The organism is Leptolyngbya sp. GGD, assembly GCF_026735145.1.
Classification (GTDB): domain Bacteria; phylum Cyanobacteriota; class Cyanobacteriia; order Leptolyngbyales; family Leptolyngbyaceae; genus Leptolyngbya; species Leptolyngbya boryana.
Genome location: NZ_JAPQKE010000002.1, coordinates 1,092,588 through 1,150,258, shown reverse-complemented (window position 1 = coordinate 1,150,258; position 57,671 = coordinate 1,092,588). Strand labels below are relative to the sequence as shown.

Below are 57,671 nucleotides of genomic sequence, written 5' to 3'. Positions count from 1 at the left end.
TTGAAAATGATCGGTCAGCGCAAGCGTCTGCTCGCCTACATCCAAAAAGGTGACGCTGCACACTACCGCGAACTCATTGCGCGCCTCGGCATCCGGGGTTAATCATCAATGGCTTCCGAATCCAATACCCCTGATCCCCAACCAGAGCGCCTACCTTTCGAGCCAGGACGCAAGAAAGCAGCGAAGCCTGCCAAACCTGCGCCCGAACCCGAAAAGAAAGCCAGCACGAAGTCGTCGGGCAAATCTGGCTTAATCGAGAAACGACCAACCTCGGTGAAGAAGCCAGCCGCTCGACCTGCTGCCCCAGCCCCAGCCCCCATCCCGGAAGTTGTGACTCAACGAATGGCGCGACGGATGGCGTTTTTTTGCGGCATTCCAACCACGCTGGGTATCGCTACATTTGTGGTCAGCTACTTCATCGTCACGCAAGGCATTTACAAACTGCCGAATGTTGCCGTGGTACTGGTGAGTATGCTCTTTTTTGGGTTAGGGGTGATTGGATTGTCCTACGGTGTGCTATCCGCCTCTTGGGATGAAGATCGAGTCGGCGGACTCGTTGGAGCGAGCGAATTTACAACGAATGTAGGTCGCTTAGCAGGAGCCTGGAAAGAAGCACGGGCGCGACAAAAGCAACCGCGCAGCGAGAATTAGGCAATCGATCAGGCTACGATGAAAAATGCACTGCTGATCAGGGCGGATTCTAGCTCAATCAGCACGCTACAGAATCAATACACTCAGCAGGATTTTTTAACATGATTGTGGTTATGAAGGTTGGCTCCCCAGAAGCCGAAATTGCTCGCCTCACTGAGGAATTCGTCAGTTGGGGACTCAGCCCGGAAAAGATCGTCGGTAAGCACAAAGTTGTGATCGGGCTAGTTGGCGAAACTGTCGCAATGGATCCGCTGCAAATTCAAGAAGCTAGCGCTTGGATTGAACAAGTTTTAAGAGTTGAGCAACCTTTCAAACGCGCAAGCCGCGAGTACCGCAATGGTGAAGCGAGTGAAGTTGCCATCCCGACTCCCAATGGTGTGGTTTATATCGGAGAGCATAACCCGATCGTCACAGTTGCAGGGCCTTGCTCGGTTGAGAATGAGGAAATGATCATCGAAACGGCACGGCGCGTCAAAGCGGCTGGTGCTCAATTCCTCCGAGGCGGTGCATTTAAGCCGAGAACGTCTCCTTATGCATTTCAAGGTCATGGCGAAAGCGCATTAGGATTATTAGCCGCTGCTCGTGAAGCAACCGGATTGGGGATCATCACCGAATTGATGGATGCTTCTGATCTCGAACCGTTGGCAGAAATTGCAGACGTGATTCAAATCGGCGCGCGCAACATGCAGAACTTCTCGCTGTTGAAGAAAGTCGGCGCACAAGATAAGCCGATTCTGCTTAAGCGGGGTATGGCCGCAACGATCGAAGATTGGCTGATGGCGGCAGAATATATTCTTGCTGCAGGAAATCCGAACGTAATCTTGTGTGAGCGTGGAATTCGTACCTTCGATCGCCAATACGCTCGTAACACGCTCGATCTCTCTGCGATTCCAGTGCTGAGAACATTGACTCACCTGCCGATCATGATTGATCCGAGTCATGGAACTGGACGTGCTGAATACGTTCCTTCAATGGCAATGGCATCGATCGCGGCTGGAACCGATTCGCTGATGATCGAAGTCCACCCGAATCCGAAGAAAGCGCTCTCTGATGGGCCGCAATCTCTGACTCCCGATGCGTTTGATCAGCTGATGCGCGATTTAGCGATCGTCGGTAAACCCCTCGGACGCTGGACAGAACAACGTCAACCTGTCGGTGTCTAATTTTAAAATTTGAAAGCAGTCCTCAGGTGTCAAAGACACCTGAGGATTTTTTATGCAAAGTTCAGTCTTGCTGAGAGAACCAAGTCTTTAAATCTTGAACTGTTGCGAAATCTAATAACGCTTCACCCAACTGCTCAAGCTGTTCAGAGGATAGAGTCGCAACCTGGCTCCGCATTGCTTCGTCAAGCTGTCCCACTTTCTTGGTCAGTTGTCGGAAAATCAGCGATCGTTCTCCTTCTTCCTTTGCTTCCCGAATCGCTCTTGGTTCCTCAGTCAAATCTAGTCCCAACATTGCTCTAATCTCCGTTTGGCTTAAACTGGAAAATTTGTACAGCATAATCGAGGTCACAACATCTATTATGTTCTGGCGCTCTTGATCAGGGAAGTCCGCTTGCTGTGTACGAGTCAGCAAATATCGCGCTTCATCTGCGGCTTGCTCTTCTTTGACGATCGTTAAGACTACAACAGCGATTGGAACCGGCAATGAACGAATCTCACCTAATTCATTTAAGTAAACTCGATGCACCTGTTCGCCATTGAGCAAAGACCGATGCGGATGAATATCATCTTGCTCGGCTGAGCGTGAAGGATAAATAATCACAGCCTGCCAGTCAGAAAAACGCGATCGATTGCGATAAAAATACAGCGAGGATTCGCTAAACAATCGCTCATAAAGCGTTTGATCTTTTTGGAACTGCACTTCAGAAAAGAAAACGATCCCAGGCTCAGATTCAGGTGGGAGGAAGACCCCATCAATTTCAAACTTTGGCTCTTTGACGGCAACAGAATCGAATTGATAGCTTGCTGCATTATGAGGACGATCGCCAATCAAATCAAACAGCAGTTGAGGAGAACGCTGGAACAGTTGATAAAAGATTGGATCGCGCCGCATACAGCAATCTGTAAATTTACTCGATCAACTGTACTGGTTTATTTAGCTTCCTGCAAGATTAACTCAAGACGAAAACCGCTCTAACCAGCGCCGGATTCTCACCTTTCCTGCGACATAAAACGGCAATTGATAATGCTCCGCCATCAGCCAAGCCACAAACGTAAAATGCAGCCCAAACGTCAACGCGATCCAGAACGTCGGAAACCAAGCTCCTGAATCCCCATCCAATGGAACAAAAATCTTCGAGGGCAACCAGATCAAACTCGGGGGCAAAACGACCAGCGCAATTCCGACCATCCAAATGATGATCGACAAGTCCAGATCTGTCTGATTGACCGTCTGCCATTTCCGCCCATTCCAGCGCCAGGTCATCGGTTGAGAACTGTCCTCCACATGTACCGTTTGCTCTTTGAGATTCGTTGTGAAAATATGGCGACAGAAATTACAGGCAAATGCATCCATCAAGGTCAACGCTTCGATCTGTCCATGCCGACAAATTGGGCAAGGAAAGGCTTCTTGTGTATTCAACGTTTTGCGATCGTGAACCCCATTCGTTTTTGGATGCTGCATGATCCAGCCTCAGAAAATCACTTTGTCTAGTCTAACGATTTTCATCTTAAGCATTGGGATTCCTCTAATTCCTTTAATCCTTGCTATCAGGAGATTCCATTTGCGGATTGAGCAATTCCACCTAGAATAGATGGATAAGTACATATACACAGCGCAGGGCTATCGATATGGCAGAGGGCGAATCTCAGGCACAAGCGCCTCTTTCAGAGCGCGAATTGCAGGTCATTGAATTGGTCGCTGCTGGCTTGACGAACCAAGACATTGCCGAAAAACTAGAAATCAGTAAGCGAACTGTCGATAACCACATCAGTAACATTCTCACGAAGACCGAAACGGAAAACCGGGTCGCCTTAGTGCGCTGGGCATTGCAGTGGGGCAAGGTTTGCCTAGATGATGTCAATTGTTGTCCCTTGCCCCCTTATAACGGAGCGGTATGAGTTATTCGGTTCAAAATCCCAAATTGCCGTTAGCAGTGTATCGTGAGGTCGCTGCTCATTTATCTCAGGTAGAGGGGGTTCAAACGGAACTCACTCCACAAACCTCGAAGCAGTTTGATTACACGCTGAGCCAAGTGGGAAGTTTAGAAATTCAATTCTCAGAAACCGCTCATTCCGAAGCGCGTGCCCAGGTTGAAAAAATCTTGGCGTATTATGGCGATCGCTTTGGGGCTTGGACAATCCTTGCTCAGGCTTAGCGCTGCTCATAAGGCAATCTATAACTTCGCGGCAATCAATTCCAAAGGGTGAAATGAAGATGGTTTCTTCTCCGGTACTCGAAGCAAAATCACTGACTCGTCGCTTTGGTGGATTAGTCGCAGTGAATGCGGTTTGTTTCTCAGTCAATCCCGGAGAAATTTTTGGGTTGATCGGGCCGAATGGAGCCGGGAAAACCACTTTGTTTAATCTCGTGACGGGGATGATTCCCCCTTCGAGCGGGCAAATGCTGTACAACGGAACGGAAATTTCTAAGCTCCGTCCGCATCAGATTGCCGCGAAAGGGATTGCTCGGACGTTTCAAAATATTCGATTGTTTAGCAACTTATCCGTTTTGGAAAATGTGATGATTGCTCGACATCTGCAAACAAGTAGTGGATTACTTCAAGGGGTGATCGGAGCCGCCGCTCAGGAAGAACAGACGACTCGGCAAGCGGCTTTAGAACTGTTGGAATTGGTAGGACTGAGCGATCGCGCGGAAGAGAAATCGCGCAATTTGCCCTATGGTGAACAACGCCGCTTAGAAATTGCCAGAGCTTTAGCGCTTCAGCCGCAGGTGTTATTGCTCGATGAGCCTGCTGCGGGGATGAATTTGAACGAGAAACATCAACTGAGTGAATTTATCCGTCAAATCCGCGATCGCTTCAACCTGACCATTTTATTGATCGAACATCACGTTCCCTTGGTTATGGGATTGTGCGATCGCATTGCCGTTTTGGATTTTGGACAACTGATTGCAATGGGCGATCCGGCTCAGGTTCGCAATGATCGAGCGGTCATTGAAGCTTATTTAGGCGGCGAATAGGCGACAATACAGTCACTTTGCTTTTCTAGCTGTCCTATGTCTCCTTTGCTCGAACTGATCAATCTCAGCGTCAATTATGGTGGTATTCAGGCATTACAAGCGATCGACATTCAGATCAATCCCGGTGAAGTCGTCACCCTAGTCGGAGCCAATGGCGCAGGTAAAAGCACGACGCTGCGAGCGATTTCTCGAATTGTGGGAGTCCGCAGCGGCAAAATTATTTATGCTGGACAAGACATCACGCAGCGTCGGGCGAGTGAAGTCGTCAAGTTAGGCATCGCTCATAGTCCAGAAGGCAGAAGAGTTTTAGCCCGACAAACGGTGCTGGATAATTTAGAACTCGGGGCTTATATTCGCTCAGATCGGTTTGGAATCAAAGCTGATATGGAGCGGCAGTTTCAACTCTTTCCTCGACTCGCAGAACGGCGCAATCAACTTGCCGGGACGCTCAGTGGGGGTGAGCAACAAATGTTGGCGATCGCGCGCGCGTTGATGAGCCGTCCTCAATTGTTGTTACTCGACGAACCCAGTTTAGGCTTAGCGCCGACGATCGTGCGCGAAATCTTTTCGACGCTTGCTCAGTTGAAAACGACGGGCGTAACCATTCTGCTTGTAGAACAGAATGCAAACTTAGCGTTACAAATTAGCGATCGCGCTTATGTCTTAGAAGCGGGATGTATTACGCTTTCTGGAAACGCTTCAGCATTATTGGGTGACGATCGTGTAAAACAAGCTTACTTAGGGTAATCAAAACGTGGTAAATCAACTCTAAGGACGAATTTTGTCTGCAATTCAAAATTACACGTGTGCTATGAAATCTATTGTTTCCCGTCGTTCGATCGTATTGTTTGCCCTCACGATCGCAGTTTCGGCTTGTAGTTCTGGAGGATCGAATTCTGGTGGGGGAGCGATTTCTGGAGCGATCCCGATCGGAGTAGGGATTGCGCAGACGAGCAATGTTGCCTTACTTGGACAAGAACAAGTGGCAGGCGTGAAGATTGCAGAAAAATATTTCAATGACAACGGTGGTGTGAATGGTACGCCGATCAAAATCGTTCTGCAAGATACAGCAGGGGATGAACAAGGGGCGATCAATGCGTTTCAGACGTTGATTAATCGCGATCGCGTCGTCGGAATTGTCGGGCCGACTTTATCGCAACAGGCGTTTGCTGCAAGTCCGATCGCGAATAATGCGAAAGTGCCAGTTCTCGGCCCCTCAAATACTGCCAAGGGAATTCCACAAATTGGCGATTTTGTGGCGCGAGTGTCTGCCCCAGTGGCGGTCGTTGCGCCTAACTCTGTGCAAGCCGCGCTGAAGCAAAATCCCAATATCAAACGAGTCGCAGTCTTCTTTGCTCAGAATGATGCATTTAGTAAGTCAGAAACAGAGATCTTTCAGCAAACCGTGAAAGATAAAGGCTTAGAACTCGTAACGGTGCAGAAGTTTCAAACCACGGATACAGATTTTCAGACGCAAGCCACGGCTGGAATTAATGCTAAACCAGATTTGGTGATTATTTCGGGACTCGCAGCAGATGGTGGGAACTTAGTTAAACAGTTACGACAACTCGGCTACAAAGGACTGATCATTGGCGGAAACGGATTGAATACATCGAATGTGTTTCCGGTTTGTCAGGCGCTGTGTGATGGCATTCTGATTGCTCAAGCTTATAGTCCTGAACATCCAGGTGCAGTGAATAAAGCGTTTCGCTCAGCCTATCAAGCTCAGTTTAAGAAAGAACCACCCCAATTTTCGGCGCAAGCATTTACAGCCGTGCAGGTTTTTGTAGAAGCGTTGAAGCAAGTGGATACGAAAAAATCGTTAAATGAGGTTCGCACTCAACTCAATCAAACGCTGTTGAAAGGAAACTATGACACGCCGATCGGACAAATTTCGTTTAGTCCTGAAGGCGAAATTTTTCAGCAAGCGTTCTATGTGGCTCAAGTGAAAATGTCACCCGATGGCAAGACTGGACGATTTGAGTTTCTCAAGTAATCGGCAAACGGCTCTTAATTCACCTTCTAAACCTTAAACTCGTGTCTTTCACTATCCTGCTGCAAAATCTGTTGAATGGTTTGTCGATCGGGAGCGTGTATGCGATCTTCGCGTTAGGCTACACGCTCGTTTTTTCGATTCTGGGCATTATCAATTTTGCTCACGGCGCGATTTTTACCCTCGGAGCCTATTTTACTTATGCGCTGATGGGGCAAGCTTTTGGTACGAATGGATTGCTGGCTTTAGCAGCCTTGCCGATTCAGTTGCCGTTTGTGCTGGCAATGATTTTAGGCGGGATTTTGACGGGCTTTGTCAGTTTAGCGATCGAAAGAATTGCTTTCCGTCCCCTACGACGCAGAGGAGCCGACCCCTTACTGACGGTGGTTTCAAGTTTAGGGGTCGCTGTTGTGATTGTGAATGTGATTCAGTACCTTGTTGGTGCTGAGATCTATACATTTCCAGCGGAAACGTATGGCAGCTTGCCTGATGCGGTGAACTTTGGGACAGATCAAGCCCCGATTCCAATTCGGAGTGTTCAAATTGTGATTTTTGGGGTTTCAGGTTTCATCCTGGCAGTGTTGGTTTATCTGATCAATGCTACTAAATTCGGTAAAGCGATGAAAGCCGTTGCAGAGGATGCGACGACTGCAAGTTTACTGGGAATTGATAGCGATCGCTTTATCGTTGGCACATTTTTTCTCAGCGGTTTTCTGGGTGGAATTGCTGGCACATTAGTGGCATCGAGCGTGGGAATTGCAGGGCCTTATTTTGGGATTAGTTTTGGCTTGAAAGGACTCGCCGTGATTGTTTTAGGCGGTTTAGGCAGTATTTCTGGAACGGTTTTAGGTGGCTTGCTGATTGGTTTGATTGAAGCCTTTGTTCCGGGTGAATATTCGGCTTACAAAGATGCGGTTGCTTTTAGCATTTTGTTTCTGATGCTGCTCATCCGTCCTCAAGGCTTACTTGGTCGCAAATTGATTCAAAAAGTATGATTGATTTTATTTTGACTTATGATTTTCTCATTGTCTCAATGGTATTGGGTGCAATGTTGGGCTTATCGTTGTATCTTCCATTAATGGCAGGTCAACTTTCATTAGCAAGCCCTGGATTTTATGCCTTAGGTGGATACATTGCAGCGATTGGCTCAACTCGAATTTTTCCGACTTCGGGTAGCTTATTTCCAATTCCGCTGTTGCTCTTAGAAATGGTAGTTGCCGCGATCGCTTGTGGTATTTTGGGCGTTTTGATTGGTATTCCTGCACTGAGATTGCGGGGAATTTATTTGGCAATTGCAACGATCGCGTTTGTCGAAATTCTCCGCGTGCTATCGCTGAATTTAGACATCACGGGTGGAGCAGTGGGAATTTTTGGCATTCCTCAACCGTTTGCATCTCGGATTGAGTATCTTTGGATTGCTTTACCGTTACTGTTGCTTAGTGCTGCATTTGTCTATCGGCTCGAAAATATTCGAGTTGGGCGAGCATTTACAGCGATTCGAGAAGATGAGCTAGCAGCAGATGCAGTGGGCATTAATCCCACCTACTACAAAGTTTTAGCCTTTACTTTAGGTGCAATTTTGGCGGGAGTGGTCGGAGTCGTCTATGCTCACTTCCTCAATACCTGGAATGCTCGCCAGGGCACGTTTGATGCCAGTATTATCTATCTGACATTTGTGCTCATTGGTGGATCGCGATCGTTTCTCGGTGCGATTTTGGGTGGAATGGTGTTTACTGCATTGCCAGAAGTTTTAAGAGCGATCGCGGATCTGCCCAATTTACCGATCGCATTGGCACAGCTTTTGCGGGATGGGCGATTAATTATCTTTGGGTTGCTAATCGTGATTGGCAGTATCTTTTTTCCGCAAGGTTGGGTGACACCAGAGCTTTTGAATCGGGTGAAACTGAAGCGCCGTTAACAACATTTACCAAAGTTAACTAAAAAGTTATGTTTTGAGAGGGTCTGAATCGCAAGTGCTAGAACAGAACTATCTTTTCTCAGGACAAAGATATGGGAAGCTTCATCACCCTAGTTTTAGCACTACTGATTTTGTCAGCGAATGGACTCAAGCTCGATCGTGAATATCAGCGAGGTGTGATTTTCCGCTTAGGACGAACGAAAGCAACGAAGGGGCCAGGTTTGTATTGGATTATCCCCTTTATTGATCAAAAAGTTCAGATTGATATCCGGACTAAAACTGTAAACATCGAACCCCAAGAAACGGTGACTGCGGATAGTGTCACGATTCGCGTCAATGCAGTTCTGTACTATCGCATTATTGATCCAGCAAAAGCCATTAACCGCGTTGAGAACTACGAAATCGCCGTCTATCAAGTTGCCCTGACGACTCTTCGCAATGTCGTGGGTCAGAATATTTTGGATGACGTGTTGCAAAATCGCGACCAAATCAATACTCGCGTTCAAGAAATCGTCGATGAAATCACAGAACCGTGGGGAATTGTGATCGAGCGCGTTGAGATGAAAGATGTAGAAATCCCTGCTAGTATGCAGCGGGCAATGGCGAAAGAAGCGGAAGCAATCCGTGAAAAGCGTGCTCGGATTATCAAAGCAGCGGCGGAACAAGAAGCCTCAGCAAAACTCGCGGAAGCATCTCAATTGATTAGCGCGAATCCGGCAGCGTTAGAGTTGCGACGGATGCAAATGCTGACTGAGATTGGAGCGGAGAATAATACGACAACGGTTGTGATGATGCCGTCAGATTTCATTAATGCTGCAAGACGCTTGGCAGAATCCCCTCAGCCTAGCTTTGCGAATGGGCAGGCTCAACCGTTTAATCCAGAGGTGCTGTTTGTGCCGAAGCAGGAGGAGAAGGAGTAGGGCGATCGCTGAAATGTGTTCTACAGGCGATCGATGAGTTACTCTCCGCTAATCTCTACTAGCTTTTCGCCAGATTTCAATAACTCTAATGCATCAGGCAAAGTCGAGCTTAGAATTTCCTGCAAACGGGCATTTGATGTATTGCCACAAGTTAACCAAATAATTTGTGGCGGTGCTTCCAAACGTTCAACGAGATCCACGAAATCGCTATCTTTAGTCATGAATATAACGCCTTGAGCTTTTGCAGCCTCAAAGATTTCGGGATCTTCGGCATCTCTCAAGCCGATATCCCGTAAAGCGATCGCGGTAATTCCAAATCTGCCTGTAATCCAAGTTGCGATCACAGGCGACAAATGGGCATCGATCCAAATCGTTGTCACGCGACTAAAACAGGGTGGTTGACTTTACGTGAAGCGTAGGCAAGTGCTGCTCTTAAATCATCTCTTTCCAGATCAGGCAGTTCTTCCAAAATTTGTTCAGCACTTAACCCTGCTGCAAATAAATCCAAAACATCGGACACTCGAATTCTCATGCCACGAATACAGGGGCGACCCCCACACTGCTTAGGATTCACGGTGATTCGTTTAAGTAAGTCTGACATTGGATACAGCCTCTATAAAATTAAGTTTTTATCGAGAAGTGCGTTCGTTGAATTCTGCGTGGTGTTGACGACGAGTGCCTACCGTAACTTTACCCTCCTTGTCCAAATTTCAGGAGCATTTCATCATTTCTGCGATCGCATTCTGAAAGAATCGTCGATCGAGAAACGAAACCCGATAAAGTTAGAGAATCGCTTTACTTGAAAAATATCGTGACCTCTGGCTGGACACATTCCTTATTTGGACAATTGACGATCGCAACGCTCTGGCTGTTGATTGTGGGTTTGTGTGCCACGATCGTCAATCACTTCAATCCCGATCGTAATGAACTCGTTCGCAAAGTGATTCACATTGGTACAGGCAATATCATTTTGATTGCTTGGTGGTTAAATATTCCGATGTGGATAATCATCGCTGCCTCAATTTTCTTTAGCATTCTCACCCTTTTGTCTTACTATTTTCCAATCCTGCCGAATATCAACAGCATCGGACGGAAAAGCTTTGGAACTTTTTTCTACGCGGTCAGTATTGGGGTGCTAGCGGCTTGGTTTTGGACGGTAGGAAAGCCGGAATTCGCAGCGATCGGCATTCTGGTTATGACTTGGGGAGATGGATTTGCGGCTCTGATTGGACAGCGCTTTGGCAAGCATTCTTACCGACTTTGGGACATGAAAAAAAGTTGGGAAGGATCATCCGCAATGGCAGCCATTAGTTTTTCAGTCTGCGCCTTGATTCTGCTTTCGACGATCGGGAATGTTTGGCAAATTTGGCTCGTTTCGCTGCTGGTTGGCTTGTGTGCTGCTGGATTAGAAGCATTTTCAAAATTTGGGATTGATAATTTGACGGTGCCAATTATGTCTGCTGCGATCGCATTTTTTCTAACGCAAAATCTGTTGTAGCGAGAAGATCGGTTAAAGTGGGTTTCATCGAAAACTACGCGCCAAATTCATGAACGAGCCGCTGTTCTCCGTCGAAAACCTCTCAGTTGCTTACCAAGCCGGACAGAATGCCGTTGTCGAGAATGTTTCGTTTGTCTTGCAACCTGGAGAACGGTTAGGACTCGTCGGTGAATCTGGGTGTGGCAAATCCACCCTGGGACGCGCAGCAATGCGGCTCTTGTCCGATTCTGCACAGATTCAAGGACAGGTCAAATTTCAAGGCAAATCTGTATTAGACATGTCTCCCGCTGAACTTCGACACTTTCGGGGAGAAGCAGTTGCGCTGATTTTCCAAGATCCGATGACCCGGCTCGATCCTTTGATGACGATCGGCGATCATTGTCTCGAAACCTTAAAAGCACACGAGCCGCATCTTTCAACTAAAGCAGCTAAAGAGAGAGCGATCGAGACGCTAAAAGCGGTGAGCATTCCTGAAAATCGCTGGTCACAGTATCCTCATGAATTTAGCGGCGGTATGCGGCAACGAGTTGCGATCGCTCTTGCCTTACTGCTGAATCCCAAATTGATTGTGGCAGACGAGCCAACCACAAGCTTAGATGTCACCGTTTCAGCCCAAATTCTTAAAGAACTGACTCGCTTATGCAGTGAGCGAAACATGGCGCTGATTCTGATTTCACATGACTTAGCAATGGTGGCAGAATACTGCGATCGCATTGCAGTCATGTATGACGGTGAAATTGTTGAAACTGGTTCAACTGAATCGGTTTTTCGGAATCCGCAGCATGAGTATACGCAGACACTCCTGCATTCTGCTTTGCATTTGCAGAAAGATGCAGAGACGATTGTGAGTGCTGATTGCTCAAGTGTTGCACCGATTTTGCAATTATCTGATCTCAAACAGCACTATACGATCGAATCAAATTTCATCTCAAAGTTATTTGATAAAGAAGATCGGACGATTCGAGCTGTCGATGGCATTAATCTTGAACTCTATCCGGGTGAGACTTTGGGCTTAGTCGGGGAATCAGGCTGTGGGAAAAGTACGTTATCCAGAACCATCCTACAATTGCTCCGTCCAACGAGCGGCAAAGTAGAATTCTCAGGTCAAAATCTCACGCAACTGAATCGTGATCAGCTTCAACACCAGCGCCGTCAAATTCAGATGATCTTTCAAGATCCACATGCTTGTCTCAATCCGCGCATGACGATCGGCGAAAGCATTGCTGATCCGCTCCTAATTCACAAGATTGCAACTCCTGAAGCAGCAAAGCAGGAAGTCGAATATGTTCTAGAGCGAGTCGGGTTAACGCCAGTTGAATCTTTTTACAATCGCTATCCTGGAGAGCTTTCCGGCGGACAGCAGCAACGCGTTGCGATCGCACGCGCTCTGATCACGCGTCCCAAATTAGTCATCTGCGATGAGCCTGTCAGTATGCTCGATGCGACCGTTCAAACTCAAGTCCTGCAATTAATGCAAGATTTGAAAGAAGAATTCGATCTGACTTATCTCTTCATCACTCATGATTTGTGGGTTGCCCGCTATTTCTGCGATCGCATTGCGGTGATGCATGGCGGTAAAATCGTCGAACTGGGTGAGACTCAAGCCCTGTTCAAATCGCCTCAACACCCCTATACTCAATCACTTCTCGGCGCAGCACCCCTATTGAACAAAATGACGGGTTAATCTGCCAATAATCTACCAATTCAGGGAATCGAAGCTAGAATGCTTTGCAGTGCGTGACTTTTTCTATGACCAAAACGGACTCAAAAAAGACCTTACCGAAACCGGATACTTTAGAACAGAGTGTTGGAAGTTGGCTGGTTCGCAGTCTGATTTTATTAGCGATCGTCATCTTCATCGGGCACATGCAGGGGAAACAACCTTCACTACGCTGGTTTGACAGTGCAGAACGCGGATCGGATGCGCCTTTAGTGATGCAGGGAGGCGATCCCTACATTCGTGCTTTGATGCGAACAATTTCTGCGAGCGAGTCGAATGTCCGCAATCCCTACAGTGTTCTCTACGGGGGCGATCGCATTCAGGATTTGAGTACCCATCCTGATCGCTGTATCACGATCGTCAATGGTCCAAATATGGGCAATTGCACAACCGCCGCAGGTCGCTATCAATTTATCACAACCACCTGGCAAGCCCAAGCAAAACGGTATCATCCGGCTCCTGGAGGTTTCTTATTCTGGCAAGATTATAGTTTTGAGCCGCAGTACCAAGATGAAGTGGTGTATCGGTGGCTCAGCGACTCCAGTGCATGGGGAGCCGACATTCGCCAATTATTGAAGCGAGGTCAAGTCAATACTGTTCTCAAAATGCTATCAGGAACGTGGACAAGCCTGGGCTATGGAATTGAAGACAATTCGATGAGTGACGCGTTGCCAAAGATCTATCAGAAAGTTCTGCAACAAGAATTGCAATCTCGGTAAGTTACTTGGCTTGCAGAATTCTATTAAACTGAATTGCAAGTTCAGCGCGATCGCAAAGCTGAGATTACAGGCTACCAATCAAGTCAGTCAATTGACTGCCCCTGTTGAATGAGCGGTTCAGAGAGATGAGCGATCGCGTGACTGATTCGACGAACTTGCAAACCGTAATGAGTGACATCCTCCATCATTCTGCTGAAAATTAAGTATTACTTTGGCTAATGTCTTACATAAACTAATGTTAAGACGCTCTAGAGTCGGTACAGAGAATTCGGTAAACTACTAGACACTATTTAGATTTTCTTAATAACTCGCTACTCGCTTGTTAGGCGCAATGTTAACTCTTGCCTAACTGTTTAGGAGGCGAGTGAGTTGATGGTGTTACCCATTTTTTCTTTCAATTCCTTGATTGTTTGGAGAACTCTATGAGCCTTGTTCCAGGTACTGCTGTCAGATTGCCCGATGGACGCGAAGGTGTGGTGATTCCGGCTTCGATTTGGTTTCGCGATCGCGTCTTAGTGAAAGTCAAGGGCGGCAGAAAATCTTGGTTCAAAGCGAGTGATTGTATCCCAACATCCTCTGTTGCATGAGGAGCACGGGTCTCGGAATTGATTCAGGAGGATGCAGGTAGTAGAGGACTTGAAGCGCCAAAGTTGTCGCAATTTAAAACTGTTAAAATTTAGGCAACGACTACAGAAAGTTTTAGATTCTGTCGCTTCGGTCGTTCTCCTTTCGCTTCACAGGCTGGATCCTAGGTATGTCACTACACCGAACCGTTCTTGTAATTGCTGCCTCGAGTGATGATGTAATCAAGTATCGACAGCAGTTACAGCACGATAGGAGGGTGACATATGAAATTCTCTCAAAGCAATACAATGCTCTAGAGTTGCCTCTGCCGCAATCGCAGAAAATTGACAGCATTCTCTTAGAGCTTCATTCCCGTTCCAGCAGCAATACGTTGCTACTGGAGCTAAAGCATCAGATGGGCAATAGTTGCCCGCCAATTGTGGTGGTTGATGACGAAGATATAGAAAGTGCAGTCCAGGCTTTTAGGAATGGCGCAGCGGACTATTTAGTCAGAGATCGATTCACCTCTGAGGATTTGTGTCGGGCGCTGGAAAGTGCGATCGCAAACGCCGAACTCCGTCGGGAGTGTCAACAGCGTCAGCACCAGACTATCGAGGCACTGCAACAGCTTAACCAGGAGTTGACCGATCGGGTCGTTGAACTGCAAACCCTGCTGGATATTTTGCCAGTCGGAGTCGCGATCGCAACGGATTCCGCCTGTACGCACATGCACAGCAACGCCTACCTGCGGCAGTTACTCGGGGTTACCTCTGACGACAATATCTCGAAGAGTGCGTCCGCTGCCAATCAGCCCCCTTATCAAACCTTCCGCCATGGAGTAGAAATCGCTGCTGAAGATCTGCCGATGCAGATTGCGGGTCGCTCTGGTAAACAGGTGAACGATGTGGAATTTGATATTCTGCTGCCGGATGGGACCCTGCGCCAACTGCTGTGCTACGCAACGCCCCTGCAGAGCGACCAAAACCAAATTCGAGGCGTAATCGGCGCTTTTCTGGATATCACCGAGCGTCATCGAGATGCACTTGCCCTCAAAGCGAGTCAGCAGCGCTACCGCGAACTTGCCGAAGCGATGCCCCAAATGATCTGGACTGCCGATGCCAATGGCGTTGTGACCTACCGCAATCAGCGCTGGTACGAATACACTGGCATGAGTGATGCAGAGTCGATCGGAGTCGCTAGAGCCGATGCTGTCCACCCCGATGAACGAGATCAGGCTTTGAAGGTGTGGCGAACTGCGATCGCAACAGGAGAGCCTTTTGAAATAGAGTGCCGCTTTCGTCGTTGGGATGGTGAGTATCAGTGGTTTATTTGCCGAGCCGTACCCACCCGAGACGGTGAAGGTCAAATCACAGGCTGGATTGGCACGATTACCAATATTGATGACCAGAAGCAGCTAGAAGCCAGATTATTAGATGAAATTGCGAACCGTCAGCGGATGGATATCGCCCTGCAGCAAAGCCAGAAACGCCTTGAACTGGCCATGGTAGCTGCTCAGTTGGGCAGCTGGGATTGGGATATTCAGACTGGCACAATTCATTGGTCTACCAGTCTAGAGGGCTTACTTGGCATGGCTCCCGGCAGCTTTGATGGGCAGTATGAAACATTCAGAACCATGATTCATCCTGACGATCTGACCCGGGTTGACCAAGCCATTCATCGCGCGATTTATGATCGGCAAGACTACAACATTGAGTTTCGCTTCATCAAGCCCGACGGGGCAGTGCGTTGGGCATTGAGCTTAGGGCGGGTCTTCTATGATGCCAATGGTCATCCTGTCGCCATGACTGGGGTCGATATGGATATCTCAGAGCGTAGGCAGGTAGAAGCCGATCTGCGCTCCAGTGAAGAACGATTCCGCAACTTAGCAGACCACGCACCCATGAAGATTTGGGTGACGGATGCTACTGGATATTGCACCTATCTCAACCAGCGCTGGTACAAGTTCACCGGGCAAACCGAAGCAACAGGGTTGGGATTCGGTTGGCTGGAGGCTGTGCACCCCGATGATCGCGAATTTTCTAAAGTTATCTTCCTGAATGCCTTAGAGCAGCAAATGGCTTTTCAACTGGAATATCGGTTGCGCCGGCATGATGGTGAATATTGTTGGGCGATCGATGCCGCTAGCCCCTGGATTGGGCAGAATGGGGAGTTCAAAGGCTATATCGGCTCTGTGGTCAATATTCATGATCGCAAACAGGCAGAACTGGCGTTGCAAGAAGCCCATATTCAGCTAGAAGCCGCTCTGGTGGCGGGGGCGATCTACACCTGGCGCTGGAATATCGTTGAGGATGTGTTTGCTGCCGATCGCAATTTTGCTCATCTGTTCGGCGTTGATCCTGAGGAAGCGGTCACAGGTGTTTCCCTAGAGGCTCTTCTAAACGGCATTCATCCCGACGATCGCGATCGCATTGTTGCCCGCATTGAACATGCTATCGCAACTGGCGAAACCTACACCGAAGAGTACCGTGTCCTGAATGCTGACGGAGAGGAACGATGTGTGATTGCTCGGGGACAGGTTGAATATGATGCGAATGGAAAGGCGATCGCTTTTCCGGGTGCCCTCGTCGATATTACCAAACGCAGAAAAACTGAGGAGGCGTTGCAGCGCTCTGAGGAGCGCTATCGTACTCTGTTTGAATCAATGGACGAAGGCTTTTGCGTCATTGAAATGATCTTTGATCAGAACGATCAGCCCGTCGATTACATCTTTTTAGAAACGAATCCGGCGTTTGAGAGACAGTGCGGGCTTTATGACGTCCAGGGCAAGCGGATGCGCGAGCTGATTCCGCACCATGAGGATCATTGGTTTGAAATCTATGGCAGTGTTGCCCAAACCGGAACCCCTGTCCGATTTGAGAATTCGGCTGAAGCGTTGCAGCGGTGGTACGACCTTTATGCCTATCGCGTTGGGCTTCCTCATGAGCGGAAAGTGGCTGTTCTCTTCAAAGACATCACTGAGCGCAAACTTGCCGAAGAAGCCCTGCGCCAGAGTGAAGACCGCTTCCGCATCGCCATTGAGTCAGCCCAACTCGGCACTTGGGACTTGAATCCGAAGACGGGCGTTATGAAATGGGACGATCGGTGCAAAGCTGTATTTGGCATGTCGCCCACAGCCAACATCGACTATGACATCTTCCTAGCGGGATTGCATCCAGACGATCGCGATCGCACTCATCAAGTCGTGCTGCAATCGTTCAATCCTGAGAGCGGTGGTGAGTATGACATTGAATATCGCACCGTGGGTCTTGAAGACGGAATTGAGCGATGGGTCGCTGCGAAGGGAAAAGCCTTTTTTAACCCAGTCGGAGAGGTGATTCGCTTTATTGGAACGGTGCGTGACATTACCGAGAAGAAACAGGCGGAGACCGAACGCGACCAGCTCCTTCAGCGCGAACAGGCTGCCAGAGCAGAAGCCGAACGGGCTAATCGGATCAAAGATGAATTTCTAGCTGTACTCTCTCATGAATTGCGATCGCCCCTGAACCCCATTTTGGGGTGGACTAAACTCCTGCAATTGGGCAGGTTAGACACTGCTAAAACTGCTGAAGCCCTCGCAACCATTGAGCGCAACGCCAAGTTGCAGACGCAACTCATTGATGACCTGCTGGATGTCGCTAAAATTTTGCGTGGCAAGCTGAGCCTAAATATGGCTGCTGCCAATCTATCTTTCGCCGTTGAAGCAGCGATCGGCACCGTCAGTGCGGCCGCTGCTGCTAAATCTATTTCGCTACGGGCTGTCCTACCCAACGTTGGACAAGTCTTTGGAGATATTGCCCGGCTTCAGCAGATTGTCTGGAACCTGTTGTCCAACGCGATCAAATTCACGCCCCAAGGTGGGCGCGTAGATGTTCAGCTTCAACAGGTGGGCACTGAAGTTCATATCACCGTTAAAGATACCGGCAAAGGCATCAGCTCAGACTTTCTGCCTTACCTATTTGAATCTTTCCAACAGGAAGACGCTTCGATCACACGCAAATATGGCGGTCTTGGACTCGGATTGGCAATTGTTCGTCAATTGGTCGAGGCTCACGGCGGTACTATCACGGCGCACAGCCTCGGGGAAGGACTAGGCGCGACGTTCACTGTCCAACTGCCTCTCCTCAACGTTACACCGGAGATTCAGCCGCTAGATGAATCTCCACAACAGGAACTTGACCTGACAGGAATTCGCGTGCTGGCGATCGATGACGAACCAGATGCCCGTGAGTTGTTAACAGCACTACTGACCCAATACGGTGCAGATGTTTTAACCGTTGCTTCTGCGGCAGAGGTGCTGTTAAATTTAGAAGTCTTTCAACCGACTGTGCTCGTGAGCGATATTGCGATGCCCGAAGTTGATGGCTATACGTTGATTCAAACGATCCGTGCGTTACCTCCCACGCAAGGGGGGCAGATTCCTGCGATCGCCCTGACTGCTTATGCGAGAGAGGACGATCACAAACGGGCAATCAGCAGCGGGTTTCAACGCCACATCACAAAGCCCCTTGACCCAGAACGATTAGTTCAAGCAGTAGTCACCCTCGCCCAGAATCAACTCAATGCCTGTTTGTAAGGTGGTTCACATCGGGCATCTCGAACTAGACCGGGAGCGTTTGAAATTGACTTCCAGGCATCGGATGAAGTACAACGCCAGGTTGAAACTGTCTTCACAAGAATCGAATGATTTGTCCGGACGATCTGCCCCGATTGGGAAGAGTGAATTGGTAGATGCACCCTGATTATTTGCCCTGGTTTCTGACCAGGGTTTTTTATTGCCATTTTTTGAAAATCTTCCGGATTGAATCTCCTCAGTCAGAAGAGTGAATTGGTAGATGCACCCTGATTATTTGCCCTGGTTTCTGACCAGGGTTTTTTATTTTTAAAAATCAATCTGAGGATTTCTGGTTCTTCTTCTCGATCGATACTTCTCCAAAAATCCTAAAATCCCCACCGCCAACTGTTCTGGATACTCTTCATGCAATCCAAGTGATCCCGGCATTCGATAAACTTGCACGCCTGAAAAATGTGCTAAGACTTCCACTTCTTGACGAGATTTTGCAGGCATGTTTTCCCCAATCACCATCATCACAGGTACAGGCAAGGGCTGAAACCAGCTAAACCAATCCTCACGCGACTTGGCGCGATCGAGTCCTCCCGTGACAAATGCGGCTGAGGCAAATCTCGATCGCTTCGCCCGTGTCGTCTTCCACTTTTGCTCAATCAGTTCCGGCGTAATGTTCTGCGGATCTGCAAACACATGCCGCTGATACATCATTCTTAGAAATCCACGAGTCGTATTCAGAAAATACAAAAACTGTCCAATCAACGGCAGCCCAACCAATTTTTGCAAAATCCGATATACCCAACGATGTTCCCCCATCGCAGTTGGCAATGGACCTCGCCAGGTTGGGCATACCAACACCACCCATTCCCAAGGCGGCTGCCGCTGTGCTAACTCCATCACATACCCTGCTGAATGACCTGCGGCAATGACAACCACTGGATCAGGAAACATTGCCTGCACAAAATTTCGCAAACATGCCTCATATAAAGCAGGCGTATAAGCAACTGCCGGACGCGACGACTCCCCGAATCCAATCCAGTCGATCGTATAAACCTGATAATTTCCCGCCAACTGTCTCGCTAAGCCGCGCATCTCCGCCCGACTCGACACCGAACTTAATGCCGGAAGCAACAAAATGGGCTGCCCTTCCCCCACCACCTCATATGCCAACGTTAGCGCCTTCCCTTTCCAACTCCAGCGATGCTCTCGCAGTTCAGGACACTCGATCGTATCTGTTGGGGGATATTCGCTCATGCAAAACTGCCTCAGCCGCTAACTCAGTCCTCTATTGTCCAACAAAAAAGGCAGCCTACATCAAATTTTGTAGACTACCCGAATCGAATAGGAGTAATTGAGTGAAACTTTCTGCGATCGTGGCAACAGTTATCGCTAAACTCGTTGAGAATTTGCTTTCTACTGTGTCTCATCAATCATGAGAGAAGTGCAACCAACTTAGAAACCTAAGCATTTTGCCTTCGTAAATTGTCAGATCGCTCGTAACCTCTAATCTTTCTAACAGTCGTCTGATCACTGATTCTGGGAGATTCTACGGCTTTCGTCTAGTCTTCACTACATTTGAGGATTCGTCTTAGTTTGTACGGAGAATTTCATGGCTTTTCTGACCAGATGTCTGACCAGATGGCGAAAATTTCGCGTCTTAATCTCGTATTGATCCAGATAAATCGTCGAGCATTAGGACTGAGTTTAATGAATTTTCTGATAATCTCCGATTTGACCTCCGAAATTTAGCGATCAGCACTACGGATTAGAAAAAACTAATGCAGTACATCTACGAGGCAGACATTGCGATCGCTGCCGCCAAACAAGCAACGATTCTGTGCAAACACGTGCAGCACTCGATCCAGTTGACAAGTTTAGAAAAGCTCGATCAGTCTCCTGTCACGATCGCGGATTTTGGATCGCAGGCGATCATTTGCCGATTACTCGCTGAACATTTTCCGCAGGATGCGATCGTGGCAGAAGAATCCTCTGCCCTTCTGCGTCAATCTCCGACCCAATTCAGTGCCGTTCAGGAGCTCATGCCTGATGCAACTCCGGATCAAATCTTGGACTGGATCGATTTGGGACAGGGCAAAGTCGAAGAACGATTTTGGACACTTGATCCGATCGATGGAACGAAAGGTTTTTTGAGAAATCAGCAGTATGCGATTGCGATCGCCTTGATTGAATCCGGCGAAGTCAAAGTCGGTGTCCTGTCCTGTCCTGCGTTTGAAGAGGGCTGCCTATTTGTGGCAATTCGGGGTCAAGGTACGCGCCGAATTTCACTCGAAACTGGCGCATCTCGCACGCTCTCAGCTTTAGATACGCCAAATTTCCGTCTTGCTGAAAGTGTAGAAACCAGCCACGGTGACCCAGAGTTACAGCGCAGGATTGCTCGATCGATTGGATTCACAACTCCATCGCTTCAGATGGATAGTCAGGCAAAATATGGTGCGATCGCATCCGGTCACGCCGGACTCTACATGAGACTACCTTGGAAAGAAAAGCCGAACTATCGAGAGAACATTTGGGATCATGCAGCGGGTGCCATCATTGTCGAAGAAGCGGGGGGACGGGTCACCGACATGGATGGCAACCCCCTCAATTTTTCGGTCTCCGCCCAACTGATTGAGAATCGTGGCATCATTGCGAGTTCAGGTGAAATTCATGCAGCAGTGCTGGCATCAATAGCGCAGCAGATGTCCCAAACGACCCCGGACAACCAGCAGGGTGAATAGAGAGATCGTGGCACTCATCACCAAATTTGTTTTTCTCAAGTCTGTGCCCCGCAGGAGTACCTCCATCATGATGGCAGGCAAAACAATCCCGGCACTCGCTAGCATCAAATACAGCTTTGGCTCATGTTTCAGAACATTCGTAATCATCGCCAGTAAAATTCCGAGCGGGATGAAAAATGTGCTGTAGAAGATAAACATCGATGCCAGTGAGAAATCCCACGTGGCAATCTGGACGGTTTGCTCCAATACAAGGAACAGTCCGGCCGTCGCAACGAACCAGAGCACGGACAAAACCATCAACATTCTAGGTGAGAGCCAGTGACGAATCTGTTTTGCGATCGCACGCGATCCGTTGGGGAACATGTGCTGCCAAGCCAGATAAATCGCTGCTCCAATTGCGCCACCCGCTGTATTTGTACAAATATCAATCCAACTCGATGCCCGCCACGGTAGAAAAACTTGCAGCGTTTCTACCAGAAGAGACAGCGCTGTACTCAAGATCACAACGAGTAAAAATGTTGCTTTTGGTCTGAATCTTCGCTGACGCAATTCGTAAGCTAAATCAATTCCAAATGGCATAAATAGAAAAACATTGCCGACAATATCGCTGAAGCCACTTGCATGCTGAAAAAAACTGCGCATTGCGCTTCTGAATGTCACTCCTTCTGCTGTGAAATTAAACGGCAATAGCGTTACCAGCAAAACGAGTAAAACACTACTTAGCGTAATAAAAATCGAACGATGGGAAGAAGAATTGCTCATAGTCTCAAAGCGATCGTGCGTGACTGTTGATAGAATTTGGAGATTTTTCTAATCGGCAAACCGAGCGCTCTCACTCTCTTCATGCTCGGCAGACAGTATTCCGTTCAGGATCAAATCAATCTTGTCCATCTACTGTAGCGAAACTTTTTGAGACTGCAATGTCAGTGCGGACATAGCATAGGGTTTACATGATCTCAATCACAAGAATGAGTGAATTTTCTACTGAATTGTCAGTAATCTACATGGATTCAAATTTGAGGCACCCTTGCACGATTGCCCAATTTCACTCCCTATTCAATCACCCAAATGGAATTTTTTGCACCTCTATTTTGTTTAAGTAAAGATGACCAAGTTTGGATAAAGATTACGTAGAAATACTGGAAAATTATGCAGAGATGGTAGAGACTTGACTCAGCCAACCTTCAGACGATAATTACAACGTCAACCAGGGGCAACGTCTGCTTGAGTCCATGAGTTCTGATCGAGGTCAAGCTCCATGGACTGTGATTTTAGCGTCCTGATGCCGTGAGGTGCAGAAAGTTTATGAGTAGTTCGAGTTGTCGGTTTTGTGGTTCACCACTGCATCATACGTTCGTTGATTTGGGAATGTCACCACTGTGCCAAACCCATATCACTCCTGAGCAATTAAACGAGATGGAGCCGTTTTACCCACTCCATACTTATGTTTGTGAGAATTGCTTTCTAGTGCAATTGCAGGAGTTCGTGAGTCCCCAAGACATCTTTACTGAGTACGCTTATTTTTCGTCCTATGTTGATGCGCTGCTCAAGAATGCTAGCGATTATAGCGATCTAATGGTTGAGCGCTTCGGCTTCAATGCTCAGAGTAAAGTGGTTGAGATTGCCAGCAATGATGGATATCTGTTGCAGTATTTCCACAAAAAAGGCATTCCCGTATTAGGCGTTGAACCTGCAGTCAACGTCTCGCAAGTTGCAAAAGACAAAGGCATTCCCGTAGTCAACAAGTTCTTCGGTGTGCAGACTGCAACCGAACTTGCTGCCGACGGCAAAGCTGATTTGCTTCTAGGTAACAATGTCTTGGCACATGTTCCCGACATTAATGATTTCGTCGGTGGCATGAAGATTATGCTGAAGCCAGACGGCGTCATCACAATGGAGTTTCCGCATCTGATGCGGCTGATGGAAGAGAATCAATTTGACACGATTTACCACGAGCATTTCTCGTATCTGTCCTTCATGGCGGTAAATCGCATTTTTGCATTCCACGGGCTGACATTGTTTGATGTGCAAGAAATCCCAATTCACGGTGGATCGCTGCGGATTTACGCGCGCCACACCGACGACGAATCGAAGCCGATTAGCGATCGTGTGACTGAACTGTTAGAACGTGAGAAAACCGCTGGATTCGACAAACTCGAAACCTATTCTCATTTCACAGAACAAGTCAAAGAAACCAAGCGCAAATTACTGGAATTCTTGATCACTGCCAAGCAGAAAGGGAAGACCATTGCAGGATATGGTGCGCCTGGAAAAGGAAACACCTTGCTCAACTACTGTGGTATCCGGACTGATTTTCTGGACTACACGGTCGATCGCAATCCTTATAAGCAAGGTAAGTACACGCCTGGAACCCATATCCCCATCTACTCTCCGGACAAGATCCGAGAAACAAAACCCGATTATCTGTTGATTCTTCCCTGGAACGTCAAAGACGAAGTGATGGAGCAAGTCTCTTACATTCGTGAATGGGGCGGTCAGTTCGTGGTTCCTATTCCTGAAGTCAAAATTTACGCCTAGCACTTTTGGGTGTGAGTTTTGATGCGAGTTCTGCCAGTCTTGTGTTCTTGATGAGCTTTGAGTTCTACCGTTGTTCAAATCGATTTATGAGTGGAAGTAGTGTAGGCGCGAGCCTCAACGAAGAGAAACTAATGACTAACCCAACCCAAACCCGACTCCGTACGAAAGACATCATCGCTCAAGACCTTGACTATATCTGTGGCAACCTCACTGAAGAGTTTGGCACGATGGCAGGCAAGAATCTACTCATTACCGGTGGTGCAGGCTTCTTAGGTTACTATTTTGTCCAAGCCGTTTTACATTGGAACCAGAAACAAGAATCAGCCCAGCAAATTCGCCTCACAGTCTACGATAACTATTCACGAGGCGTTCCGACTTGGCTAACGGATCTCAAAGATGATCCAACTTTGACCTTACTCAAGCATGATATGACTCAACCGTTGCCCGCAGATATGGGCGACTTCCAGTACATCATTCATGCAGCTTCGATTGCGTCTCCCACGTTCTACCGCCGAGATCCAATCGGCACCATGGATGCCAACGTCAACGGACTTCGCAATCTGCTGGAATACTTCAAAAATCAGAAAGATCAAGGTAAAGAAGTTGGCGGATTTCTATTCTTCTCGAGCAGTGAGATTTACGGCGATCCGACTCCAGAGAACATCCCAACTCCTGAAGACTACCGGGGGAATGTTTCCTGTACGGGACCTCGTGCCTGCTATGACGAAGCGAAGCGCTATGGCGAAACGCTGTGTGTGAACTTTGCTCAACAGTACGGATTACCGATTAAATCTGCCCGTCCGTTCAACAACTACGGACCTGGCTTGAAAATTACCGATCGACGTTTACTTCCCGACTTTGCACGCGATGTCTTCAGTGGTCGAGATATCACGATGCTTTCGGATGGTTCACCAAAGCGTACCTTTTGTTATTCGGCGGATTCGATCACGGGTTACTACAAAGTTCTCGTCAAAGGTCACGCAGGCGAAGCTTACAATATCGGAATCGAAACCCCTGAAATCTCAGTTCTAGAACTCGCTGAAAGAGTCGTTGCGCTCTCGAAAGAACTGTTTGGATACGAAGGTCAAGTGATTCGCAAAGTGAGCGAAGACAAGGACTATCTGGTTGACAATCCGGTTCGCCGTTGTCCTGTCATTGAGAAAGCAAGAACTCATCTCGGCTACAATCCAACGATCGGAATTGAAGAAGGACTACGTCGATCGCTGATTTGGTACGAAGGCAATCAAGAAGCGGAGGATGCATAATGCAAGTTTCAATTATTGGAACAGGTTATGTTGGCTTAGTTTCAGGCGTTTGCTTTGCAGAGAAAGGACATCAAGTATTCTGTGTTGATGTCGATCAATCAAAAGTAGACCAGATCAATCAGGGCGTTTCTCCCTTCTATGAGCCTGGATTGAATGAACTATTAGAGCGCAACATTCACACTCGGCTCAAAGCCACGACTGATTTCCGCCAAGCGATTCTCGACACAGATCTTTCACTCATTGCTGTGGGAACTCCATTTGACGGTAAAGAGGTCGATCTGACTTACGTGAAGCAAGTCGCTCAGCAGATTGGAGAAGCACTCAAGGATAAATCGACTTATCACTTAGTCGTTGTCAAAAGTACTGTTGTGCCTGGAACAACTGATCAAGTGGTTCTCCCGATTCTCGAAGCCGCTTCAGGTAAGAAAGCTGGTGTTGACTTTGGTGTGGGAATGAACCCGGAATTTCTCACCGAAGGTGAAGCGATCGACGATTTTATGTACCCGGATCGGATTGTGCTCGGCGGGATTGATGAACAAAGCATCGATATGCTAGACGCACTCTATACGGGGTTTGAGAATGTCGATCGCTTAAGAACGAACAACTCCACCGCAGAGATGATCAAATACACGTCAAACTCATTGTTGGCGCTGTTGATCTCTTTCTCGAATGAAGTTGGTAATCTGTGTTCTGCAATTGGCAACACCGACATTGTGGAAGTCATGAAAGGCGTCCATAACAGTCGTTACTTGACAACCGTGCTGCCCAATGGCGAGCGTGTTGTTCCGCCCATTACTAGCTTCCTCGCCGCAGGCTGCGGATTTGGTGGAAGCTGTCTCCCCAAAGATGTGAAAGCTTTGATCGCTCATGGTGAGAAGTATCAAAGTCCGATGCCCTTGTTAGATGCAGTCATTCAAGTCAATCAATCTCAACCGCAGCAAGTCATTGCCCGATTGAACAAGCATTTTCCGTCACTCGATGGCGTGAAGATTGCAATTCTTGGTCTGTCATTTAGACCGAATACGAATGACATGCGCGAAACGCCTGCAATTCCCTTGATCAAAGCACTCAAAGCACAGAATGCATCCCTCAAAGCTTATGATCCGGTTGCAAATTCAGAAGCAGCAAAGTTGATCCGCCCAGAAGAGGCTGAACTTTGCAATAGCTTGAAAGAAGTCCTTGAGAATGTTGATGCGATCGTGCTTGTGACTCGTTGGGATGAGTTCAAAGCCGTTCCCGAACTGATTGCTCAATTTGATCCACAGCCCGTCTTTGTGGATGGTCGCCGAATGTTGGATAAGAATTCGATCCAACGATACGAAGGCATTGGACTTTAAGCAAGACAGCAATCCTTGATCAAGATAATCGCTCGATCAAGGATTGACCCTGGTTACAATTGAAGTAAGGAACCCTTATGCACACCGTTTATTTCGATTCCCCGGTGAGTGACGAAGTTAGACGCGATCGCCTTTACAATGGTCAGCTATTTCTTTACTCTCCTCGCCCTAGCATGTTGGCGCTCTGTGAACATGCGCGTCAAATGATTGCAGCGGCATTCGCTCCACTCGATCCGACTCAAGCACAACATCAGTTAAGCGTCGAAGAATTTGTCGCGATCGCTGCGTCACTTAAGCCTAGTTTTATCCATCATCCCAAGTCAAAGCAGCTCATTCAGAAGATTCTGGAAGAGTATGGCTATGACTTAGAGAAAACATATTTTGATGTACCTCGCTTAAAAATCATTACGAGTCACGCCTATCTCACAGCAGGAGTCGGATATCCTTTTCATCCTCACAGAGATACCTGGTACTGTGCGCCTCCAAGCCAAGTCAATTGGTGGCTACCAGTCTATGAATTTGAGTCAGAAAGCTCAATGGCATTCCATCCAAAATACTGGAACCAGGCTGTGAAAAATAGCTCTAGTGGATTTAACTACTACGAGTACAACAATACAGGTCGTAAGAATGCTGCTCAGCATGTGAAGAAAGACACTCGTTTTCAGCCTCGTGCCGAAGAATTTGTAGATATCGATCCACAAGTTCGTCTAGTTTGCGAAGTCGGTGGAGTTCTATTGTTCTCTGGCGCACAGATGCATTCAACTGTGCCAAATACTTCTGGACACACCCGTTTTAGTATCGATTTCAGAACCGTTCATCTCGATGATCTCATTGCCAAGCAAGGCGCACCAAATATCGATAATGCTTCTACTGGAACTGCGCTCAGAGACTTTATGCGAGCGACAGATCTCGCTCAGCTGCCTGAAGAAGTTGTTGCCTTATACGAAGATACTCCGCCGCCTGAAGGCGAGTTAGTGTTTCAACCGCCTGTTGCTCTCGCTGCCTATTAGAGCCAATGAATATTACTGACCTCAAAACAGTGCTTGATCCCCAAGCGATCGGTGAAGATCTGCATCGCTTTGCGACTACGTTATATCCCATCTGTCGTAGCATTACGGGCGATGGCTTCCGAGAAACGTTGCGTCAAATCGAGCAATTTATTCCGCTCAAGCGTTATGAAGTGCCCACTGGAACACAAGTGTTTGATTGGACAGTCCCGCGTGAATGGAATATCCGAGATGCTTACGTCAAAAACTCTAAAGGGGAGCGCGTCATTGACTTTAAACAGCACAATCTGCATGTTGTGAACTACAGTGTTCCAGTTCATGAAACGATGTCGCTGGAAGCCTTAAAACCGCATCTATTTAGCTTGCCTGAGCATCCAGATTGGATTCCGTATCGTACGTCTTACTACAAAGATACCTGGGGGTTCTGCTTAACTCATCAGCAGTTGCTCGACCTACCAGAGGATCAGTATGAGGTTTGTATTGACTCAACTTTAGACGCTGGAAACTTAACCTATGGGGAGTACTACTTACCTGGAGAAGTCGAAGATGAAGTCTTAGTCTCTTGTCATGCTTGCCATCCATCTTTAGCAAATGACAATCTTTCAGGAATTGCGATCGCGGTGTATCTTGCTAAAGCCTTGAGTGAGGTTGATCGCCGCTATTCCTACCGCTTCATCTTCATTCCAGCCACGATTGGGTCAATTACTTGGTTGAGTCAAAACGAAGATCAAGTCCATCGCATTAAGCATGGTTTAGTCCTGAGTTGTCTAGGCGATCCAGGCAAGTCAACCTACAAGAAAAGTCGGCAGGGGAATGCAGAAGTCGATCGAGCTGTCACCCATGTTCTGAGCCATTCGGAGCAGGATCACAACATTATCGATTTCTTGCCCTATGGCTATGATGAGCGGCAGTTTTGCTCACCCGGGTTTAATTTGCCTGTGGGTTGCTTTATGCGATCGCCCAATAGTAAGTTCCCGGAGTACCATACCTCGGCAGACAACTTGGACTTTATCCAGTCTGAATGCCTCGCAGACTCCTTTGTGAAATGCTTAGGAGTGCTGTCAGTCTTAGAGCACAATAAGATTTATGTAAACCAGAATCCGAAGTGTGAACCTCAACTTGGTAAACGGGGACTCTATCGATCGATAGGAGGTTCCTCTGGAACTGGATTGAATGAGCTTGCATTACTGTGGACATTGAATTTGTCAGATGGACAACATTCATTGCTTGACATTGCAGAGCGATCAGGATTTAAGTTTGACGTGATTAAGCAAGTCGCAGATGCGTTGATCGAGACTCATCTGTTGAAGGAATCGGCTAACTGAGAAAATTCATTAAGAGGGATATCTGCATGAAAGTTGTTTTGTTTTGTGGCGGTCTAGGCACTCGGTTGAGAGACTATTCGGAAAAAGTTCCCAAACCGATGGTCAACATCGGGTATCGTCCTATCTTGTGGCATTTGATGAAATACTATGCTCACTATGGACACAAAGATTTCATTCTCTGTCTGGGATACAAAGCAGACTATATCAAAGAGTACTTTTTGAACTACAACGAATGCCTCTCCAATGACTTCGTGCTATCCGCAGGCGGCAAGCAAGTTCAAATGATTGGGAGTGACATTCACGACTGGCGGATCACCTTTGTTGATACTGGGTTGTCTTCTAACATCGGACAGCGCCTAAAAGCAGTTGAAAAGTATCTCGAAGGCGAAGAGATGTTCTTAGCCAACTACAGCGATGGACTTAGCAACCTGCCGCTTGATGACTTCATCGATCACTTCATGCGACATGACAAAGTTGCAAGTTTCCTCTCTGTGAAGCCGACTCAGACGTTCCACGTTGTCTCTACTCAAGAAGATGGATTAGTCAAGAGCATTGAACATGTGAACAATGCGGATCTACGCATCAATGGTGGATTTTTTGCGCTCAAGACCGAAATCTTTAAATACATGCAGCCTGGTGAGGAACTAGTGATTGAACCATTCCAGCGCTTGATTGAGAAAGAGCAATTGGTTGCTTACAACTATGATGGCTTCTGGACTTGTATGGATACATTCAGAGACAAGCAAAATTTGGATGATATGTATTCTCAAGGGAATCCTCCCTGGGAAGTTTGGAAGACCCGCAAAACGCTCTAAGTTGCAAATCTGAGAAGGTGAAAATGCTGAAGTTGATGTTCGATCGAGGAAAAGACGCTGAATATCGGATTCTGTGTCTGGGCGCACACTGCGATGATATTGAAATCGGATGCGGTGGCACGATTTTGAAACTAATCGAAGAGTATCCGAACGCAATCTTTTACTGGGTTGTGTTTAGCTCTAGCGAAGTGCGATCGAAAGAAGCGTTCGAGAGCGCAGATCGATTTTTAGCAGGTGCGAAAGTTGAGAACATTGTTGTCAAAAACTTCCGCAACAGTTTCTTTCCATTCGTGGGTACTGAAATCAAGGAGTACTTTAACGAACTCAGCCAAGCATTTTCACCCGATCTGATCCTGACGCACTACAAGCATGATGCTCACCAAGATCACCGCGTGATTTCCGATCTCACTTGGAATAGCTATCGGAATCATTTCGTTCTGGAATATGAAATTCCCAAGTATGACGGGGATATTGGGAATCCAAATTTCTACGTTCCCGTTAGCGAAGAAATTTGCAATCGCAAGATTCAAACGCTGATGGAAGTGTTTGAAACACAGAAAAAACGTCAGTGGTTCACTGAAGATATGTTCCAAGCCATCATGCGGCTCCGAGGAATTGAATCGAATGCGCCCAGTAAGTTTGCGGAGGCATTTTACAGTCGCAAGTTAGTGTTTTGATCACATTTTCACGAACCTCTGAAATAAAACAGAAAGCCTGATGGTCATTGATTATCGGCTTTCTGCGCTCGTATTCATCAAACTGAAAAAAGCAAGATGACTCAATTTGATAACTATCAAGATGTAGTTGTTCACTGATTCGCTTAATTTGCTTGCAAAATCGGTGTCAGTTTGACGTGATATTCTGCCTCAAACTCCCCTTTTTTGAAATCCAAACTCCACAATTCTAGCGAACAAGGATCATCGGCTTGAGTCGGGGTGATAAGCAACTGAAAACTGCGTTGAACTGCATCAAAACGACATTCAATCGATTGAATGGCTCCGATTTGACGGCGATCGAGGGCAACTGCTAAACGCAACAATGAATGCAATTGTTCAACGACTCGCCGATGGTGTTTGCTCGTTAAATTTCGGTAGGTTTCATGACGTTTCTTAGGTGCATTCTTACGATGATAGCGAGCAAGATTTGCGATCGTTTCAATCTCCATTTCCGTAAACCCTAACAATTCGGCATGTCGGATCAGATAGTAAGAATGCTTGTGATGCGAAGAATGTCCAACATGGTGCCCGCAGTTGTGTAGAATCGCAGCCGCCCAAAGTAAAATTCGCTCTTCCTCGCCCCAAGTATGCAGTTTGCCCTGAGTTTGATCAAATAAACTTAGGGCAAATTCTGCAACTCGTTGGCTGTGCGCTAGATTCACCTGATACTTCTGTGCTGTTTTGAAGACACTTCGTTCGCGAACCGATTTCTGATAGCGTAGCCGATCTTCAATCAGCCCATGTGCCACCATCCAATCCACAATCACGCCTTCTCGCAGCGATCGCTCACAGATGACGATCGATTCCGCCTTCAATTGCATCATCACTTCCAGCAGAATCATCGCTCCAGGCAAAATAATTTCTGCTCGCCGCTCATTTAATCCAGGAATGACTAAACGCTCTGAAAGACTCATTTTCCGTAACCGATTCACCCAGTCGCGCAAATCTTTCACGGACATTTCGCAGCCATTCAACGGAGTTGGAACTGTGCCAAATTTCTCGCGTGCATTGAGTGCGACTAAAGTTTCGATCGTGCCTGACGTTCCAACCATACGCAGACGTTCTCCAGGTTTGACATGGGCTTGGAGATCCTCAATCGATCGTTCCAACATGCCCCGAATATAAGCCTGTAGCGCATAAAATTCAGTTGAACTAATTGGATCGGTTTTGATATGTTCAGCCGTCAGTCGAACCGCGCCCACCTTGGTACTACTAAGGGTGCGAGGCTCATGCCCATCTCCCAAAATTAGCTCAGTTGAACCGCCCCCAATATCTACAATCACATGCGGCTGATTATCAAAGCTCATCCCCGACAGCACACCGAGATAAATCCGCCTCGCCTCTTCCGCTCCTGAAATTAAATTGACCCAAAGTCCAAGCTCATTCTCAATTCGTTGCAGAAATGCTTGTCCATTCGGGGCTTCGCGGACAGCACTTGTCGCGACCGCAATCACATGTTCGGCGTTCACACTTTTGGCGACATCCTGACATCGTCGGAGGGCTGCCATTGCGCGATCCATTGCCTCTTCTGACAATTCCCCCGTTTTCTTACAAAAATCTCCCAATCGCACGGTCGCTTTCTCTCGTCCAACAATCGTAAACGCAGGTAAATGAGGTTGAATGCGGGCAATCACCATATGAATCGAATTCGTTCCGACATCGATTGCGGCGAGGATGCGGTCTTGATCAGGAGGAATGATGGGAAGCGTCACCGGATTATTCTGGGGTTTCGGGATGGAGTTAACCATGAGACTAGACGTACTGCGATCGAATAAAGGGCTATTAGAGGCAAGAGCGAGAACACCAAACGTCTGACGTGAACAAAAGCGATCGAACTACTTCTAAACTAAGGTTTTACCTCAAATCTTGAGCAATTCAGCGGATCTTTACACAAAAACCGCGCTAAGTTCTTTTATAGACCTGCGATTGACCAATTTTCTATGTGGACTCAGCCGAATCAATCTCCAGAACCGACTTGGCGCGTGATTGCGCGACTTCTACGCTGGCACAAGCCTGAAGGACGACTCATTTTAATGATTCCGGCTCTGTGGGCTGTGGTCTTGGCTGCACAAGGCAAACCACCGGCATTATTAGTCGGCATTATTATTCTAGGAACTTTAGCGACCAGTGCAGCAGGTTGCGTTGCAAATGATCTCTGGGATCGCAATATTGATCCGCATGTCGAACGGACTCGCGATCGTCCTTTGGCTTCAAGAGCACTTTCTGTCAAGGTTGGAATTGGCGTTGGGCTAATTTCACTCTTGTGTGCTGCCGGATTAACAGTTTTTCTAAATCCACTCACATTCTGGCTGTGTGTTGCCGCAGTCCCGGTCATTTTGCTGTATCCAGCCGCGAAGCGAGTTTTTCCAGTCCCGCAGTTAGTGTTATCGATCGCGTGGGGGTTTGCAGTTCTGATTAGTTGGAGTGCGGTCAGTTGCCGTGATACATCAAATTTAGTGTGTCTGACTCAACCGATGTGGTTGCTCTGGGGCGCAACAATTCTCTGGACGTTGGGATTTGACACAGTGTATGCCATGTCCGATCGCGAAGACGACAAACGAATTGGTGTGAAATCAAGCGCCTTATTCTTCGGTCGATACGCGCCTTACGCAATCGCTGCCTTCTACGTCGGAACCGCATTAATTCTTGCGAAACTCGGTGTAGTAATGGGATTAAATGTCTGGTACTGGAGCGCATTAGGGTGCAGCGCGATCACCTGGGCATGGCAATCTTATCAACTCACCCAACCGACAATCCCCCATTCGTTTTACGCTTTCAGTTTCAAGCAGAACGTTTGGATCGGCTTTATTCTCTTAGGCGGCATGATAGCTGGAATCTAGACATCAATCCATTCAACTCGAACGAAGTGAGCCGGACGACCCCAACTGTCCTGCACGCTCGAAACTTCTCGAACCCTCAAGTTAAAGGGTACTGCGGTTGTAATGTACTGCTGGGCGATGCGTCCTAACTCTGGGGTCAGTTGTGCAGCAGTCGTTGCAGCCACTCCGAATCCTAACAATTGCTCGATCGGAGTGCGAGGCAACACCAAATGGAACCCAAACGCGATCGCAGCCGTTAACAACATCCCGACTGAAAGATTCGTTCCACAACGTGGATGCACTGCGAGATTCCATTCTCCATGCGTAATTCGGGACAACGCTTGATTTACAGCCCGTCTGACATCAACTGTGTTCGCCTGTCCGTAGAGATAAAATCCCTGCTCGGTTGATAATCCGCCTAAACCGCTATTGTCTTCCCAATCAGTTTGCGGTGAGCTACGCCGATCGGGTAATCCACTCAAAATCCAAACAGTGGCATGCTCTAGGGCATGAACTTGGCGCACCGTCAGCATTTCTTTCAATCCTGGAAGAAATCCAATTTTCCTAAGCAACTCAGTGTCTTGAGCCACTTGAGGAGTTGGAAGGAAAAAATTCAAAAACTCATCGAACTCAGAAGCATTTGCAGTCATAACAAAGCAACTTCAGACAATCCTAGAGAAGTTAGTGTCTCAACTCTAGCGTTTGTTTGCTGAAGTTGCAGGGCGGCTGTTGCAAATCGTTGCGACTTTTAGCTGAAAAGATTTGAAGTTGGAACCGCTGCTGCGGGTGCAGGTGGAACGCTTGGCAAATTTGGTGCGACTACAGGACTGCCGACTCCACGAGCCACTTCTACGCCATTTTGCTCCAAAATTACGAGCGGATCAGACCCCCCATTCATTTCAATTCGCTTGACTAAGACCTGTCCACCTGCAATGCGTTGCCCTGCTTGAACATAACGGCTTGTCGCCTCATTGGGAGCTTGAATAATGGCTTGAGGCACACCTGCAACAACAATCACACCTGTTACTTGCACCGATTTCGCAAGAGTCGGATCTGGCAGAGGTGGTAGTGCTTTAATGGGGGATTGCTCTGGCGATTTTGCAACCACGACCTTCGGATTTGGACGGGATGCAACAGCAGGTTGTTTCGCAATCGAGCGATCTCCAACATTCGGGCTGACAGCAGGTTGATTCGCAGTTTCAGGCAGTTTAATGGGAACTTTGAACGAGACGATCGGCGGAATGCTAGAAAATGGATCTTTGCCTTTGGTATTGATGCCGCGTTGAACTTGTCTCGCCCGTTCTGCTGGGTCAGTTGATTGCAGCAGCCCTGCGACCTTGCCTGCTTTACCTGTCGCTGCGTCTTTCTTGTCTTTATCCTTCTCTGGAACAGTGGGTTTTGCAAAAGCCTGGGTTGGGGTCGAAGGCGATGCCGCTGGAGAAGGACTGGCGCTCGTAACAGTTGGCTCTTCACCCACCGTACATCCGCCTATCCAGACTGTTAATGCGCTCGCGCAAAGTACCAGCGTCCCTTTCGGGATTCGTGCTGTGATTTGCTGTGTAAACCGCTTGCTCATGACCACTCCAAAAATTCGACTTAAAAATTCGCCTGGATCACCGTTCGCAGTACAAGCTTGAAATTGACCCGCAGCAGAGAACGATTCAGTTAGTGCAAGTGTGCCCAAATCCGATGGGTTTTTTACTCGCTGCTAATTTTTGAGCGAATTTTTAGAGAAGCTGGGATTAAGCTTCGCTGCAAACCATGATGCTTTGCAGTTTCTGAAGCCCTTTTTTCACTTGGCGTGAAACCGTCACAGCACTGATTCCTAGTCGCTCAGCTGTCTCTTTCTGAGTCAGGTCATATAGAAAAACAAATTCCAACACTTCACGAGTGCGCTGTTCTAACTGGACGAGTGCCTGCTGCAGCCGAATTTGATCTTCTTGAGCCAGTTGGAAACTCCGATACCGTGAATCAGGAACGAGATCGCCTAAAAATGCTGTGCCTTCTTCGTCGCCGACAGGAGCATCTAAACTGAGCAGCGCGCGATTTTGCGCCGAGAGCCGAATTTCCTGCCATTCCTCGATCGAGATATCCAATATCGCAGCGATCTCAATATCGGTGGGTTGCCGCCGCTCTTTTGCTTGAAAGTCACGGATCACGTGAGTGGCTTGACGTTGTAGCGCTTGCCAACGGCGCGGAATTCGGACTGAAGGGCTTTTGTCCCGTAAGTAGTGTTGGATTTCTCCTCGAATGTAGGGAATTGCAAATGAGCTAAATGCATGACCTTTCGACATATCAAACCGCTCGATCGCTCGAATCAGCCCAATACACCCAACTTGGAGCAAATCGTCGTAACTCTCAGTACACTGATTCATCCAGTGGTGAGCCTCTTTTCTCACCAGTCCAATATTCAATTCAACCAATTGATTACGAATAGCAGCAGTTGCGGTCGTTTGATATTGATGAAGCAGTTCTAAGGTTTCACTTTTGAGGTCGGTAGACACAAGATTAGGCATGACGAATTCAGTGGTTGGCGCAAAAGCTCAAGAAGAAATCAAACCGTTTTGCTGATTCAAACTGTGAAGGTAGGAATCACACCGGAAAGACATTAGAGAAAGTGAACAAATAATGAAACCGCGTTTCTTGCTCACTTTTCATGACACATAAAACTTATTTCTTCCAGCGAATTTGTTACAACTGCATTTCCACGGAACGTCTGTCTACCGTGATCTTGGTCACTTTTTTAACGAATTTTTAACGAATTTCTGATTAAGATTAAAACTTGTTTTTATCAAAAAATAAATAATAAAAATGGGGCTATCTGCCCCATAAAATTGAATATTTTGAGTTGAGATCGCACTAAGTTGTGGATCTGATTATCGGTAATTACGCTGCAGGTGCAACTCGTGCGTAGAACAATCCACGGATTTTTACCTCGCTTGCTTCACGCGATCCCATATCGGTTTCTGAGGGTTGATCGCTTTCAAAGGTTCCTGCAATTTCGCCCGATGCACTGTCGATTTTTGCAACTTGCAGCGAGATAGTGCCTTTATCCAACTGGAAACGCTTGACGTTTTCCTTTCTCAATTCTTCAGAGTCAGCCGAAGCAGGAAGTGCAACTGCGTTGTCATAGCCTGTGGTCAGACCCCGACCTTTCGGATCAAGGAAGTTGGATGTCCGGTAGGAGGGCACACGGAATTCGCCGGTAAAGTCGGTTGACGTGTTGATGCTCGAAGAACCCGGATCGGTGGTTGCAACTAGACCTTTAATCGTGAACAAGAACGGCACGCGTTCGCCCCCAGGAAGCTGAACGGTAATCGCTTGGAAGTCCAGACCATCTTCTTCGGTGAAGGTCAAGCTACCATCAGAGTTCGATTTTAGGGTTCCTGAAACTGCATCGATCGAGGAAGTATAGCGAGTCATCAACTTCGCCGGGACAAACTCAGCTTCGCGACGCTTGCTCGCCGTTTCTTCTTTGACGAAATAAGATGTGGGTTGCAGACACAATCCAGTGATTGAGTAGGTTTTGCCGCTCTCAATCGGGATAGAGCCACGAGAGGTGGCTTCGATTTGGGGGCAGTTATTTGCCAAGCCCGTGTTACGGATTTGCTCGTAGGTTAAGCCTTCCGTACTGGCAGCGGGAGCTTCACTACAAGCGGTCAAAACACTCAGGCAGAACGCCAACAGTGTCACAATAAAAGCGCGATACCTCATGGTCAACCTCAAAGTAATGTCAAATTTCTGCCAGTGCGTTCGGGCGGGAGTTCAAAGAAGTCAATCTCGGAGAGTGATTCTTAGAAGGGCGCTCTAAACTGCTGTCAGATCTCATGGAGTTTCTAATAAATTCTGGAGTGGCTCTGATCGAACCTCTCATAGCATTTTACAGATATTCGTAAACTTTTTAAGAATCGCCCGCGATCGCATGTGTGGAAAAGTCGATTCGGCGCGATTCGGCTGCTTACGAAGAACGAACGAAATGCTCGAAAAGCAGTACCGTATTAGATTGCGCCCCTACGCTAGGAACGAATTGCATGAATGATGATGATGTGATGTTTAGAGAATATGCCTCGAATTCGGAGGCGCTATCGCGCGATCTCGATCAAATTGCCCAAGAGATTCGGACGATTGCAAAAAACTCGCGGGGAGATGGAATCGCGTTGCTGGCATTGCTGAGAGTTTTAGAAGCCCTCCATCGTGAAATCCGTGAAGGATTCTTTCAAGAGTCTTTGCCCAGCAATCGACAGGCGCTTTACGCGTTGCTGAAAGATATTGAAGCCAGTGGCGGGTGGCCCTATATCCATCGAATGCGGCTACAAGAATTTCTGAATAATTTGCTGGCTGAATCTAGCTTAGATTCGCCTGAATAAAAGTAAAAAGCGCTAGAGATGAAACTCCTAGCGCTTTTCTGAGTGAAATTGTAAAGTTTTGTTACTCGTCTTTTGGTTGACGGCTAGCGGTCTGGATATAGAGAATCAGCAAAAACACGCTCGGCACAAGCACAAACAAAATCGACGCAATAAATCCTAATTCATTAACTTGCATAAAGCCCGATCCCTTCTAAACTCGGCATCAACACTTTTCAGGATACCACTCATTAGGGTTTCGTCTTTACGCTGACTGCCCCGTTGACTAAAGCCTGACAGGCAAGACGATAGGAAGCTGGTTTTTTCTTGAGTTTACGCTCCTCAAATGCGGTTCGAGGCGAGAGATTCTCCATTCCTTCAACCACTTCGATGATGCAAGTTCCGCACTGTCCATACCCCCCGCAATTCATAAGTTTGCCACCGAGCGTGTAGAGATCCACTTGATTCTCGATCGCTTTAATCCGCAAATTTGCCCCTTGAGCCGCAACGACTTCTTTGTCTTCTTTGATGAATTTGATGCTGGCAGACTGAAACGCAGGTTTCGGCGGTTCAGCGCTCATCCCTTCTTCAGGTTGGACTTCAGAAATCGCTTGGAGGTCAGTATCGGCGGGTTGCATAGTCTTCCTCTTAAAGAGATAAGGGTTAGTATCCACTCTATTTGTAACTCAAATCGCGCCAAAAGTTAAGAATAATTAAGAAGTGAAACGGGCGAGTCGTCGGAATTTCAGGCGATTTCACATTCGCTTGCAATCGTTTCTAACACTGGTTACACTTCTTTATACACTTTCATTTTTTATGAATTCCTTGTCATACTGCCGATTCAACGTTCCAAGGAATAGCTGGATCATCAGAAACGGCGGGGGGACAGGATGCCTTATCTGGTAAAGTTACCCATATTAGGCACTTTAACAAAAGGCTGAAAGAAGCGTTGCAGTAGACGTAATTTAGAGGAGGAGAGTAGTCAATGGGACTACCCTGGTACCGCGTACACACAGTCCTGGTGAACGATCCGGGGCGGTTGATTGCGACTCACCTGATGCATACCGCACTGGTTGCAGGTTGGGCGGGATCAATGGCGCTTTATGAGCTTGCGATTTTTGACCCTAGCGATCCAGTTTTGAATCCTATGTGGAGACAAGGCATGTTCGTGCTGCCGTTTATGGCAAGACTCGGCGTGACTTCTTCTTGGGGCGGATGGAGCATTACGGGTGAAACCGTCACCGATCCAGGCTTCTGGTCGTTTGAGGGCGTTGCAGCTGCCCACATCGTTTTATCAGGTTTGCTGTTCTTAGCAGCTTGCTGGCATTGGGTTTATTGGGATTTGGAACTTTTCCGCGATCCGCGTACAGGTGAGCCTGCACTCGATTTGCCGAAAATGTTCGGGATTCATTTGTTCTTGTCGGGATTACTTTGTTTTGGCTTTGGCGCGTTCCACTTGACTGGATTGTTTGGTCCAGGAATGTGGGTATCGGACGCGTATGGGGTGACAGGGCATATTCAGCCTGTTGCGCCTGAATGGGGACCGTCTGGATTTAATCCGTTTAATCCAGGTGGGGTTGTCGCACACCACATTGCGGCGGGAATTGTCGGCATTATTGCAGGCTTGTTCCACCTCAGTGTCCGTCCGCCAGAGCGTTTATATCGCGCTTTGAGAATGGGGAACATCGAAACGGTGTTGTCGAGCAGTATCGCGGCTGTGTTCTTTGCGGCTTTTGTGGTTGCAGGAACGATGTGGTACGGCAATGCGACGACTCCGATCGAGTTGTTTGGTCCGACTCGTTATCAGTGGGATAGCGGCTACTTCCGCCAGGAAATCGATCGTCGAGTTCAGGGTGCAGTAGCGGATGGCGCGAGCTTATCAGAAGCGTATAACCAAATTCCTGAGAAATTGGCGTTCTATGACTATGTCGGTAACAGCCCCGCGAAAGGTGGTTTGTTCCGTACAGGTCAAATGAACAAGGGTGACGGGATTGCTCAAACTTGGCTCGGACATCCGGTGTTCAAGGACAGCGAAGGTCGTGAGTTGTTTGTGCGTCGCTTGCCGAACTTCTTTGAGAACTTCCCAGTTGTACTTCAAGATGCAGATGGCGTGATCCGCGCTGACATTCCGTTCCGTAAGGCTGAGTCGAAGTACAGCTTTGAACAAGCAGGTGTAACGGCAAGCATTTACGGTGGAAAGTTGGATGGTCAGGTGATCACCGATCCAGCGCAGGTCAAACGCTTTGCGCGTGCGGCTCAGTTGGGTGAACCGTTTGAATTCGATCGTGAAACATTGAATTCGGATGGTGTATTCCGGACTAGCCCACGTGGATGGTTCACGTTTGGTCATGCGGTCTTTGCATTGTTGTTCTTCTTTGGTCATATCTGGCACGGATCTCGGACGATTTTCCGGGATGTGTTTGCTGGGGTTGACCCAGATTTGTCGGAAGAACAAGTCGAATGGGGACGGTTTGCGAAAGTGGGTGATAAGACCACGCTTCGGGAACCTGTCTAAATGGTTTAACGGGTCTAGGCAGGTTGCTTAGGCCCGGTTCGATTCTTTTGTTGGGACACCATCATGGAAAGTGCAGCGTATATTTTGATTTTGGCTTTGGCGATCGGAGTTTTGTTTTTTGCGATTGCATTCCGCGAACCTCCGAGAATTGGTAAGTAAATCCTTCTGTGAAAGAACCCGTCTTGACTCAAGACGGGTTCTTTTTTGCGCTGATTTTGGGCAGGGTGATTTAGGATGTGAAGGTTGGGTTATCTGAGCTTGTGAGCGTTTCTTCGCGTCAAATGGATTATTCTAGTCCGACTCGCTATCGAATTCGGGCTGTGCAGCCGCAGGATTTGAACGAAATTGCGGGAATTTTGGTGGATAGTTTTCCGCTGTATCCGCCGTTTTTGCCCTGGTTGGGTGCGATTATTCGAGTCGGAATTTATGAGGATTTGCGGAGTCGAGCGCGCTCAATGACCTCAAACTATGCATGTCTCGTCGCGATCGATACGACGCATCGGGATGAATTAATTGTGGGAACGGTGGAGGTGGGGATACGCAGCGCCAATCCTTGGCAACCGAAAACGAGCCAGTATATTTATTTGTCAAATTTGGCGGTGAGAGAAGAATTCCGGCGGCAGGGCATTGCAGAACAGCTGTTATTGGCGTGTGAGCCTTATGTAGAAAGTTGGGGCTATCGCCAGATTTATCTGCACGTTCTAGAGACGAATCAGGCAGCGAAAGCATTGTATTTCAAGTTGGGGTATCGATTGGAGGAAATTCAGTTGAGTTGGGATTGGTTTTTAGGAAAGCCAAGACGGATGCTGTTGCGTAAGGAAATGCGATCGACACATGCAAGAGAGGCTTAATCTGAATTTCCCAACTTGCTGTTAGCGTCCCATGCTGTGTACAATTCGCTGCTCCTTGAGGTTTAGAACCCGCCAAGGGTGCCTGCGTTGAATTAGCTTCTGTTCATGCCCTGAGGAAATTGACGTGGAAATGGATCAGATTGTCTTGCTCATTACGAGTCTTCTAGCATTCTATCTGGCATGGAATCTGGGCGCGAATGATGTTGCAAATTCGATGGGAACCTCGGTGGGTTCTAAAGCTGTCACGCTCAAACAGGCCTTAATCATTGCAGGAACTCTAGAATTCACGGGCGCAGTCTTGTTTGGTCAAACTGTTTCTCAGAAACTCGTTACAGGCATCATCAATCCCGCCCAATTCACGCCCCAAATCTTGCTGATTGGGATGATTTCGGTCTTAATCGCCGCAGGAGTTTGGTTGAATATTGCCACAGTGTTTGGATTTCCCGTGTCGTCTTCTCATGCAACTGTCGGCGCGATCGCAGGCGTTGGCTATCTCGCGTTCGGCAAAACTGCTGTCAATTGGAGCACGATCGGTCTTATTTCTCTCACTTGGGTGATCACTCCCTTGGTGAGTGGCACGATCGCGGCTGTTTTTTACAGTTTGATCAAACAATGGATTCTCGACCGACCTCATCAACTCGAAGAATGGATTCCCTGGCTCAGTGCCGTATTGATTAGCGTTTTCGGTGTGATTGTCTTTCCGACGATCGCCAAACCGATTCAAACTATTATTCATTTACCGATTCCATCTATTTCACTCATGCTTGGAGTCATTGGAATCGGAACGTTATCCGTTTACGGATTCCAAAATTTACAGACCGTAGAAGCGACGATCGCTAAATTTCAAGTGGTCAGTGCCTGCTTTGTCGCGTTTGCTCATGGCTCAAATGATGTTGGCAACGCGATCGCACCCTTTGCCGCGATCGTCTACATTCTGCAAACTGGAAACTTGCCGTTAGAAGACTTCCAGATTCCAGTTTGGAGTTTGATACTTGGTGGAGTTGGCATCGTTGCAGGGTTAGCCGTCTTAGGGAAAAAAGTGATTTCAACGATTGGAGAAGGAATTATTCCTTTGCAGCCTAGCGGCGGACTTTGTGCAGAACTCGCAACAGCAACCACAATATTGATTGCCTCTCGTATGGGATTTCCGGTTTCGACTTCTCACGCTCTAGTGGGCGGTGTTGTTGGAGTGGGATTTGTTCAAGGCATGAAAAGCATTCAGTTTCAAACTCTGAGATCGATCGGTTTAACTTGGTTTGTGACGATTCCCATTGCTGCTGTGCTCAGCGGAATTTTATTTTTGATTTTGCGTACGACTTTCATTGAATTTTAGACAATAGAGTTTATCAACTCTTCACTGGGCACTATAGGTTGTGAAGTTATCTACAGCCGGATGTCAAGGGTGAAGACCGATGGAGCAAGAGCAATCATGGGGTGATTCGCGCCCACCGAATCAAAATGAAGAGATTTCTGCTACATCTGGTGCAAGCACCGATCGGCGGGAAATTACGGAACTGCGCGAGGTGAATGCGCAGTTGAGGAAAGAGGTTGAAGAGTTACGGTCTCAATCTCAGCTTTCTCTCAAGCCCCAAAAACCTAAAGTATCAAAATTAAGGTTGGGGCTTTGGCTCGTTTTGCTTTCGACTTTTGCGCTGTCGATTCATAACGTGATTGTCCGCATCACGATCGGGCAACCGATTCGATTATTTGGTCTATTCTCCGCGGGTGGCTTTATCCAGCCGACAATCGGGAATTCGTTATTGATTCTCTGGATGCGAATGCTGGTGGTCGTGCCTTTGATGATTGGCATTGCGGGATTTCTTTACCCTCCAGTTTGGCAAGATCTTCAGAAAGTCCTGCTGAAGCGCGATCGTCGTCCGCTTTGGCACATTATCGGCAGCGGTGTTTTTCTGTTTTTGTCACAAGTTCTGATTTATATTGCGATCGCACAAATTGGACCAGGTGCTGCGGTCACGATTCTATTTATGTATCCGCTGCTCACGGTTCCCCTCGCTTGGTGGTTGTTTAACGATCGACCAACTCGCCTGCGGGTTGTCGTAATGGGATTGATTTTGTTGGGTGTAATTTTGACAGCTATTCCCAGTTTAATGGTCGCAAAACTGGGTGGAGGCGTGTTTTTTGCCATATTCTCCGGAGCGGCATTCGCGCTGTATTTAATTTTGATGCAGCTTGGATTTCGCAAAGTGCATCCGGTTCCCGTCAGTGTGGTGCAATTTCTCACGGTGCTCGTTTGTACGAGTGTGAGTCTATCCTTACCACTTCAATTAGGGGTTGCAGTTTCAGCGACGGGCAGACCTGGATTATTCATAGGAGGTCTAGTCTTGGGGGCGTTCACTCTCGTCGGATACCTCTCGAACAATTTCGGGGTGCGCTATATGGGGGCGGCACAAGCTTCGATCATCGCATCGAGTGGTCCTGTGTTAACAGCGTTGCTAGCCGCTGTGATCATCCGTACTAAGTTAGATTGGGTACAAATTGCTGGAATTTTGCTTGTGACGATCGGGGTCACTGCTCTGAGCTTTGAGCGGATGAGAAAGACCGCAAAATCTGCATAATGGGAAAGGTGTTACTCAAATAATGTGATGCGATTTGCGGTTTCAAGTGGATCTGGGCAAGTTTTAGCGAATGGGTCGTTGCGAATTCAGACCGATGAGTCTGGGGTGCAACGACTTTGTTTTGAAAGCGATCGTGGAACTTTCATTGTGGGTGGTGAGATTGGCGAAGATGGAGATCTCACTGAGGCAGGGCAGGAATTGTATCGGCAATTTTTTCGGGCCTGGGGTGTGATGGGAATTAAGATGACTTCGCTCTAATGTTCGCAAATTGGAGATGAGAGAGAAGCGAATTGTTCTCTATCTTTCATGGAATTTGAATTTCGACTCTGCTCAACCTGTGAAGACCTCGGATCTAGAGTGTTGAGCAAAGTCGAAATGTAGCGCGATCGCTCAACTTAGCGATTTAATCGCGATGCAAGTGAAAGAAAACCTTCAAATTGCACTTGATTGTCTTTGATCGAACTCGCACCGCTAATGCTCCGAATGCTACTCAAGCTATCTTGAAGCTGCGTGGCAAATGGATTGCTTGACCTCGATGCACCGAATATCATCGGAAACGCCGCAGTGTTCAAAAAGCTCATGAATGCGCCTTGATTGACATAGAAATAGCCTAAATTCGCATCGGGGAAGGGTGCGATCGCAGATTTAAAGTTGGCAGATTGCGGTAGAGTCCGAGTCGGTGTCGGGCTAAACTCGCTCATTGATCCGCCTCCAAATAACATCACTAAAGTCTGCTCATCTGTCCAACCATGACTTAAGAAATTCAGCGATCGACCTTTCTCAATGGATCCAAAACTCGTGACAGGTTGACCTGCCAGGGTAGATTGATGGACGAGCGCTTGCCCTAAACGAGGGGTGACAAACTCCTGGAATTTCTTTAATCCCGCTTCGGCGGCAGCGCGATCGTCTGTTTGCACCATCATGCCGAAGGCAATGTCTAACCCTGGCGAAATCGAGGGAATAAATCCTTGGCGAGTCGGATAAGCAAATATCGCGTACTCTCCATTCATCCAAGGGAAAATATCGCGATCGTCCACGCCAATGAAATCCTGCATCCACTTCCGGCTTTGTTCCAAGTTTTTCTTCCAGGATGGCTGCGATTCTAGTCCTAGCGTCAATGCTTGCCAATACAGCGCTAAATTCTGGCTATTGGACATCATGTAATTGACTTCTGGCAGGCGACTGAGAATCTGATTGCGAGTAGTCAACGGAGTTAACAAATTCTCTGGAACAGATTGAGTCAAATTCACGGCAAATTGCGCGCGTAATCCTGTGGATTCTGCCCAGACAAAGCCTTCGGCGGTGTCATAAAACTTTGCCAATGGATCTAGTAAACTCGGATCGAGCACGGGTGGCACAGGTAGGTTGGGATTTTTCTTGGTCAGTTCTTCAATCTGCTGTTGATTGAGTTGAGTAAACGCTTTGAGAAATTTGCCATACTCGCCATAGAGCGTCACGATCGATTTAAGCGCTTTCGGGTTTTGCTGAAATTTTTGAAACTTAGGATTTTCACTCAGCTTGCCTTGTGCATCGAGCAGTTCTTGAATCGCTTCCGTTGAAGTTGAACTGACAAAATGATTGGGAAGAACCGCGATCGCAAATTTGGGTTGAGTCGGAACGAAACTTGAGTCTTCTGAATCAGGCTCAGGTGCATCAGGCTGAGGTTTCTTGACAGTCGCTTTAGGCTCAGCTTGAATCGGTATTTTTTCTGCTTCAAACTCCAGGATCGTCACGCCTTTATACTGCGTTTCTTTCGGGGCTTTCTTGCGGCTTTTTTTAACACGATCGACATATTGCGCCAAAGCTGCCGAGTCTTTCACATCGGAAATCGTCACGATGCTTTTCGCTGAAAGAAAGGCAACTCCAAACTGCTCGCCTAGCCAGGGTTTAATATCTTTCTCGAAACTTGCATCTTTTTCAGTGGGATAGAGCAGACTGCCTGGAAATGCAAATCCGTCGGGGAACAACTGAAACTGGCTTAATTCTTGCCAGCGATCATCTTGCGTATTGACGAGTACGACTCCGAGTGTTTCAGACGGGAGAATCGTCGAGAGAGAGATCCGGGTTGGCTGAGTCAGGGGGGCAACGACAGGAGTCGGCGCAGTCACCGCTTGAGCAGGACGAACCGACAAATCTGAGAAACTGGCTAGACTCAATACAGCCAGGGTTGAGAGCGCAGATCGTTTTAGCAACATGAGTTCACGTGAATATTGCGATTAATTTAGATCCTCGCGATGAGGATGAAATTACTGAGAAACTTCAGTAATCTTTACACAAATAGAATTCCCAAAAAGCGTACGGGAGCGGTGATTTGACGACTTTAGAGACATTTGAAATTGAAACGGCTGAGACACTTCTCCGTTTGCTAGTATTGCTGCTGTTTGTGCTAGCGGTTGCCTTCTTCGTGGCGGCAGAACTCGCGATCGTATCGGCTGCAAAAGGCGAAATCGATCATTTAGCGCAGCAAGGCAATCGTGCAGCACAGCAAGTTCAATATGCCCAAAACAATTTAGGGCAATATTTATCGGTAACGCAGACGGGGACAACGGCGGGTAGTCTGGTTTTGGGTTGGTTGGGGGAAGGGGCGACCGTGCATTGGATCGAACCGTGGATTGCGCTACTCCCGATCGCGCATTTGCCTGCGATGATCACGACGCATACGATTGCAACTGCGATCGCATTTCTGATTGTTACGTATGTCGAAATCGTACTGGGTGAACTGGTTCCAAAAGTATTAGCGGCTCATGCGCCAGAAAGAACAGCACTGTTTCTGATTCGTCCGCTGCAATTTTGCTTTTATCTGTTCTTTCCAGCGCTCGTGATTCTGAATGGAACCGTTCGATTGTTAACGGGGCGGATTACTCAGAAAGAAAATCATCAGGATGCGCTCGTTCCGAAAGACGCTCACTCGATCTTGCTCGCTGGGACGGTGGAGGTGAGCCAACTGAATGAGCAATTTGATTTAGGCTTATCTGCAAGTGATGCGTATCGGACGATCGCGGGATTCATGGTGCATCATTTAGCACGGGTTCCCACAACAGGTGATCGCCTTCAGTGGGGAGAGCTAGAACTGGAAGCAACGCGAGTGGTAGAAAATCAGGTCGAGAAGATTTTACTTCGGCGCGTGACGAGTCCTTTGATCGCTGAAATTGGTGAGAAAGAACTAGCTACGCGCTCTTAAAACGTGCAAAAACTCCGAGTTTGTCAAGACTCGGAGTTCTAATCGGAGGTCTAAGAGGCTATGCGATCGCGCCTGCGAGGCTTCTTTGTGGCAGAGATTTTCTCAAGCGATCGCCATACAGAGCTAAAGCATTGCCGCTCAGTAAGAGTTCGAGGTGATCGCGATCGTAGTTCGTCACTTCAGCTGCCGATTTCACGCAGTCTCGCAGTACGCCATCCCAATGACCGTAGTCACCCGAGAAGCAAGCGAGCCGTTTACCCATCTCGCCCATCGCGGCAGGGAGATAAGCCGGAGCCGGATCGTCAGACTCAAACGACGTAAAGATTTGACCACGCTCGAAGTACTCCATCGGATCGCGATGTTTCAGCTCAAAGTGTTCGTACAAGCTAGCATCATTGATCTTGGTGGGATCGTGCTGCTTCGTCCACAGTAGATCGAATAAGTTCTTCGCTTGGGTCACAATGCTGCTGCTATTGTGCGCCCCTTGCTCTTGAATCATCAGCTTCGTAAACTCAAGTGCGGAAGGACGATAGGGATGCTTCGGATCAAAGTCCCGAATCCGTTTTTCCCAATGTTCATGGAAAGAATGCGCCAAATCGGGCAGCCAACCGCATCCGCCTTCTAGGAAGCCAACTCTCAAGGTTGGATAGCGCTCAAACACACCGTCAAAAACCATTCGAGCCAGTGCTAACTGTTGCTGGTTTCGCTGCACGAAAATATGGCTCAACACGAAAGTTTCGGTGTGATCCGAGAGTCCGCCCACCATGTAAGACCCAGGCCCGCCATGAATGCCCAAGGCAATATCGAGTTCAACCGCAGCTTGGATAATCGGCTCAAAGTCAGGATGTGAAATTGTTTTGCAAGTCCGAACTTCGGGAAACGCTTCCGGTGCTTTTGGATGGGGAATGGCAATATTCGGAGGCACTGCAACCCCAATTAAGCCTAATTCCTCGACGCAGCGATGCATCTCTTTCACCGACTCTTGCACATCTTGAATCGGTAAAACGCCGATCGCTTTCAAGCGGTTATCGTAGCCCTTACAATCCTCGGCAATGTAGTTGTTGTAGGCTTTGCAAAGTGCGACGGCTAAATCTCGATCGAGATAACTGCCAAAACTGAGATTCCAAGTGCCATAAATGACTTGAACATCGACCCCTTCTTGATCCATGTGCTCAAGTCGCGTGCGATTAAACACAGCACCCAACGTCGTTTCGGGATGCAGATTCCGGAATCCACCTTTTCCAAGTCCTTGAGGTTGCGGGAACAGCCGCACCAAATCATTTTTTCCGGTTGCCGGATTGAAATCGACGATGCGCATCCGTTGATCGCCGAGATTATCAACAATTAATGTCACACGATCGCGATATTCAGGTTCAATATAATCGCGAATTACGAGCGGATTTTCAAGCTTATGAGCATCGGCATCGATGACTAATATGCCGTTATACATAAACGATTACTCCAAAATGAATGTTATGAATGAGCGTTGAAACGTTGAAAAATTTCTCGAAATCCAAACCAATGTTCAAATGACCAAGACAATGAAGCCAAAATTGTAATGCCAGGGTATTTCACAAATGCAGGGTGATTTTTTTCAAACACGGCATGACCGCCCAAAGCAAACACCTGAGTCAGAACAAGACACACAAGCGTCCATCGCCAGTCAATGAATAAAAAAATCACAGCGGAGATCGCTAATGCATTAGTTAAGTGATGAAGTTTTTGATTAATAGGGTGTTGGTGAGATGCAATGAAATGAGTCTTTGCTTCACGGTAGTAGCTCATGAAATCGTTCATGAGTCCCTCCTATTGGACACGGTTTTCCGAACGATAACATAAGCATCTGGAGGGCAATAACCGCTCAAGCATTCGTAACGCGGCGGTCTAAATTTGTAATTTATAGAAAAATAAAGTAACAAAAACTTTAGCTAAAATTTAGAATTTGTGAGTGTGCCAACGATTCGGCATCGCGTTTTTTCAAATATAAATGTGCCAACCTAGGTGACTTCGAGATTGGCACATTGATGCAAATGCTTTTTGTTGTGTTGTCCGAAATTTATAGCTGCCAAAAATTGGGATTGTTGATACCGAGTCCGATCGTACTGAAGCCCAGTGTCGAAGTATACGATCGACCAATATTTGCAAAGGCTGAACTCCCATTGGGTCCTGAAACTGCGCCTGTTTGGATCATGGATAAAAATTGATTAAAAGCAGTCAAGGTCGCTGCCCAATCTGCGCCGCCTTGAAGATCTTCACTGGCAGGTGGAGTTTCTTCAAAATTGAGATCAGAAATAATCATAAATGGCTCCTACAAAAAGAATAAAAATCGCGCATTCAAGAAGTATTAAATACGCGATTTATGTCGAACTTCAAGAGAAGAGTAGCTTAGAAAAAAATCGGTTTTCTAAACTTATGCACCCAATGCGATCATGCTAAAACCACCTGAGTTGATTTTCACGTGTTGAGCATTAGCGAACGATGCTGTACCAAGAGGGCCAGACGTTGTGCCCGATTGCATAGCCGAAAGCTCTTGTTTGTAGTAGTTACCAGTGATCGAAAGATCAAGTCCACCTTCGAGTTCGTTTGCTTCAACTGCGATTTCTTGATAGGTCAATTCATTGATAATCATGATGTTCTCCGTTTGGGTTGAATGTTTTTTGTGGTTAACAACTTTGATTTGAAGCTGTTATGTATAAGGTATCGGTTTGAATTTAGAAATAGGGCATATCTTGCTATTTATGTAGCCAAAATGGCGTAGTTTTTTAGCACTGCCAAAAGCAAAGCATTGTAAAATTCCTCTTAAAATTCAGAACAGGCTAGGTTTTTGCGAGACAATGACGGCAGCCTCGAATTCTCAAATTCATCGATCACAAGTCTGTATCTATGACTGCCACATCCACCGATTCAACATTTTCAACGTCTCAATCCCTACAGCATCAGATTGTCATTGTCGGAGGAGGGGCTGCCGGAATTACGGTTGCTGCACAATTAATCGCTCAGGATGCAGCCCTAGATGTTCTGATTATTGAGCCATCCTCTCAGCATTATTATCAGCCTGCTTGGACGATGGTTGGCGCAGGCTGCTATTCCTATGAAGACACCGTGCAACCTGAGCAAAATTGCATTCCGAACGGTGTGAAATGGCTGCAAGACGCGGCTGAATCTTTTGATCCTGAACAAAATCAGTTGCAAACCCGCGATGGCAAAACCGTATCCTACGAAGCGTTGGTCGTCTGTCCTGGTATTCAACTGAACTGGAAGGCAATTCCAGGATTAGAAGAAGCATTGGGTAAAAATGGCGTGTGTAGTAACTATGCGATCGCAGGCGCAAACTACACTTGGGAATTGCTGAATAACTTTAAGGGAGGGAATGTCTTATTTACCTTTCCTGCAACGCCGATTAAATGTGCGGGTGCGCCACAAAAAATTATGTACTTGGCGGACGAGATTTTTCGCCGCAATGGAGTGCGAGAAAAATCGAATCTGCTTTACTGCACAGCGGGTCCTAAGATTTTTGCGATCGAAACATTTGTCTCTCCTTTAATGCAAGTTGTCGAACGCAAAGGCATCGAGCTGAAAACGAAACATAATCTCAAGGAAATTCGGGGTGAGGCGAAGGAAGCCGTTTTTGAAGTCACCACCGATGCGGGGACTGAAACGATCGTAATGCCCTATGAGATTCTGCATGTGGCTCCACCGATGAGCGCTCCGGACTTTATCAAAAATAGTCCGCTGGCTGTCTCTGCGCCGGGAGGTTGGGTAGATGTGCATAAACACACGTTGCAGCATCAGCGCTATCCCAATGTGTTTAGTCTCGGCGATGCTTCTTCGTTGCCGACCTCGAAAACAGCTGCCGCCATTCGTAAAGAAGCACCTGTACTCGTACAAAATCTACTCAGTCATTTGCAGAAGCGACCCTTAGAAGGAAATTACAACGGCTATAGCTGTTGTCCCTTGATTACGGGATTTGGCAAAACGATTTTGGCAGAGTTTGACTATGACGGTAAGCCAGAGCCGAGTTTTCCACTCGATCCGACTCAGGAACGCTACAGTATGTGGATTCTCAAGCGACATGTGCTGCCCTGGGTTTATTGGAATCGCATGTTGAAAGGCAAACAGCACGAAGGAGAAATTATTCGCTCATTTGTCTGATAGATTGGAGCGTTTCGACGTTGAATCAGCGATCGCGATTCGATCGCTGATTCAAAAAATTGATGGGGAGATGGGGAGAAGCAACCATGATTTCAGATCTTCCCCCTATCTCCCCATTAGATTTAGGGCTTGCTACGCATTCAAATACCGTTCAACAATCTGGACAATCCGTTCTGATGCCAGTCCATCTCCGAACGGACTGACTGCATTCGCCATCGTTTGATACGCACTTGCATCACTCAATAACGTTCCAGCTTCCTGCAAAATACGATCGGGATTTGTTCCAATCAATTTTGCGGTTCCCGCCATCACTGCTTCTGGTCGCTCTGTCGTTTCTCGCAGCACCAACACGGGCTTACCCAGACTCGGCGCTTCTTCTTGAATTCCGCCTGAATCCGTTAGCAATAGATAACATCGCTGCATTGCGCCGACGAGTTCGGTGTAATCCAATGGCTCTGTTAAAAAGACGCGCGGGTGATCTCCCAAGATTGCGGTCAAGGGTTCTCGCACGGTCGGATTGCGATGCAAGGGTAACAACAAAGCTGTATCTTCAAACTGATTCAAGACCTTCAAAAATCCTTGAGCGATGTCTTCGATCGGTTGCCCCCAATTCTCGCGCCGATGCACAGTTGCCAGGATCGTTCGATACTTCGACCAATCCAGTCCCGGAATCTCACAAGCAGGTTGACGATTCGCAACTGTTAACAACGCATCAATCACAGTATTTCCCGTCTGATGAATTTCTCCCAGAACGCCTGATTTCTGTAGATTTTCTACCGAAAGCGAAGTCGGCGCAAAGTGAAGTTGCGTAATCTGGGAAACTAATCGTCGATTTGCTTCTTCTGGATACGGATTAAACACATTCTCGGTTCGTAGTCCTGCTTCGACATGTCCGACCGGAATTTTTTGATAAAACGCTGCTAACGCCGCTGCAAATGCAGTCGTTGTATCGCCTTGTACCAAAACCATGCGGGGTTGAAGCTTCTGAAATAATTCCTCTAATCCTCGCAGCGCCCAACACGTAATATCCGTTAAGCTTTGCTTCGGCTGCATAATCGCTAAATCATGCTGCGGCGACAGTTCAAAAAAATTCATCACCTGATCAACCATCTCGCGATGTTGCCCGGTTAGCACAATCTGAGTCTCGAACAAGCTCGATCGCTGAAACGCCTGAATCACCGGAGCCATCTTAATCGCTTCAGGACGGGTTCCCACAATCAGACAAACTGGAATTGGCAACTTTAACATCACGACTCGTTTAATAATTTCAACAGCACACGATCCCGTTTTCTGCTTTTTCCGTAGAAATCCGGAGTTCGCTCGATCGCCCAATCATCATAAATCGGGATCAACCTTCTCAATATAATTAAGAAATGTAAAGCATATTCTCATAAAAAAGCCCGACCGAAGTCGGGGGAGTCAGACCAGTTCACCGAATGATGATTAACAACGCACCCTTACTCTTCAGTCAGGTTGCAGGTCAAGGGGCAAGAAGCATACACAGAAGTATGCAGAGGGTTTTCGTTGCCGCTTAACCACCGTAAGAAATCAACTTCTTGGGGATGGATACCTTTTGAGGTCAGCCAAGCAGCAGCTAGCATTACGCCAACTGCGTGCACACCCAGAACGCTAATCGAAACAAATAAGATCGAGCTAAATGGCAAAATCGTGTCCAAGACAAACGCCGCGAGTGCGCTCACTGAGACAACTAAAACAAAGACTGGGAAGCCAATCACAATCATGCAGACAGTCAGCGTGAAAACCCAAACCGAGAAGCTTTTCAGTGTAAACAAGACAGCAGAAGTTTCAGGGCTTTGACTGTTAGCCAAGGTCATAACTTTACTCCCAGAGTATAGAGGTTTATTTGATAGTGCGAAAACTTGTACGAGGATATGAAAACGAGAAACTCGTCTGACTGGCGGTTTCAGCAACCGCGCTTTGCTCATGAAAGTAGTATATGGAAAAGATTAGAAATAGTGAATAGTAGTTAAAGAAAGTTTAAATTTGTAGTGAATCTATGACAACGATTGAGTGAGATCACTGAATCTGGGTTCGCATTGTCACTGGGATTTCCACTGAGGATAAATACTTATCTTCCCTCACTCTGTTTTGCCATAAGAAATCTGCCACTGTCAACCCCACGATCGACGTTATTTGCGTAATCTTGATGGGAACTATTACGCAGTCAGGGCTGCATCGTTTTTGAAGACATGGAATTTTACGGAGGTTATTTCTGTAAAACTCACCATCATGACACTTACGCATTCAAATCCGAATCGTAGCCCTGCACACGACTCATCCTCGTTTGCAGGCTTTTTCTATGGCATCGCACACCCGCAAAATCGTTTTTCTCGCTAGCCAAGTCACACTGCTGTGTCTCACGAGTGTGTTGATCCCTCGGGCTGGACTCGCTCAAACGAGTCCAGCAGGTGTTCGGAAACTGGCAGCAGAAACGCAGTCTCAATCTGCAATTGCTGCGCTGAAACGACAGGGCAATCCTGCCATCAAAACGCTGATTCAGCTCGCGAGAGATGAGAAAGAGCCGCAGAAAAACCGAATTTTTGCGATCGTAGCCTTGGGTGAGTTGAATGCGCGCTCAGCGATTCCGGTCTTGAGTAATTTAGTCAGTGCTAGCCCAAAAGCAATTCGGCTAGCGGCACTCGATGCATTTACAAAGATTGAAAATCCTGGAAAAGAAGCGGTTGCTGCTCAAGTTACTGCCCTCAAGGATAAAGATACTGAAGTTAAGATTGCGGCGGCTCAGGCATTAACGAATGCAGGGACTGAAGCCAGTCTCGCCATCACAGATTTGATTAGTGCACTTGCAGATCCGAATTTGAAGGTGCGAGTCAAGGCGGTTGATGCGATCGCAGCGGCAGGCTCGCAAGCCAAACCCGCGATCGCAGCTTTGATGGATACTTTGAGCTCACAGGAGCGTGAATTTAAAAAAGCAGCAGTCATTGCATTAAGTAAGTTAGGACAAGACGCAAAACCTGCGGTGCCGATCTTGGCGCAACTGCTTGCAGATCCGGATTCTGAAATTCGAGTTGCAACAGCGACAACGCTAGGAACATTAGAAGGCTATGCGGCTGAAGCAGTTCCGCAATTAGCTCGGGCATTACAAAACCCGGATCGCAATACGCGATCATTTGCCGCATCTGCCTTAGGACGGATTGGAAGTCAGTCACAACCCGCAGTTCCTGACTTGACAAGATTACTCAAAGATTTCGATAAAGATGTGCGAGCGAGCGCTGCAACTGCCTTAGGACGGATTGGGTCAGAAGCGCGATCGGCATTACCTGAATTAGTGAATGCTTTGAAAGATGAAAATGTAGGAGTTCGAGTCAATTCAGCCTTCGCCGTGGGTCGGCTGGCTGGAGCTTTACAAGATAGAGCAGCCAAACTCTCTGCTGACGAACTGAGTGCGGCTTACAGCACGCTAGAGACGGCACTCCCAATTCTGGAAGATCCGCAAGCGTCTTTTAATGAGGATGTGACGAATTCGGTTCGTCGATCGCTGAAATCGCTGAAAAATGAGAAAGACTCGCGTTTGTTTGAGCAAACCTGGGAGTGGGCACAAGCGAATCCAGCAACCGCAGGAATTGTAGCCTATCTACTGGCGATGCCGTCTCTTTGGCTGATGGTGTTGCTCATTCGTCCGATCTGGCTCCTGAAGTTGAACAATGTCCTTCAGCCCTACACGGATTTTGAGATTCCAAGTCCGACAGGTGGCAGTATCAAAATTCCGCTGAGATTTGTCTTATTTGTCGGTTGGTTTCACTATCATCCGAGAGTCCTAGATGCTTGGGTCGGGCAGCAAATTGAAGTTGCCCGCGAAGCCTTTGCGCACAAGAATACGGTCAATGATCGTAAAGTCTATATTCCGATTCCAGTGGTCATGGATGGCAATGCGATCGCAGAACTGTGTAGTGAGGATCTGCATACCACGTTCTGGGATGGTCGGCAGTGTTTACTGATTTGGGGTGAAGGGGGCATTGGTAAAACGAGCTTGGCTTGCCATCTTGCTAAATGGTCGATGTCGGACAATAAGCTAGAGCGGTTGAGCCGTCATCGGATGTTGCCTGTATTGCTTGAGCAAGAGTTAGACTTCAAATTACCAGAGGATAAGAATCCGTTCCGAGAAGCGATTCGAGGACAGCTGCAAGCTCTAATTGATGCGGCTGAGCCGATTAGTGATGAATTTTTGGAAAAATTGCTGCGGCAGAGACGGATTTTGGTAATTGTCGATCGATTGTCTGAACTGAGCGAAGAAACCCGTCAGCAGATTCGTCCTGGACACCCTGATTTTCCAGCGAATGCTTTGATTGTGACTTCGCGAGTTGAAGAAACGTTAGATGAAGTTCCCAAAACAACGGTGAAGCCGCTTCGGATTGAAGGCAATCGTCTGTCATCCTTCCTCGAAGCTTATCTGAATCAGCGCAGCAAGCGGGAGCTTTTCACTGATCCAGAGTACTTTGATGCGTGTAGCCAACTCTCGAAGATGGTCGGTCAGCGCAATATTACCGTGCTACTGGCAAAGCTTTACGCTGAGCAAATGATTGCTAAAAAAGACGGCAGTGAAGATACATTGCCAGATAATATTCCAGACTTGATGTTGAGCTATTTGAATGAACTCAATCGAGATACTGCCGAAGATGAGCCTGACAATCTCATGGTGCATGAAGATGCCAAAATCATTGCTTGGGAGTGTTTAAAGCACTATTACCGTCCTGCACCAGCAAAGCGTGAAGCCATTCTCGAAGCACTCAAAGCCAAGACTAAAGCAGAAGAAGACGAAGTTAAAATTAGACTAAAGCATTTAGAAAGACGGCTGCGAATTGTCCAAGCGATCGGGCCTGCTCAAGATCAAATTTGTTTCGCGCTTGATCCACTTGCAGAATGTCTAGCAGCGTTGCATCTGGTTGAGCTTTATCAAGACGATCGATCTGCTTGGGACAACTGGTTGATACAAGCTGATGCGATGCCGGGTTCGCCTGATACGATTCAGGGTTTTCTCATGGCAATGCGAGATTGTTGCTTAACTCGCAGTGCTGAGATTGATGTGCCTGATTCTGTGTTGGAGCAATTAGGTCAAAGAGTGGGCTTGAGTGCTGAGGTACTGAGAAAATCCCAAATTGACCAGCGCATGAGACGCTTAACCCCGATGCTTTCGACTGGAGATACTGTCGATCGCATTGAGGCAATTCGCGAATTGGGCGAATTAGGAGCTGCTTCAAAAGATGTGCTTCCGGCTTTGATTCGAGAGTTTCAGGATCGTGATTGGTCTGTCCGACGAGAAGTCGCCCGTGCGATCGGGAATATTGGTCCAGAAGCGCGAACGGCTATTCCTGCCTTAGTTGAGCGATTGCGTGATGAAGATCGACGGGTCTGTACAGAAGCGATCGCGACGTTAGGGAAGTTGGGGGTCAGTGCCATTCCTGCTTTAGTGAGTGCGCTGGATGCCAAGACACCCTTTGTCCGGAGTAGTGCAGCCTGGGTGCTAGCAAGCTTCAATTCTGCCGCAAAACCTGCAATTCCAGCCCTGATTGCGGCGCTTAAGGATGAGGATTGGCAAGTTCGATGGGTGGCGGCTTATGCGCTGGGCTGTATTGGACCTGAAGCAAAATCTGCAATTCCGTCTTTGATTGAAGCATTTCGAGGCGAATATGAGCTAGTCAGTAAAGAGGCGAGCCGGACACTTTGGCGGATTAGTGGTGAAGCAGGGGTGATTGTTTCTGCATTGGGAGGAATGCAGCAGAGTAACGATCGCAACTAAAAGAGGTAAATTCGTACTAAGCAAGAGAGATTTGTTGTTCACGACAATCAATCAGATAGGGGTATACAGATAGGGGCATAACACTATACCCGACTGAGCAATCCTCTGAATGCTGCCGCATCTAAACTTAGGGTTTTGTATCCAACTTGATCGAATAAAATCACAATCTTGTCGCCTTCGTATCGCATGACTATCCCTTTACCCCAAGATCGATGGATTACATCGCTATTGAGTGCATAAGGCTGTCTGCGATCGCACTGTGGCTCAGAAATTCCTCGTCTACAGTTATCACAGATGCCACAGTGATCGTCTTTGTGTTCGCCAAAGTAGTTGAGTAAGTAGTTGCGTCGGCACTCTCGCACTTCAGCATAACCTCGCATCATTTCTAAGCGCGATCGCTCGACTTGGATCTTTCGTTCCTGAGCTTCGATAACTGCTTCTGCTGCTTGCTCTAGCTCAGAAACATCACTTGCAACGACTTCACCCGTTGGCAGCGATTTAACAACTCCAAATCCTTCTAGCTGTGACAATGCTGCTTTGAGTTTAGTTTGTGAGAGGTTGACGACTTCTTTTAAATCTTTGGGATGAATCGGCTCAGGTTGAGCTTGAATCGTTTGGGCAACTTCTACAATCTTTTCTGAATCAAGCTTGCCACTGCCAGAGAAGAATTTTCGCAGATTTAAGTCATCGGGTGTGTAAAACAGAATCGCTTCTGCAGGTTTTCCATCTCGTCCGGCTCGTCCAATCTCTTGATAGTAAGCATCGATCGAGTCACTGATGTTGTAGTGCAAGACAAACCGAACATTCGGCTTATCGATTCCCATGCCAAAAGCTGTTGTCGCAATGATTACTTCTACTTCATCGCTCATGAATGCAGTTTGAGCCTGTTCGCGCTCTTTGGCTTTGAGTCCTGCATGATATGCGATCGCAGAAACTCCAGCCTCGTTTAATTCTGCGGTAAGCTGCCCAGTCATTTTTCGAGTTGCGACATAAACAATTCCAGGCTTTTGCAGCTTTTGTACATGGT

At 47.4% G+C, this 57,671-nt stretch carries 56 protein-coding genes (2 of these 56 cut by a window edge); 35 read left to right on the top strand and 21 right to left on the bottom strand.

Annotated features, from left to right (window positions below; translation table 11 throughout):
• The 3 genes from rpsO to aroF form a co-directional block, all read left to right on the top strand.
• Nucleotides 1–102 carry the end of a 30S ribosomal protein S15 gene (gene rpsO / locus OU814_RS14230; protein ID WP_017286633.1) on the top strand. Its footprint begins 168 nt before the window's first position, so the window shows 102 of its 270 coding nt (coding positions 169–270); its start codon lies off the left edge, out of view; it ends in the stop codon at nt 100–102.
• Nucleotides 103–108: 6 nt separating this feature from the next.
• Entirely contained in the window at nt 109–651 is a 543-nt protein-coding gene (locus OU814_RS14225; RefSeq protein WP_017286632.1) for a PAM68 family protein, read from the top strand.
• 101 nt (nt 652–752) lie between these two features.
• Nucleotides 753–1,814, top strand: coding sequence for a 3-deoxy-7-phosphoheptulonate synthase (gene aroF, locus OU814_RS14220; RefSeq protein ID WP_268183729.1), 1,062 nt, complete (start codon nt 753–755; stop codon nt 1,812–1,814).
• Nucleotides 1,815–1,875: 61 nt separating this feature from the next.
• On the opposite strand, the gene OU814_RS14215 is transcribed toward aroF, so the two are convergent.
• Nucleotides 1,876–2,706, bottom strand: a complete 831-nt coding sequence (locus OU814_RS14215; RefSeq protein ID WP_268183727.1) for an Rpn family recombination-promoting nuclease/putative transposase — start codon at nt 2,704–2,706, stop codon at nt 1,876–1,878.
• A 63-nt stretch (nt 2,707–2,769) separates the two neighbouring features.
• Nucleotides 2,770–3,276, bottom strand: a complete 507-nt coding sequence (locus OU814_RS14210) for a hypothetical protein (protein WP_268183725.1) — start codon at nt 3,274–3,276, stop codon at nt 2,770–2,772.
• Nucleotides 3,277–3,443: 167 nt separating this feature from the next.
• On the opposite strand from OU814_RS14210, the gene OU814_RS14205 reads away from it, so the two are divergent.
• The 8 genes from OU814_RS14205 (at nt 3,444) to OU814_RS14170 (ending at nt 9,625) form a co-directional block, all read left to right on the top strand.
• The gene (locus tag OU814_RS14205; RefSeq protein ID WP_017286628.1) at nt 3,444–3,713 is read left to right on the top strand and encodes a helix-turn-helix domain-containing protein; all 270 of its coding nucleotides are present in this window, start codon (nt 3,444–3,446) and stop codon (nt 3,711–3,713) included.
• Nucleotides 3,710–3,970 (top strand): hypothetical protein, encoded by a 261-nt coding sequence (locus OU814_RS14200; RefSeq protein WP_017286627.1) that lies wholly within the window; start codon nt 3,710–3,712, stop codon nt 3,968–3,970. The genes OU814_RS14205 and OU814_RS14200 overlap by 4 nt, the downstream gene beginning before the upstream one ends.
• Nucleotides 3,971–4,029: 59 nt before the next feature.
• A complete protein-coding gene (locus OU814_RS14195) occupies nt 4,030–4,794 on the top strand; it encodes an ABC transporter ATP-binding protein (RefSeq protein ID WP_017286626.1) in 765 nt (254 codons plus the stop codon).
• A gap of 36 nt (nt 4,795–4,830) precedes the next feature.
• Nucleotides 4,831–5,541: an ABC transporter ATP-binding protein gene (locus tag OU814_RS14190; RefSeq protein ID WP_268183722.1), complete on the top strand. Its 711-nt coding sequence runs from the start codon at nt 4,831–4,833 to the stop codon at nt 5,539–5,541.
• A 64-nt stretch (nt 5,542–5,605) separates the two neighbouring features.
• The gene (locus OU814_RS14185) at nt 5,606–6,790 is read left to right on the top strand and encodes an ABC transporter substrate-binding protein (protein ID WP_268183720.1); all 1,185 of its coding nucleotides are present in this window, start codon (nt 5,606–5,608) and stop codon (nt 6,788–6,790) included.
• 41 nt (nt 6,791–6,831) lie between these two features.
• On the top strand, nt 6,832–7,782 hold the full coding sequence (locus OU814_RS14180; RefSeq protein WP_017286623.1) for a branched-chain amino acid ABC transporter permease: 951 nt from the start codon (nt 6,832–6,834) through the stop codon (nt 7,780–7,782).
• Nucleotides 7,779–8,705 carry a branched-chain amino acid ABC transporter permease gene (locus tag OU814_RS14175; protein WP_268183717.1) on the top strand — a complete coding sequence of 309 codons (927 nt, stop codon included), beginning with the start codon at nt 7,779–7,781 and terminating at the stop codon, nt 8,703–8,705. The genes OU814_RS14180 and OU814_RS14175 overlap by 4 nt, the downstream gene beginning before the upstream one ends.
• A 92-nt stretch (nt 8,706–8,797) precedes the next feature.
• A complete protein-coding gene (locus OU814_RS14170; protein ID WP_268183716.1) occupies nt 8,798–9,625 on the top strand; it encodes a slipin family protein in 828 nt (275 codons plus the stop codon).
• Nucleotides 9,626–9,663: 38 nt separating this feature from the next.
• Here OU814_RS14170 and OU814_RS14165 read toward each other — a convergent pair whose 3' ends face one another.
• Both OU814_RS14165 and OU814_RS14160 read right to left on the bottom strand, forming a co-directional pair.
• Nucleotides 9,664–10,005: a DUF5615 family PIN-like protein gene (locus OU814_RS14165; protein WP_017286620.1), complete on the bottom strand. Its 342-nt coding sequence runs from the start codon at nt 10,003–10,005 to the stop codon at nt 9,664–9,666.
• Complete coding sequence (locus OU814_RS14160) at nt 10,002–10,226, bottom strand: DUF433 domain-containing protein (RefSeq protein WP_017286619.1); 225 nt, start codon at nt 10,224–10,226, stop codon at nt 10,002–10,004. Before OU814_RS14160 ends, OU814_RS14165 begins: the two co-directional genes overlap by 4 nt.
• A 198-nt stretch (nt 10,227–10,424) precedes the next feature.
• On the opposite strand from OU814_RS14160, the gene OU814_RS14155 reads away from it, so the two are divergent.
• The 5 genes from OU814_RS14155 to OU814_RS14135 all read left to right on the top strand — a co-directional run bounded on the left by OU814_RS14155 (nt 10,425) and on the right by OU814_RS14135 (nt 18,699).
• The gene (locus OU814_RS14155) at nt 10,425–11,123 is read left to right on the top strand and encodes a diacylglycerol/polyprenol kinase family protein (RefSeq protein WP_199323727.1); all 699 of its coding nucleotides are present in this window, start codon (nt 10,425–10,427) and stop codon (nt 11,121–11,123) included.
• 49 nt (nt 11,124–11,172) lie between these two features.
• A complete protein-coding gene (locus tag OU814_RS14150; protein WP_268183709.1) occupies nt 11,173–12,807 on the top strand; it encodes a dipeptide ABC transporter ATP-binding protein in 1,635 nt (544 codons plus the stop codon).
• A 65-nt stretch (nt 12,808–12,872) separates the two neighbouring features.
• Nucleotides 12,873–13,562: a glycoside hydrolase family 24 protein gene (locus OU814_RS14145; RefSeq protein WP_268183707.1), complete on the top strand. Its 690-nt coding sequence runs from the start codon at nt 12,873–12,875 to the stop codon at nt 13,560–13,562.
• A gap of 422 nt (nt 13,563–13,984) precedes the next feature.
• Nucleotides 13,985–14,149, top strand: coding sequence for a hypothetical protein (locus OU814_RS14140; protein ID WP_017286615.1), 165 nt, complete (start codon nt 13,985–13,987; stop codon nt 14,147–14,149).
• Between the two features lie 167 nt (nt 14,150–14,316).
• Complete coding sequence (locus OU814_RS14135; protein WP_268183703.1) at nt 14,317–18,699, top strand: PAS domain S-box protein; 4,383 nt, start codon at nt 14,317–14,319, stop codon at nt 18,697–18,699.
• 306 nt (nt 18,700–19,005) lie between these two features.
• Here OU814_RS14135 and OU814_RS14130 read toward each other — a convergent pair whose 3' ends face one another.
• Nucleotides 19,006–19,944, bottom strand: a complete 939-nt coding sequence (locus OU814_RS14130; RefSeq protein ID WP_268183701.1) for an alpha/beta fold hydrolase — start codon at nt 19,942–19,944, stop codon at nt 19,006–19,008.
• Between the two features lie 524 nt (nt 19,945–20,468).
• Here OU814_RS14130 and OU814_RS14125 point away from each other — a divergent pair.
• A complete protein-coding gene (locus OU814_RS14125; RefSeq protein WP_268183699.1) occupies nt 20,469–21,428 on the top strand; it encodes an inositol monophosphatase family protein in 960 nt (319 codons plus the stop codon).
• On the opposite strand, the gene OU814_RS14120 is transcribed toward OU814_RS14125, so the two are convergent.
• Complete coding sequence (locus OU814_RS14120) at nt 21,375–22,190, bottom strand: VanZ family protein (protein WP_268183697.1); 816 nt, start codon at nt 22,188–22,190, stop codon at nt 21,375–21,377. The genes OU814_RS14125 and OU814_RS14120 overlap by 54 nt on opposite strands.
• 543 nt (nt 22,191–22,733) lie before the next feature.
• On the opposite strand from OU814_RS14120, the gene OU814_RS14115 reads away from it, so the two are divergent.
• The 7 genes from OU814_RS14115 to OU814_RS14085 all read left to right on the top strand — a co-directional run bounded on the left by OU814_RS14115 (nt 22,734) and on the right by OU814_RS14085 (nt 30,392).
• Nucleotides 22,734–23,966, top strand: a complete 1,233-nt coding sequence (locus OU814_RS14115; protein WP_190653573.1) for a class I SAM-dependent methyltransferase — start codon at nt 22,734–22,736, stop codon at nt 23,964–23,966.
• 131 nt (nt 23,967–24,097) lie between these two features.
• Nucleotides 24,098–25,231 carry an NAD-dependent epimerase/dehydratase family protein gene (locus OU814_RS14110; protein WP_051077844.1) on the top strand — a complete coding sequence of 378 codons (1,134 nt, stop codon included), beginning with the start codon at nt 24,098–24,100 and terminating at the stop codon, nt 25,229–25,231.
• Nucleotides 25,231–26,568, top strand: a complete 1,338-nt coding sequence (locus tag OU814_RS14105; protein ID WP_268183694.1) for a UDP-glucose dehydrogenase family protein — start codon at nt 25,231–25,233, stop codon at nt 26,566–26,568. Before OU814_RS14110 ends, OU814_RS14105 begins: the two co-directional genes overlap by 1 nt.
• 77 nt (nt 26,569–26,645) lie before the next feature.
• Nucleotides 26,646–27,578: a phytanoyl-CoA dioxygenase family protein gene (locus OU814_RS14100; protein WP_017286607.1), complete on the top strand. Its 933-nt coding sequence runs from the start codon at nt 26,646–26,648 to the stop codon at nt 27,576–27,578.
• A gap of 5 nt (nt 27,579–27,583) precedes the next feature.
• The gene (locus tag OU814_RS14095) at nt 27,584–28,900 is read left to right on the top strand and encodes a DUF4910 domain-containing protein (RefSeq protein ID WP_268183691.1); all 1,317 of its coding nucleotides are present in this window, start codon (nt 27,584–27,586) and stop codon (nt 28,898–28,900) included.
• Nucleotides 28,901–28,926: 26 nt separating this feature from the next.
• A complete protein-coding gene (locus OU814_RS14090) occupies nt 28,927–29,715 on the top strand; it encodes a glucose-1-phosphate cytidylyltransferase (protein WP_017286605.1) in 789 nt (262 codons plus the stop codon).
• Nucleotides 29,716–29,738: 23 nt separating this feature from the next.
• A complete protein-coding gene (locus tag OU814_RS14085; protein ID WP_268183687.1) occupies nt 29,739–30,392 on the top strand; it encodes a PIG-L deacetylase family protein in 654 nt (217 codons plus the stop codon).
• A 143-nt stretch (nt 30,393–30,535) separates the two neighbouring features.
• Here the strand turns inward: OU814_RS14085 and OU814_RS14080 are convergent, their stop codons facing one another.
• Nucleotides 30,536–32,179, bottom strand: coding sequence for a Ppx/GppA phosphatase family protein (locus OU814_RS14080; RefSeq protein ID WP_268183684.1), 1,644 nt, complete (start codon nt 32,177–32,179; stop codon nt 30,536–30,538).
• Between the two features lie 192 nt (nt 32,180–32,371).
• Between OU814_RS14080 and OU814_RS14075 the strand changes: the two genes are divergently transcribed.
• Complete coding sequence (locus tag OU814_RS14075) at nt 32,372–33,271, top strand: 4-hydroxybenzoate solanesyltransferase (protein WP_017286602.1); 900 nt, start codon at nt 32,372–32,374, stop codon at nt 33,269–33,271.
• Here OU814_RS14075 and OU814_RS14070 read toward each other — a convergent pair.
• The 4 genes from OU814_RS14070 to OU814_RS14055 form a co-directional block, all read right to left on the bottom strand.
• The gene (locus OU814_RS14070; protein ID WP_268183681.1) at nt 33,268–33,900 is read right to left on the bottom strand and encodes a DUF6391 domain-containing protein; all 633 of its coding nucleotides are present in this window, start codon (nt 33,898–33,900) and stop codon (nt 33,268–33,270) included. The two genes, OU814_RS14075 and OU814_RS14070, sit on opposite strands and share 4 nt — an antisense overlap.
• 98 nt (nt 33,901–33,998) lie before the next feature.
• The gene (locus tag OU814_RS14065; protein WP_268183678.1) at nt 33,999–34,826 is read right to left on the bottom strand and encodes a hypothetical protein; all 828 of its coding nucleotides are present in this window, start codon (nt 34,824–34,826) and stop codon (nt 33,999–34,001) included.
• Between the two features lie 166 nt (nt 34,827–34,992).
• Complete coding sequence (locus OU814_RS14060) at nt 34,993–35,766, bottom strand: RNA polymerase sigma factor SigF (RefSeq protein ID WP_268183676.1); 774 nt, start codon at nt 35,764–35,766, stop codon at nt 34,993–34,995.
• Between the two features lie 370 nt (nt 35,767–36,136).
• The gene (locus OU814_RS14055) at nt 36,137–36,964 is read right to left on the bottom strand and encodes a photosystem II manganese-stabilizing polypeptide (RefSeq protein ID WP_017286598.1); all 828 of its coding nucleotides are present in this window, start codon (nt 36,962–36,964) and stop codon (nt 36,137–36,139) included.
• Nucleotides 36,965–37,176: 212 nt separating this feature from the next.
• Here OU814_RS14055 and OU814_RS14050 point away from each other — a divergent pair, with 212 nt between their 5' ends.
• A complete protein-coding gene (locus OU814_RS14050) occupies nt 37,177–37,617 on the top strand; it encodes a hypothetical protein (protein ID WP_017286597.1) in 441 nt (146 codons plus the stop codon).
• A 61-nt stretch (nt 37,618–37,678) separates the two neighbouring features.
• On the opposite strand, the gene psbM is transcribed toward OU814_RS14050, so the two are convergent.
• Complete coding sequence (gene psbM / locus OU814_RS14045; RefSeq protein WP_017286596.1) at nt 37,679–37,792, bottom strand: photosystem II reaction center protein PsbM; 114 nt, start codon at nt 37,790–37,792, stop codon at nt 37,679–37,681.
• Between the two features lie 52 nt (nt 37,793–37,844).
• Nucleotides 37,845–38,231: a 2Fe-2S iron-sulfur cluster-binding protein gene (locus tag OU814_RS14040; protein WP_326498302.1), complete on the bottom strand. Its 387-nt coding sequence runs from the start codon at nt 38,229–38,231 to the stop codon at nt 37,845–37,847.
• A 347-nt stretch (nt 38,232–38,578) separates the two neighbouring features.
• Between OU814_RS14040 and psbB the strand changes: the two genes are divergently transcribed.
• From psbB to OU814_RS14010, 6 genes are all read left to right on the top strand, one after another.
• Complete coding sequence (gene psbB / locus OU814_RS14035; RefSeq protein ID WP_017286594.1) at nt 38,579–40,108, top strand: photosystem II chlorophyll-binding protein CP47; 1,530 nt, start codon at nt 38,579–38,581, stop codon at nt 40,106–40,108.
• Between the two features lie 63 nt (nt 40,109–40,171).
• Nucleotides 40,172–40,267, top strand: a complete 96-nt coding sequence (locus OU814_RS14030) for a photosystem II reaction center protein T (RefSeq protein WP_017286593.1) — start codon at nt 40,172–40,174, stop codon at nt 40,265–40,267.
• 122 nt (nt 40,268–40,389) lie between these two features.
• The gene (locus OU814_RS14025; RefSeq protein WP_017286592.1) at nt 40,390–40,959 is read left to right on the top strand and encodes a GNAT family N-acetyltransferase; all 570 of its coding nucleotides are present in this window, start codon (nt 40,390–40,392) and stop codon (nt 40,957–40,959) included.
• Between the two features lie 130 nt (nt 40,960–41,089).
• Nucleotides 41,090–42,292 carry an inorganic phosphate transporter gene (locus OU814_RS14020; protein ID WP_268183967.1) on the top strand — a complete coding sequence of 401 codons (1,203 nt, stop codon included), beginning with the start codon at nt 41,090–41,092 and terminating at the stop codon, nt 42,290–42,292.
• A 79-nt stretch (nt 42,293–42,371) separates the two neighbouring features.
• Nucleotides 42,372–43,535 carry an EamA family transporter gene (locus OU814_RS14015; protein ID WP_268183670.1) on the top strand — a complete coding sequence of 388 codons (1,164 nt, stop codon included), beginning with the start codon at nt 42,372–42,374 and terminating at the stop codon, nt 43,533–43,535.
• Nucleotides 43,536–43,562: 27 nt separating this feature from the next.
• Nucleotides 43,563–43,793 carry a hypothetical protein gene (locus tag OU814_RS14010; RefSeq protein WP_017286589.1) on the top strand — a complete coding sequence of 77 codons (231 nt, stop codon included), beginning with the start codon at nt 43,563–43,565 and terminating at the stop codon, nt 43,791–43,793.
• Nucleotides 43,794–43,930: 137 nt separating this feature from the next.
• Here the strand turns inward: OU814_RS14010 and OU814_RS14005 are convergent, their stop codons facing one another.
• Nucleotides 43,931–45,730, bottom strand: a complete 1,800-nt coding sequence (locus tag OU814_RS14005) for a DUF3352 domain-containing protein (RefSeq protein WP_268183667.1) — start codon at nt 45,728–45,730, stop codon at nt 43,931–43,933.
• A 116-nt stretch (nt 45,731–45,846) separates the two neighbouring features.
• On the opposite strand from OU814_RS14005, the gene OU814_RS14000 reads away from it, so the two are divergent.
• Nucleotides 45,847–46,716: a CNNM domain-containing protein gene (locus OU814_RS14000; RefSeq protein WP_017286587.1), complete on the top strand. Its 870-nt coding sequence runs from the start codon at nt 45,847–45,849 to the stop codon at nt 46,714–46,716.
• 58 nt (nt 46,717–46,774) lie between these two features.
• On the opposite strand, the gene OU814_RS13995 is transcribed toward OU814_RS14000, so the two are convergent.
• The 4 genes from OU814_RS13995 to OU814_RS13980 form a co-directional block, all read right to left on the bottom strand.
• Entirely contained in the window at nt 46,775–48,166 is a 1,392-nt protein-coding gene (locus tag OU814_RS13995; RefSeq protein WP_268183663.1) for an amidohydrolase family protein, read from the bottom strand.
• Nucleotides 48,167–48,189: 23 nt separating this feature from the next.
• Nucleotides 48,190–48,513: an Mpo1-like protein gene (locus tag OU814_RS13990; RefSeq protein WP_268183661.1), complete on the bottom strand. Its 324-nt coding sequence runs from the start codon at nt 48,511–48,513 to the stop codon at nt 48,190–48,192.
• A 259-nt stretch (nt 48,514–48,772) separates the two neighbouring features.
• Complete coding sequence (locus tag OU814_RS13985) at nt 48,773–49,015, bottom strand: hypothetical protein (protein WP_017286584.1); 243 nt, start codon at nt 49,013–49,015, stop codon at nt 48,773–48,775.
• Between the two features lie 111 nt (nt 49,016–49,126).
• A complete protein-coding gene (locus OU814_RS13980) occupies nt 49,127–49,345 on the bottom strand; it encodes a hypothetical protein (protein WP_017286583.1) in 219 nt (72 codons plus the stop codon).
• A 254-nt stretch (nt 49,346–49,599) separates the two neighbouring features.
• Between OU814_RS13980 and OU814_RS13975 the strand changes: the two genes are divergently transcribed.
• Nucleotides 49,600–50,868, top strand: coding sequence for an NAD(P)/FAD-dependent oxidoreductase (locus OU814_RS13975; RefSeq protein WP_268183658.1), 1,269 nt, complete (start codon nt 49,600–49,602; stop codon nt 50,866–50,868).
• Nucleotides 50,869–51,000: 132 nt separating this feature from the next.
• On the opposite strand, the gene wecB is transcribed toward OU814_RS13975, so the two are convergent.
• Nucleotides 51,001–52,116 carry a non-hydrolyzing UDP-N-acetylglucosamine 2-epimerase gene (gene wecB / locus OU814_RS13970; protein ID WP_190653581.1) on the bottom strand — a complete coding sequence of 372 codons (1,116 nt, stop codon included), beginning with the start codon at nt 52,114–52,116 and terminating at the stop codon, nt 51,001–51,003.
• Between the two features lie 209 nt (nt 52,117–52,325).
• Complete coding sequence (locus OU814_RS13965; protein WP_017286580.1) at nt 52,326–52,703, bottom strand: hypothetical protein; 378 nt, start codon at nt 52,701–52,703, stop codon at nt 52,326–52,328.
• 485 nt (nt 52,704–53,188) lie between these two features.
• On the opposite strand from OU814_RS13965, the gene OU814_RS13960 reads away from it, so the two are divergent.
• Complete coding sequence (locus tag OU814_RS13960) at nt 53,189–56,644, top strand: HEAT repeat domain-containing protein (RefSeq protein ID WP_268183655.1); 3,456 nt, start codon at nt 53,189–53,191, stop codon at nt 56,642–56,644.
• An 83-nt stretch (nt 56,645–56,727) separates the two neighbouring features.
• Here the strand turns inward: OU814_RS13960 and OU814_RS13955 are convergent, their stop codons facing one another.
• Nucleotides 56,728–57,671: the 3' portion of a RecQ family ATP-dependent DNA helicase gene (locus OU814_RS13955; RefSeq protein WP_268183653.1), read on the bottom strand. 694 nt of this gene lie beyond the right edge of the window; only the last 944 of its 1,638 coding nucleotides appear in the window; its start codon lies beyond the right edge, outside the window — the gene reads right to left on this strand; it ends in the stop codon at nt 56,728–56,730.

Coding starts and splice junctions, on each gene's coding strand:
- OU814_RS14135 (WP_268183703.1), top strand. CDS start 14,317: ATGTCACTACACCGAACCGTTCTTGTAATTGCTGCCTCGAGTGATGAT.
- OU814_RS14075 (WP_017286602.1), top strand. CDS start 32,372: ATGTGGACTCAGCCGAATCAATCTCCAGAACCGACTTGGCGCGTGATT.
- OU814_RS14030 (WP_017286593.1), top strand. CDS start 40,172: ATGGAAAGTGCAGCGTATATTTTGATTTTGGCTTTGGCGATCGGAGTT.
- OU814_RS14060 (WP_268183676.1), bottom strand. CDS start 35,766: ATGCCTAATCTTGTGTCTACCGACCTCAAAAGTGAAACCTTAGAACTG.
- OU814_RS14145 (WP_268183707.1), top strand. CDS start 12,873: ATGACCAAAACGGACTCAAAAAAGACCTTACCGAAACCGGATACTTTA.
- OU814_RS13965 (WP_017286580.1), bottom strand. CDS start 52,703: ATGACCTTGGCTAACAGTCAAAGCCCTGAAACTTCTGCTGTCTTGTTT.
- OU814_RS14005 (WP_268183667.1), bottom strand. CDS start 45,730: ATGTTGCTAAAACGATCTGCGCTCTCAACCCTGGCTGTATTGAGTCTA.
- OU814_RS14010 (WP_017286589.1), top strand. CDS start 43,563: ATGCGATTTGCGGTTTCAAGTGGATCTGGGCAAGTTTTAGCGAATGGG.
- OU814_RS14105 (WP_268183694.1), top strand. CDS start 25,231: ATGCAAGTTTCAATTATTGGAACAGGTTATGTTGGCTTAGTTTCAGGC.
- OU814_RS14025 (WP_017286592.1), top strand. CDS start 40,390: ATGGATTATTCTAGTCCGACTCGCTATCGAATTCGGGCTGTGCAGCCG.
- psbM (WP_017286596.1), bottom strand. CDS start 37,792: ATGCAAGTTAATGAATTAGGATTTATTGCGTCGATTTTGTTTGTGCTT.
- OU814_RS13980 (WP_017286583.1), bottom strand. CDS start 49,345: ATGATTATCAATGAATTGACCTATCAAGAAATCGCAGTTGAAGCAAAC.
- OU814_RS14150 (WP_268183709.1), top strand. CDS start 11,173: ATGAACGAGCCGCTGTTCTCCGTCGAAAACCTCTCAGTTGCTTACCAA.
- OU814_RS14115 (WP_190653573.1), top strand. CDS start 22,734: ATGAGTAGTTCGAGTTGTCGGTTTTGTGGTTCACCACTGCATCATACG.
- OU814_RS13990 (WP_268183661.1), bottom strand. CDS start 48,513: ATGAACGATTTCATGAGCTACTACCGTGAAGCAAAGACTCATTTCATT.
- OU814_RS13995 (WP_268183663.1), bottom strand. CDS start 48,166: ATGTATAACGGCATATTAGTCATCGATGCCGATGCTCATAAGCTTGAA.
- OU814_RS14175 (WP_268183717.1), top strand. CDS start 7,779: ATGATTGATTTTATTTTGACTTATGATTTTCTCATTGTCTCAATGGTA.
- OU814_RS14070 (WP_268183681.1), bottom strand. CDS start 33,900: ATGACTGCAAATGCTTCTGAGTTCGATGAGTTTTTGAATTTTTTCCTT.
- OU814_RS14215 (WP_268183727.1), bottom strand. CDS start 2,706: ATGCGGCGCGATCCAATCTTTTATCAACTGTTCCAGCGTTCTCCTCAA.
- OU814_RS14015 (WP_268183670.1), top strand. CDS start 42,372: ATGGAGCAAGAGCAATCATGGGGTGATTCGCGCCCACCGAATCAAAAT.
- OU814_RS14125 (WP_268183699.1), top strand. CDS start 20,469: ATGCAGTACATCTACGAGGCAGACATTGCGATCGCTGCCGCCAAACAA.
- psbB (WP_017286594.1), top strand. CDS start 38,579: ATGGGACTACCCTGGTACCGCGTACACACAGTCCTGGTGAACGATCCG.
- aroF (WP_268183729.1), top strand. CDS start 753: ATGATTGTGGTTATGAAGGTTGGCTCCCCAGAAGCCGAAATTGCTCGC.
- OU814_RS14195 (WP_017286626.1), top strand. CDS start 4,030: ATGGTTTCTTCTCCGGTACTCGAAGCAAAATCACTGACTCGTCGCTTT.
- OU814_RS14065 (WP_268183678.1), bottom strand. CDS start 34,826: ATGAGCAAGCGGTTTACACAGCAAATCACAGCACGAATCCCGAAAGGG.
- OU814_RS14020 (WP_268183967.1), top strand. CDS start 41,090: ATGGATCAGATTGTCTTGCTCATTACGAGTCTTCTAGCATTCTATCTG.
- OU814_RS14100 (WP_017286607.1), top strand. CDS start 26,646: ATGCACACCGTTTATTTCGATTCCCCGGTGAGTGACGAAGTTAGACGC.
- wecB (WP_190653581.1), bottom strand. CDS start 52,116: ATGTTAAAGTTGCCAATTCCAGTTTGTCTGATTGTGGGAACCCGTCCT.
- OU814_RS13975 (WP_268183658.1), top strand. CDS start 49,600: ATGACTGCCACATCCACCGATTCAACATTTTCAACGTCTCAATCCCTA.
- OU814_RS14130 (WP_268183701.1), bottom strand. CDS start 19,944: ATGAGCGAATATCCCCCAACAGATACGATCGAGTGTCCTGAACTGCGA.
- OU814_RS14055 (WP_017286598.1), bottom strand. CDS start 36,964: ATGAGGTATCGCGCTTTTATTGTGACACTGTTGGCGTTCTGCCTGAGT.
- OU814_RS14185 (WP_268183720.1), top strand. CDS start 5,606: ATGAAATCTATTGTTTCCCGTCGTTCGATCGTATTGTTTGCCCTCACG.
- OU814_RS14090 (WP_017286605.1), top strand. CDS start 28,927: ATGAAAGTTGTTTTGTTTTGTGGCGGTCTAGGCACTCGGTTGAGAGAC.
- OU814_RS14085 (WP_268183687.1), top strand. CDS start 29,739: ATGCTGAAGTTGATGTTCGATCGAGGAAAAGACGCTGAATATCGGATT.
- OU814_RS14110 (WP_051077844.1), top strand. CDS start 24,098: ATGACTAACCCAACCCAAACCCGACTCCGTACGAAAGACATCATCGCT.
- OU814_RS14080 (WP_268183684.1), bottom strand. CDS start 32,179: ATGGTTAACTCCATCCCGAAACCCCAGAATAATCCGGTGACGCTTCCC.
- OU814_RS14225 (WP_017286632.1), top strand. CDS start 109: ATGGCTTCCGAATCCAATACCCCTGATCCCCAACCAGAGCGCCTACCT.
- OU814_RS14205 (WP_017286628.1), top strand. CDS start 3,444: ATGGCAGAGGGCGAATCTCAGGCACAAGCGCCTCTTTCAGAGCGCGAA.
- OU814_RS14210 (WP_268183725.1), bottom strand. CDS start 3,276: ATGCAGCATCCAAAAACGAATGGGGTTCACGATCGCAAAACGTTGAAT.
- OU814_RS14200 (WP_017286627.1), top strand. CDS start 3,710: ATGAGTTATTCGGTTCAAAATCCCAAATTGCCGTTAGCAGTGTATCGT.
- OU814_RS14140 (WP_017286615.1), top strand. CDS start 13,985: ATGAGCCTTGTTCCAGGTACTGCTGTCAGATTGCCCGATGGACGCGAA.
- OU814_RS13985 (WP_017286584.1), bottom strand. CDS start 49,015: ATGATTATTTCTGATCTCAATTTTGAAGAAACTCCACCTGCCAGTGAA.
- OU814_RS14120 (WP_268183697.1), bottom strand. CDS start 22,190: ATGAGCAATTCTTCTTCCCATCGTTCGATTTTTATTACGCTAAGTAGT.
- OU814_RS14095 (WP_268183691.1), top strand. CDS start 27,584: ATGAATATTACTGACCTCAAAACAGTGCTTGATCCCCAAGCGATCGGT.
- OU814_RS14160 (WP_017286619.1), bottom strand. CDS start 10,226: ATGTCAGACTTACTTAAACGAATCACCGTGAATCCTAAGCAGTGTGGG.
- OU814_RS14040 (WP_326498302.1), bottom strand. CDS start 38,231: ATGCAACCCGCCGATACTGACCTCCAAGCGATTTCTGAAGTCCAACCT.
- OU814_RS13960 (WP_268183655.1), top strand. CDS start 53,189: ATGGCATCGCACACCCGCAAAATCGTTTTTCTCGCTAGCCAAGTCACA.
- OU814_RS14190 (WP_268183722.1), top strand. CDS start 4,831: ATGTCTCCTTTGCTCGAACTGATCAATCTCAGCGTCAATTATGGTGGT.
- OU814_RS14170 (WP_268183716.1), top strand. CDS start 8,798: ATGGGAAGCTTCATCACCCTAGTTTTAGCACTACTGATTTTGTCAGCG.